The following is a 55,736-nucleotide window of genomic DNA, read 5'->3' as shown; positions in this document are numbered from 1 at the left end:
CCGACTCGTTCGCCTCCGGCCTCTTCACCCGCTTCGACACGACGTTCCTGGTCTGCGAGCCGACGCTGCGCAGTGTCGGCGTCTACCGGCAGTACGTGGGGTACGCGCGCGACTTCGGCGTCCGTGTCCACGTGGTGGGCAACAAGGTGGACGACGAGTCCGATGTGGACTTCCTTCGCACGCACGTCGGCGACGACCTGCTGACCTGGATGGGGCGCTCGGCGTACGTCAAGGCGGCCGAGCGGGGCACCCCCCAGCCGCTCTCGGTCCTTGAGACTGCTAATCGTGACGCTCTGGACACGATGCGTGAAGCCGTCGATGCTTGTGCGAAGGACTGGGCCACCTACACCCGGCAGGCGGTGGAGTTTCACCTGCGCAACGCGACCGCCTGGGCCAACGAGAAGGTCGGCGAAGACCTCGCCGACCAGGTCGACCCCGATTTCGTGCTCGGGCCAGAGGTACTGGTCCACTGAGTTGCGGCGGTGCCCCGCGCGCAGCGGAGGCGCCGCCCCGTACACCAAAGGAGTCTCATGTCCCTCGACGTACCCGCCGCCCTGCTGGAGCGCGCCGAAAGCGGCCAGGTCGACGACGCCGAGTTCGTCGCGTGCGTGCGCGAGTCGCTGCCCTACGCCTGGGCGGTCGTCTCCGACGTCGCCACCCGCTCGGCGGCCACGGCGGACGAGTTCGCCGACCACGCCGTGCCGCCGCCGAGCGAGAAGGAGCGTGGCGAGCTGCTGCGTGCGCTCGCCAGCGACGCGATCCGGGGCGGGCTGGAGCGGCACTTCGGCGTGAAGCTGGCGTTCCAGAACTGCCACCGGGTCGCCGCCTTCAAGCTGTCCGCGGTCGGCGGCGAGACGTACCAGGACTTCATCTCGCCGGTGGCGCAGATCCGCAACCAGTCCCCTGAGCTGCGTGACTGCTGACCTCTTCCTGCTCTCGGCGCACGGCGCCGCGGCGACCGTGGAGTACGCGGTCGCCGCGGAAGCCGCCGGGTTCGCCGGGGTCTGGCTCGCCGAGCACCACTTCATCGAGTACGGGCGCTGCCCCTCCGCCACCGCGCTGGCCGGCGTGATCCTGGGGCGCACCAGCCGGCTGACCGTGGGCACGGCCGCCTGTGTGCTCTCCAACCGCCATCCGGTCGCGCTCGGCGAGGAGGCGGCGCTGCTCGACGAGGCGTCCGGCGGGCGCTTCCGGCTCGGCGTGGGGCGTGGCGGGCCGTGGGTCGACCTGGAGGTCTTCGGGACCGGGCTGGCCCGCTACGAGCACGGCTTCGGCGAGTCGCTCGACGTGCTGCTCGACTGGCTCTCCGGCCGGGCCACCGTCGCCGCCGCCGGCCGGCACTTCGACTTTCGCGAGGTGGCCGTGGTGCCCCGCCCCGCGCGCCCGCTCCCGGTGTGGGTCGCCGCCACCTCGCCCGCGACGGTGGAGGTCGCGGCCGCGCGCGGGCTGCCGCTCCTGCTCGGCGTGCACGACGACCCGGCCCCGCTGCTCGCCCGGTACGGTCCGGCCGGCGCGGAGCACGCCGTCGCCCGGCTGGTGGCGCTGGGGGAGAGCCGGGCCGCCGCCGAGGGCAGGCTCCGCCGCACGTTGCGGCCGTGGCTCGCCACCACGCGGGGGTACATACGCCTGGACGGCGCGCCGCCCCGCGACACCGACGCGTACGCCGAGCACCTGATCCGGACCAGCCCGATCGGCACGCCCGAGGAGGTGGCGCAGGGGCTGCGGGCCACGGGCGCGGCGCGGACGCTGCTGATGGTGGAGGCGGCCGGCGACCGGGCCGCGACACTCGACCTGATCGCGGCGCTCGGCGCCGAAGTGCTGCCGCGACTCGCCCCCGCCGACGCGAGGCTCGACGGTCGCCACGCAGGCCACGCGGAGGCCGGGCTCAGCGGTCGTGCAGGGCCGCCTCCAGGGCCTGGTGCACGCCCGGCCGCCGAAACGTGAAGCCGGCGTCCAGCAGCACGCCGGGGCGGGCCCGCACGCTGGCGAGCGTCTCCGGTGCCATCTCGCCGAGCGCGACCCGCAGCGCGAGGGTGGGGATCGGCATGATCACCGGGCGGCCCAGCGTGGCGCCGAACTCCTTCGTGAAGTCGGCGTTGCGCACCGGCTCCGGCGACACGAGGTTGACCGGGCCGGCGATCTCCGCCCGCTCGAGCAGGAACGTCATCGCGAGCAGCCAGTCGACCATCGAGATCCACGGCATCCACTGCCGACCGCTGCCCAGCTTGCCGCCCAGCCCCAGCCGAAACGGCAGCATCTGCGGCTTGAGGTAGCCGCCGTCGCGGTGCAGGGGCGTGCCGCTGCGCACGAGCACCACGCGCACGCCCGCCTCGGCGGCCGGGCCGGTGGCCGCCTCCCACATCTTGCAGAGGTCGGCGAGGAAGCCGCTGCCGGGCGGGGAGCTCTCGTCGACGGTGCTGTCGCCGGTGTCGCCGTACCAGTTGATGCCGCCGATGTTGACCAGCGTGCCGGGGCGCTGGCCGGCGGGGCGGGCGGCCAGCGCGCGGGCGAGCGTGCCGGTGGTGTCGACGCGGCTGGAGACCAGCTCCCGCTTGTACCGGTCGGTCCACCGGTGGCCGCCGATGTTGGCACCGGAGAGGTTGACCACGGCGTCGTACGGCGCCAGCGCCGCCGGGTCGAGCGTGCCGCCGGCCGGGTCCCAGGTGATCTCGTCCGGGCCCTTGGCCGGCCGTCGCACCAGCCGCGCGACCTCGTGCCCGTCTTCGCGCAGCCACCGCGCCAGTCGCTGGCCGAGAAAGCCCGAGGCGCCGGAGATGACAACCCGCATCCCTGCATCCTCCCCCGTGCGCGCGGCCGGAAACGCGGCGGGTCGGGCCGCCGGTGTACAGAACGACGCGCGGGCGCCGGCTTTCCCCGGCCCCCGCGCGTCGCGTTGTCGGAATCAGGCGAGCCCGAGGTCGGCCTCGAAGTGACCGCCCTCCAGCCGCTCCTTGACCGCGCTCAGGAAGCGGGCCGCGTCGGCACCGTCGATGATCCGGTGGTCGTACGAGAGCGCCAGGTAGCACATCGAGCGGGGCGTGATGACCTCGCCCAGGTCGGGGTCGTCGACCACGATCGCCCGCTTGACCACCGCGCCGGTGCCCAGGATCGCGGACTGCGGCTGCGGCACGATCGGCGTGTCGAAGAGCGCGCCACGGCTGCCGGTGTTGGTGACCGTGAAGGTGGCGCCGGAGATCTCGTCCGGGCTGACCTTGTTGGTGCGGGTCCGCTCGGCCAGGTCGGCGATCCGCCGCGCGAGCCCGGCCAGGTTGAGGTCGCTCGCGTCGCGGATGACCGGCACCAGCAGGCCACGCTCGGTGTCGACCGCGATGCCCAGGTGCTCGCCGTCGGGGTAGGTGACCGTGCCGGCGTCGAGGTCGAGCGAGGCGTTGACGATCGGGTAGCGGCGCAGTGCCTCCACCGCGGCGACCGCGAAGAACGGCAGGAACGAGAGCTTGACGCCGTGCTGCTTCTCGAAGTTGGCCTTGGCCTGCTGGCGCAGCCGGGCGATCTTCGTGACGTCGACCTCGACCACGGTGGTGAGCTGGGCCGAGCTCTGCAGCGACTCGTACATCCGCTTGGCGATCGAGCGGCGGGTGCGGGTCAGCTTCTCGGTGCGGCCGCGCAGCGGGCTGGGCTCCGCCTTCGCCGGTGCGGGGGCCGCCTTCGGCGCGGGCTGCTCGGCCGGTGCGGGCGCCGCGGCGGCGGCCTTCGCCTTCTCGGCCGCCTCGAGCACGTCCTGCTTGCGGATGCGGCCGCCGACGCCGGTGCCGCTGAGCGAGCCGAGGTCGACGTTGTGCTCGCTGGCGAGCTTGCGGACCAGCGGCGTCACGTACGCCGTGTCGCCACCGTTGGCCTGCGCGGCGCGGGCCGGCGCGCCACTGGGCTGCGCCTGGGCGGCCGGGGCCGGCTGCTCCTGCGGGGCCTGGGCGGGAGCCGGCTCGGGGGCACGCTGCGGCTCGGGCGCCGGGGCGGCCTCCGCCTTCGCCGGCGCGGGCTCCTCCTTGGCCGGGGCGGCCTCCGCCTTGGGCTGCGGCTGGGCCGGCTCGCTCGGCGCCGGAGCGCCCGCGGAGCCGATCACGGCGAGGTCGGCGCCGACGTTGGCCGTCTCGTCCTGCTGCACCTTGATCTCGAGGAGCGTGCCGGCGGCCGGGGACGGGATCTCCGTGTCGACCTTGTCGGTGGAGACCTCCAGCAGCGGCTCGTCCGACTCCACGTTTTCGCCGACCTGCTTGAGCCAGCGGGTCACGGTGCCCTCGGTGACGCTCTCGCCGAGCGCGGGCATCTTGACGACCGTGGCGCCGCCACTCGACGGAGGCGGGGCCTGCTCCTGCTCGGCCGGCTGCTCCTGGGGCGGAGCGGCGGCGGCCTGCGCGGGCGCCGGCTCCTCGGCCGGTGGCGCCTCCTGCGCGGCCGGCTCGGGCTGACGCTCCGCCTCCGCCTTCGCCGGCGGAGGAGCGGCGCCCGCCCTCTCGTCTTCGCCCGAGATGACGGCAAGCTCGGCGCCGACCTCGGCGGTCTCGTCCTCCTGGACGACGATCCGGGTCAGCACGCCCGCCGCCGGCGACGGGATCTCGGTGTCGACCTTGTCGGTGGAGACCTCGAGCAGCGGCTCGTCGACCTCGACCCGGTCGCCCTCCTGCTTGAGCCAGCGAGTGATGGTGCCCTCGGTGACGCTCTCGCCCAGGCGGGGCATGGGGACGGATACCGGCATCTTTCCAGACTCCTTCAAAGGCTCCGCGGGAAAACTCTGTCAGGCGTGCGCGTGCAGTGGCTTGCCCGCGAGCGCGAGGTGGGCCTCGCCGAGCGCCTCGTTTTGCGTCGGGTGCGCGTGCACGAGCTGGGCGACCTCGGCCGGGTAGGCCTCCCAGTTGTAGATGAGCTGCGCCTCGCCGACCAGCTCGCCGACCCGCGCGCCGACCATGTGCACGCCGACCACCGGGCCGTCGGCCAGCCGGACCAGCTTGATGAAGCCCTGGGTCCGCAGGATCTGGCTCTTGCCGTTGCCGCCGAGGTTGTAGTTGTACGCCTGCACCTTGTCGGCGCCGTACTTCTCCTTGGCCTTGGCCTCGCTGAGACCCATCGAGGCGACCTCGGGGTCGGAGTAGGTGACGCGCGGGATGCCAGCCTCGTCGATCGGCGCCGGGTTGTGGCCCGCGATCTCCTCCGCCACGAAGATGCCCTGCTGGAATCCGCGGTGGGCGAGCTGGAGACCGGGCACGATGTCGCCGACCGCGAAGACGTTGGGGACGCTCGTGCGGAGGCGCTCGTCGGTGAGGACGAAGCCGCGCTCCATCTTGACGCCCTGCTCCTCGTAGCCGAGGCCAGCCGTCGTCGGGCCGCGCCCGACCGCGACCAGAAGCAGTTCGGCCTCGAGCACGTCACCGCCGGCGATGGTGACGCGCACGCCAGCCTCGGTCTGCTCGACCTTCTCGAACGGCTTGCCCGTCTTGAACCCGATGCCACGCTTGCGGAATGCCCGCTCAACCGCCTTTGACGCCTCCTCGTCCTCAGCGGCGAGCAGACGGGGGAGCGCCTCGACGATGGTGACCTCGGCGCCGAGCGAGCGCCACGCGCTGGCGAACTCGACGCCGATCACGCCGCCGCCCAGCACGATCGCCGAGGCGGGGACCCGGTCGAGGGTGAGCGCGTGCTCGCTGGAGATGACCCGCTTGCCGTCCAGGTCGAGGCCGGGGAGGGTGCGCGAGTACGACCCGGTGGCCAGCACGATGTTGCGCCCCTTGTAGCGCGTGCCGTCGACCTCGACCGTGTCGGCCGCGACGAGGCGGCCGGCGCCCTCGATGTATGTGATCTTGGCCGCCTTGACCAGACCCTGGAGGCCCTTGTAAAGCTTCGCGACCACGCCGTCCTTGTAGGCATTGACGCCCGCCATGTCCACGCCGATCAGCTCGGCCTTGATGCCGAACGCGGCGGACTCGCGGGTCTGGTCGGCGACCTCGCCCGCGTGCAGGAGCGCCTTGGTGGGGATGCAGCCGCGGTGCAGACAGGTGCCGCCTAGCTTGTCCTTTTCGATAAGTGCGACCGAAAGGTCTAGTTGCGCGGCCCGCAGGGCTGTGGCATAACCGCCGCTGCCGCCTCCGAGAATCACTACATCGAAGGTCTCGCCGCTCATATTCAACTCCCAGGTCGCGTCGCTGCTACGCGGGTCTACGCTGTGAAATCCCTCGGCCATCTTGTCACTTGGGAAGGCATCCCGCGTCACCGAGGTGCCCAACGACACGTCTCCGCCACGTAGGCTTGCATACCGGACGTTTTTCGGCCTCCCCTTGCGGCCTCTCCAGCGCCACGTGAGGATCGGGCGCAAGTGTCGTGCGACACAGGTTGAGAAAAGTTCGCGGTCAATGGCGTGTGGGAGGAGAGATCTGGTGGCCTGGTTTCGTCGACGCAAGGATTCCGGCGGCACACCGGGTCAGCGTGGGGCGAATCGTGCCGATTTAGAGCACCTTGAGGAGTTTGTCCGGTCGCGTCGCGGTGTGGAGGCTTTCATCGAGCCGCGCACCACCGTCACCCAGACGACCGTGCTGCTGATCGCGCACGACGGCGAGTGGACCCGCCGCCGGATCGACAGCCCCGAGGGCGCCCGCCGGTTCGCCCACCGTCTCGCGATCCCGATCTACGATGTCGCGCTGGTCGGCTACCCGCAGCGCATGCGCGACTACAACGAGCGCCGCAAGAAGGCCGGCGGCGCCGTCTAGGGACCGTCGCGGTCGGCCTCCGCTTTGGGCTGCCGCGACGTGCGTCGTGCTCCAGACCGCCGCTCCCGCGGCCGCGTCCTCCGCGATCCCACGACCCGTGGCCGCAGCGGCTCGCGTCGCACCTCTGGCGGTGCGGATCAGCCCGCCGACGCGATGTCGTCGATCAGCGCGAGCAGCGTACGCAGCGGGACGCCCGTGCCGCCCTTGGCCCAGTAGCCGGTCGGCTCACCAGAGTGGTAGCTGGGGCCGGCGATGTCGATGTGCGCCCACGGCACCCCGTCTTCGACGAACTCGCGCAGGAACACGCCGCCCTGCAGCATGTGTCCGGCCCGGTCCATGCCCGCGTTGACCTGGGAGATGTCGGCGACGTCGGAGTCCATGCCCTTGCGCACGTCTTCGGGCAGCGGCATCGGCCACGCCGGCTCGCCCACCTGCTCGCCGGCGGCCTTGACCCGCTCGCAGACCTCGGGCGTGCCCATCACGCCGGCGACCCGCTTGCCCAGCGCCACCACCTGGCCGCCGGTGAGCGTCGACGCCTCGAAGAGGTAGTCGCACCCGTCCTGGCAGGCGCGGGCGATCGCGTCGCCGAGGATCATGCGGCCCTCGGCGTCGGTGTTGAGCACCTCGACCCGCTTGCCGTTGCGCATCGTGACCACGTCGCCGGGGCGGTACGCGGTGGCCGAGGCCATGTTCTCCGCCATCGGCACGTACGCGGTGACCGCCACCGAGGGCTTCAGCGCGGCCACGGCGAGCATGGTGGCACTGACCGCCGCCGCGCCCGCCATGTCGGACTTCATCTCCCACATGCCCTGTGCCGGCTTGATGGAGAAACCACCGGTGTCGAACGTGATGCCCTTGCCCACGAGGGCCACGCGCTTTTCGAAGCCCGCCGGCGTGTACGAGATCCGCACCAGCCGCGGCGGCGCCGAGGAGCCGAGCCCGACGGCGAGGATGCCGCCGTATCCCCCCTCGCGCAGCGCCTCCTCGTCGAGCACCTCGACCTCGAGCCCCGCCTCGCGCGCCGCGGCCGCCACCGCGTCGGCGAACTGGGGCGGGCGCAGCTCGTTGGGGGGCGTGTTGACCCAGTCGCGGGTCTGCGCCACCGCCCGCGCCACCACCTCCGCCCGGGCCACCTCCGCCTCGGCGGCCGGCTCCGCGGCGTCGGGCACATGCACGATCACGGCGCCGACCGGAGCGCGGCGGCCCGGCTGCGGCTTCGTCTTGTACCCGCTGAAGCGGTAGGCACCGAGCAGCGCGCCCTCGGCGACGGCCCGGAGCGCGGCGGGCGCGTCCTCGTCGTCGGGGAGCGGGAGGCTGAGCGCGGCGGTGCCGCTGCCGGCGAGCGCGCGCACCGCGGCGCCGGCGGCCCGGCGCAGCGTCTCCGGCGGCGGGGCGGCACCGGTCGGCTCGGGCCCCAGGCCCACGGCCGCCACGACGGGCGCGGTGATCGTGCCGAGTGTGGCGAGCTTGGTCACCTCGCCGGGCGCGCCGGTGGCGCCGAGCAGCGCGAGCGTGCCGGTGAGCCGCCCGTCGAACGCCGCGACGATGCTCTCCGCGCCGCTGGCCAGCAGGAGGCTGCCGCCGTCCCCGCCGGCCGCGTCTCCGTTCACGCTGTGCACGCCGATCACGATGGCATCGACGGCGAGCTCGGCGGGATCGGTGTCGACCAGGCTCAGGGTCGGGATTGGGGAGGTCACTCGGCGGCTCCGGCGGGTCTCGACGCTGGCTGGTGTCCCGCCGATGCTAACCACACGGTGAACCTTGGGTAAGTTGCCACCCATGACCGAGCGCAGCGAGCGGACCATAAGGCACAGCGCGTTTGGAGTCTCGCGGCCGCCCGCGGCGAAGCGAGGACGGGCGTGAGCGCGGAGCTGCGGCGCTCGCCGCTGCACGAGCGGCACGTCGAGTTGGGCGCCAAGTTCGCCGCGTTCGGCGGTTGGGACATGCCCCTGGAGTATGCGGGCGGCGGCGTGCTGCGCGAGCACGCGGCGGTGCGCGAGGCGGTCGGCGTCTTCGACGTGTCGCACCTCGGCAAGGCGCGGGTGACCGGGCCGGGCGCGGCCGACTTCGTCAACTCGTGCCTCACCAACGACCTCGGCCGCATCGGCCCTGGCCGCGCGCAGTACACGCTCTGCTGCGACGACGCGACCGGCGGCACGATCGACGACATCATCGCCTACCTGCACGCCGACGACCAGGTCTTCCTCATCCCGAACGCGGCCAACACCGCCGAGGTCGTCCGCCGCCTCCAGGCGGCGGCACCGCCGTCGGTCACGGTCACCGACGAGCACGAGGAGTACGCCGTGCTCGCGGTGCAGGGGCCGCGCTCGACCGAGGTCATCGGCGGGCTGGGGCTGCCCACCGACCACGACTACATGAGTTTCACCACTGTCGACGACGTTGTGGTGTGCCGCACGGGCTACACCGGCGAGCACGGGTACGAGCTGGTGGTCCCGGCCGGTCGGGCGGTCGAGGTGTGGGATCGGCTCTTCGCGGCCGGCGGCGAGTTCGGGCTGCGTCCGTGCGGTCTCGGCGCCCGCGACACGCTGCGCACCGAGATGGGGTACGCGCTGCACGGGCAGGACCTGAGCCCCGACATCACGCCGGTGCAGGGGCGGGTCGGCTGGGCGGTGGGCTGGGACAAGCCCGCCTTCTGGGGGCGCGAGGCGCTGCTGGCGGAGAAGGCGGCCGGCCCGAGGCGTACGCTCCGCGGGCTGGAGGCGCTCGACCGGGGCATCCCGCGGGCGCACATGCGCGTGCTGGTCGGCGACGACGAGGTGGGCGAGGTGACGAGCGGCACGTTCTCGCCGACCCGCAAGCTGGGCATCGGGCTGGCGCTCCTCGACACCGCGGCCGGGCTCGCCGACGGCGCCGAGGTGGAGGTCGACGTGCGCGGCCGCCGGTCGCGGATGCGCGTGACCAAGCCGCCCTTCGTCAAGCCCCAGGTGCGCTAGAGGACCTGTCGACCCCGTGCGTGGCGAGAAGTTGCCCCTTTGGAGCCTGTTGCAAAATTGCTCGATCGCAGTGGGTGTCGAGAAGAACACGGCTGTATCGGTCGCTGGCCGTCGAAGGGCGGCCAGCGAGGGTTAGCGCGACCCTCAGTTCGCGCGAATCTGATGATTTTGCAACAGGCTCTATGGGGTCAAGAAATCGCCACGGACGCTCAGCGTCCGTCGCGCGACGCCTCCCTGCGGCGCGGCCGTAGGGAGGGGTTGTGGACCGCGGAGGGTGAGGCTGCGGGAGCAGCGGTCTGGACCACGACGCACATCGCGGTAGCCCGGATCTGTCTCCTCAGAACAGATCTAACGCACCGGGTCGCCGAAGAGCGTGGCGCAGACGCGCGTGTAATAGGTGCCCGGGGCGCCCTGGTAGTGCTCGGGCGGCGCGACCGTCAGGAACGAGTCGGCATCGGGGTTGGGGCTCGGGTCGAGCGTGAGCGACAGCTCGGCCGCCCGGTCGGAGCCCTTCTCCGGCGGCGCGCCGTAGGCCACCGCGATGTCGTGCCCGGTCACCGTGACCGTCGCCGGAAACGGCAGGAACGCGGGCTCGCCGGGCGGCTCGAGCGCGTCGCTCCAGGTGCGCAGCAGCCGCCGGGCCACGCCGGTGAGCGTCGCGCCCCAGCCGCGGGTCAGCTGCGACGGCACGTCGTGGGTCTGGAGCTCGAGCAGCCCGAAGCGGCCAAGCCCCTTGGTCGTGAACCACATGCCCTCGCCCGGCGCGTCTCCCGGCGAGTATGGAATCAGGATCCAGTCGGTGAGCCGGACGCGCCCCTCGGTGTCGGGCAGCGCGCGCAGCGCCGTGTCGACGGTGAGCACCTGGGTCTGGAAGGCGTCGATCACGTCGGCCCCCAGCACGCTGCCGAGCGCGGCGGCGACCGCCCGCGCGCTCCACTCGTGTGCCGGTGGCCAGCCTGGTCGGAAGCCAGCGCTGACCGTGACCACGTGCGTCGCCTCGGCCACGCGGCGCACCTGCGCCTCGTCGGCGCCGAACGCGGAGAGCAGATCGAGCGGCAGCGGCGGCAGGTCGTCGACCTCGCGCACCTCGATCGTCATCAGCGGGCCGGCGAGCATCTGCTTGGCGAGGTCGCGAGCCGGCCCGGTCACCATGCGGTCGACCGCCCGCGCGGCGGCGTCGGCGAGCGCCTGCGGCTCGTCGGGCGGGGCCGCGACGGGCACCAGGTAGGTGGCCGACACCGCCTCGGGCACGGGCAGGATCAGCGCGTCGTCGGGCTCTCCCACGCCCACGAACGTTACCCGCTGCGGGAGCCGCCGTGCGTCCCCCGCACCGCTAGCCCAACACCAGTCCCACGTAAGTGAGCGTGGTGGTGACCTCGATTCCCGCGCCGAGGACGTCGCCGGTGATACCGCCCACTCGGCGTACCACATGACGGGTGAGGACGACCGCGACGGCGATGGCCATGACCACGACGATCGGCCCCTGCCAGCCACGACCCGGCACCGCGGCCGCGGCGACGGCGGCGACGGCGGCCGTGCCGGCGGCGAGGGGCAGCGGCCCGACGGTGCCGGCGACGAGCGCGCCGAGCCCGTCTGGACGGGCGGCGGGCACGCCCCGGCGGCAGGCCCAGGTGGCGGCGAGCCGCCCGGCCGAGGTGGCGACGACCACGGTGGCGAGCGCGGCGGTCCACGGGCGGGCGGCGAGCGCGGCGATCGCGGCGGCCTGGACGAGCAGCGCGAGCACGATGGCCGCCACGCCGAACGGGCCGACGTCCGGCTTCTTCATGATGTCGAGCGCGGCCGGCCCGGTGCGGTACGAGCCGAGCCCGTCCGCGGTGTCGGCCAGGCCGTCGAGGTGCAGGCCGCGAGTGAGCAGCGCGCCCAGCGCGACCGTCACGGCGGCGGCGACCAGCGCGGGCGCGCCCAGCCCGCCGAGCGTGAGGAACGCGCCGGCCAGCGCGGCGCCGAGGAGCGCGCCCACCGCGGGCGCGAGCGACATCGCGACGCCGGCGGTCGCCCGGTCGACCCGTCCCGCCCGCACCGGCAGCACGGTGAACGTGGTGACGGCGAGGCGCACCCCCGCCGTCAGCGCGGACCCGTCAGGCACCGTCGCTCGTGACGAGCGCCGCGGCCGGATGCGCGGGCAGCGTGGCGGCGAGGCTCAGCGCGGAACGCAGCAGCGGGAGCGCGGCCAGCGAGGTCGCGCCCTCGCCCAGTTCGAGGCGGAGGTCGAGCAGGGGCTTGAGGCCGAGCACGTCGGCGCCGAGCTTGACCGCGGGGTTGCCGCCGTGGTCGGGGAGCAGGCACCAGTGGCGCGCCTGCCCGGCCAGGTCGCGGCTGACGATCGCGGCCGCCACGCCCACCGGGCCGTCGATCAGCACCGGCGTGCGGCGGGCGGTCGCGCCGAGCAGCACGCCCGTGGCGATCGCGACGTCGCCGCCGCCCAGCTCGGCGAGGATTTCCTTGGCGCCGCGCGGCTTCTCGCGGGAGCGGTGCAGTGCGTCGCGTACGGCGGCGCAGCGGGTCATCCACGCCACGTCGTCCAGCCGCCCGCCGGTCGTGACGACCCGGCCCAGCACCGTCGCGGGCTCCGCACCGGCGCCCGCGGCGAGCACGGCCGCCGCCGCGGCCTCGGTGCCGGTGCCGCAGGAGGCGAGCACGATCAGGTCCACACCGGAGTCGACGGCCTGCTCGGCGAGGCGCCAACCGTACTGCAGCGCCGCCTCCACGCCGTCGGCCGTGAGCGCCGGGCCATCCTCGATCGCCGCCGACGCCGGCGCCGCCACCACCTGGAGGCTCGCGCCGGCCTCCGCCGCCAGCCGCGCCAGCGCGCCCTCACCGGCCCGTGCCGCCTCGGCCCGCCGGGTCGACTCACCCGCCGTCGTGCCCGCAGCGGCACCGCCGTCGTGGTCACCCTGTAGCAGGAGTACGCGCACGGACTGCCACGGTGCCGGGACGGCGACTCCCTGCGTGCCCGCCGCGAACGCCACCACCTCGGCGAGCGCACCGAGCCCGGCGCCCGGGACGTCGAGCGTGGCGAGCCGGTCGGTGGCCTGCGGCCCGGTGTACTCGTCGGGCATCGGCAGGTCCATGCCCGACTGGATGACCAGCCCGGTGGCGACCACCGGGAGCGACATCGTGGGCGCGGTGAGCGCCTCGGCGGCGGCCACGACCGGTGCTGGTGCTGGTGCGGGCGTCGAGCCGTTGACCGGCGTGTGTGTGATCACCTCGGGCAGCGCGACCGGGCGCTGGGCGGCGTCGGTGAGCTTGAGCCAGCTCGGCTGCCCGGCCACCACCAGCACGACCGCGTCGCTCGCCTCGGCGACCGCCCGGTTGGCCTCGCCGAGCGCGTCGGCGAAGGCCCGACCCGCCTTCGTGGTCGGCACCAGCGCCAGACCCACCTCGGGGCTCACCACGACAAGCCGCGCGCGGCACTCGCGTACGGCCGCGGCCAGCTCGTCGGGCCGGCCGGTCTTCGGCAGGCGCGCGGTGATCCAGCCGCCCAGGTCGTCGAGGAGCAGCGTCTCCTCCGGACCCGCGCCCGCGATCAGCTCGACCAGCTTGGCCGGGTCGCGACCGACCTCCTCGGTGACCCACGTTTCGGGCCGCCGCTCCCGGTGTCGCTCGATGCGCGCGACCCACTCCGGGTCGTCGGCGTTGGACGTACCGGTCGCCACATACCGGACAACTGGCGCCGCGCTCACCAGCGACTCGGCGAACTCCGACTTGCCGGACCGGATACCACCGAGCACCAGCGCGGTACGCCACCCCTCTACGGACATGCTCGTACCTTAGATCGGTCGGCTGAATGCGGTGGGTGGGGCACTAGGCTGACGGGCGTTGTCGGGTGGAGGGGGAGTACGAAATGCCGTGGAGCTGGCGGTACGAGGGCACGGACGGGCAGGCGGTGGCCGGGCCGGCCGAGCAGTTCGGCAGCCAGGCCGACGCGGAGTCGTGGATCGGCCAGAGCTGGCGTGAGCTGGCCAACGACGGCGTGACCTCGGTCATCCTGGTCGAGGACGACCGGGTCGAGTACAAGATGAGTCTGCTGCCGAGCGCGGAGTGAGCGAGCAAACCATCAGGCACAGCGCGATTGGTGCCTCATGGCCGCCCGCAGCGGAGCGAGGACGGGCGTGAGCTTCGAGCGGCGGAGGGTGCTGGCTGGCATTCCGCGGGAGGCGTTCCGGCCGAGCGCGGTCTTCCTCTGCCTGGTGGCTCTCTTCCTGACCAGCGGCTGGATGACGTGGGCCGAGTTCGGCAACGTGCGGCTCGACGTCTTCCTCTTCGTCGTCTCGGGCTGGCTGGTCTCGCTCTGCCTGCACGAGTACGCGCACGCGGTCGTCGCCTTCATGGCCGGCGACCGCAACGTCGCGCACCGGGGCTACCTGACGCTCAACCCGCTCAAGTACAGCCATCCGCTGCTCTCGATCGTGCTGCCGGTGGTGGTCGTACTTCTCGGCGGCATCGGCCTGCCCGGCGGCGCGGTGTGGATCGACCGGCACGAGATCCCCGGACGGCTGCGGCACACGCTGGTCAGCCTCGCCGGCCCGGCGACCAACGTGGTCTTCGCGCTGCTGCTGGTGATCCCGTTCGCGGTCGGCGTCGACGTGGCGGCCCACCACGACTTCTGGGCGGCGGTCGCGCTGCTCTGCTTCCTCCAGCTCACCGCCAGCGTGCTCAACCTGATGCCGGTGCCGGGCCTCGACGGTGGCAACATCATCCAGCCGTGGCTCTCGCCGCAGTGGAAGCGCGGCTACGACATCCTCGCGCCGTACGGCTTCATCCTGCTCTTCGCCCTGCTGTGGAACCCGCGCATCGCCGGCTGGTTCTTCGGCGGGGTCAACGCGGTCGGCTCGGTCTTCGGCCTTCCCGCCTGGCTGCGCGACGACGGCTTCGCCCTGATCCGCTTCTGGTCTTGAGGCGGGTCGCGCTGAGTGGTTCTGGGGCAGGGATACCCGCTACGGGCGGTCAGGCTTGATCCCCGTGCGGTTCGCCCTGCCCCAGCACCTCCGTCGGCGCGCATCGGGCGCCTGTTGCGGCTTTGTGCCGTCACGCCCGGCGTCGGGTTACCTGTCTACGGGCGGCGGGCGACCTGGGCGGTCTTCGCCGGGTCGCGCTCGACGATGGGGTTGACCACCTCGTCGATCGCCTTGAGCACGTCGGCGTCCAGCTTCACGCCGCTCGCCTTGGCGTTGTCGTGCACCTGCTCGGGGCGGGTCGCGCCGACGATGGCCGAGGAGACGTTGGGGTTTTGCAGGACCCACGCGATCGCCAACTGGGCCATCGTCAGCCCGGTCCCCTCCGCGATCGGCTTGAGCCGCTGCACGGTGGCGAGCACCTCGTCGGTCATGAAGCGCGCGATGAAGCCGGCGCCCGACTTGTCGTCGGTGGCCCGCGAGCCGGCCGGCGGCGGCTGGCCCGGCAGGTACTTGCCGGTGAGCACGCCCTGCGCGATCGGCGACCACACGATCTGGCCGATGCCCAGCTCCTCGCAGGTGGGGACGACCTCGGACTCGATGACGCGCCACAGGATCGAGTACTGCGGCTGGCTCGACACCAGGTGGATCTTCAGCTCGCGGGCCAGCGCGTGCGCCTCGCGGATCTGCTCCGCGTTCCACTCCGAGACGCCGATGTAGTGGGCCTTGCCCGCGTGCACGATGTCGGCGAATGCCTCCATCGTCTCCTCGATTGGCGTGCTGACATCCCACCGGTGGGCCTGGTAGAGGTCGACGTAGTCGGTCTGGAGGCGCCGCAGCGAGCCGTTGATCGACTCCATGATGTGCTTGCGGGAGAGGCTGCGGTCGTTGGGGCCGGGACCGGTCGGCCAGTAGACCTTCGTGAAGACCTCGAGGCCCTCGCGGCGCTCACCCTTGAGCGCGCGGCCGAGCACCGCCTCCGCACGCGTGCCCGCGTAGACGTCGGCGGTGTCGAAGGTGGTGATGCCCACGTCGAGGGCGGCCCGCACGCACGCGAGCGCCGCCTCCTCCTCGACCTGGGAGCCGTGGGTGATCCAGTTGCCGTACGAGATCTCGCTGACGAGCATGCCGGAACGGCCAAGGTGTCGGAACTCCATGGCCCTAAACCTACCTACAGCACCGGTTTGGTGTCGGCGAGGAGGCGGTCGATCTCGTCCATCACGTCGCCTCGGCTGGGGTGAACGGGATCGATCAGCGGCTCGCCCCGGCGGTCGAGCGCGCCCCACTGCCCGTTGCCGTTGCCGATGAGGAACGCCACCGGATGGATCACCACGGCCGGGTGCACCGGCGGCACGATCAGCCGCCCCGCCTTGTCCACCACGCCCTTGCGGCCGCCACCGTCCACAATGGCTAATCCCTCGTCGGTGAAGCCGTCGACGTACCGCCCGTCGGTCAGCGCCGTCGCGAAGCCGGAGAAGCGGGTCGGCAGCACCACCTTGCCGGCCTTGTCCACCGCGCCCCAGCCGCCCTTGCGCACGGCGGCGACGCCCCGGCGGAACGGGCGTACGTCGTCGAAGCCGGCCGGGATCACGATCCGGCCGCTCTTGTCGATCGCGATCCAGTTGCCGTTGCCATCGCGGGATACCCAGGCCAGCCCGTCGGAGAACGACCCAACCCCGAGGTAGCCGGCCGACGCGGTGATGAGCTGCTGCCCCTGCTCGTCGATCAGCTCCCAGGTCTGCGCCTCCGGGCGGCGTACCCAGGCCACCTGGTCGCGGAAGGGCTGCACGTCCGCGTACTCCGGCGGCACGACGAACTCGCCCTCCGCCGTCGCGTACCCCCAGCGTTGGACCCGGTCGTGGAACGTCGGGGCCGGCGGGCGGTGGATCTGCAAGATCTCGTCCTTGGTACGCGGGTAGGGGCCCCAGCCGTTCTCCGCCACCTTGGCGAAGACCGCGTCGAGGGCCAGCTCGGTGCGCGCGATGAGATCCGGGTCTTCGACCTTGCGCAGCTCCAGCGCCCGCTCGAAGTGGTTGCACGCCTCCATGTAGCGCCCCTGGTCGTAGCTGGAGCGTCCGGCGTGCTCGTGCATCGTGGCGCGCAGCCGGTCGGGCAGCTCGGAGGAGTTGGCCTCCTCGAAGAGCCGGTCCGCCTCGGCGAAGTCGCCCCGCCACTGGAGTACGTGCGCCAGCCGCGCCTGCGCGATCGCGATCCGCCGCAGCTCGCCGGTCGCCTCGGCGTGGGCCAGCGCAAGCTTGCCGTCGGAGAGCGCCTTGCCGAGGTCGCCGAGGATGCGCGAGACCACGGCGCGGAGGCTGAGCAGGCGGGCCCGCGCCCGGTTGTCGGTGGCCGGCTCCAGCTTCTCGCTCAGCCGGTCGCGGATCTCCCGCAGCTCCTCGGGGTTTTCCACCAGCTCGCGGAGCGTCTCGTGGTGGAAGCGCCACTCGTACGACGCCAGCACCTGCTCCGGATCCGGCGCGGTGTCGGCCTCTTCGCCCGACTCCTGCGACGGCCCAACCGCGTCGTGCGGTCCACTGCCGTCCCGCTTGGCGGCACCGTCGCGCGGCACGATCGGGGCGAGCATGGTGGGCGCGCGGAGCGCGGTGGCCGTACCGGCCGCGGGTCCGGCCGGTGCCGGGAGCACGGTGTCGGGGCTGGCCTCCGCGACCGGCACCCCGTCCGCCCCGCCGTCACCGCCTGGTGCCGCTGCGGGGTCGTCGTCCGCGGCCGGCTCGCCTCCGTCGGCGGAGGTGGGCGCCTCGCCGGATTCGTCCGTCTGGTGGTCGGCCGCCTCTGGCCCGCCGGTCCGCGCCTGCGCCTCACTCCGAGCGCCGGCCGGGTCGTCGTATGCCCGCGGGCTGGCCGTCGCGGTGTGGCGATCGGCCGGGTTGGTCGTGGTGCTGGCGTCCGCCGGGTCTGCGTGTGCCTCTGCGTCGACGGTCGTGGTGCGGGCGTCGGGCGAGTCGGCCTGTCCCGGTGTGCCGGGCGGGCGCGCGGGCGCCTCGCCCCACGTGCCGGCGTCCGGCGATCCTCCGGGCGGGGCGGAGACCGGATGAGCCAGCGCGGCGGCGGGCGAGACCGGGGCGGCGCTGACCGGCACGCCGGACACCGGCGCGGGCGACACCGGCCCGGCGGGGGAGACCGGAGCCGCGGAGACGACCTCGGGGCGTTCCATCGACACCTTTCCGGTGCGCTCCGGCGGCGCGGGCGGCGCCGGGGACGTGGGGGTCGCGGAGGTGGAGAACCAGCCGGCCGGATCCACCGCGGCCGGCTCCCGAACTGGCTGGCCACCGGATGCGTGGCCAGCATCGGCAGGCGCCCGCTCGTCCGCCGGCCGGTCCCGCTCGACCGGTGGACCGTCATGCTCGGCCGGCCGGCCACCCCGGTCGCCACCGTAGGCCGGGTCGCCACCGTAGGTCGCCTGGTCGCGCTCGGCGGACGGTCCACTGTGGCCGTCGGCTCGCGGTCCGCCCCGGTCGCCGGCGAACATTGGCTGGTCGTGTTCGCCAGCTCGGGGTCCGCCGCGGTCGGTGCCGAATGGCGGCTGGTCCTGTTCGTCGGCTCGCGGTCCGCGGTGGTCGGTGTCGAACGGTGGCCGGTCGTGCTCCTCGGGTCGCGATCCACCGCGAACCTCGGCCGGTGGCCGGTCGCGGTCCGGCGGCGGACCACCGTGACCTGCCGGCGGGACCCAACGCAACGGGCTGGCCGGCTCCGGGAACGGCGCCACCGCCGGCCTTGACGACTCGATCGGCGGCTCGGCCCGGGCCGGCTCGCCAGCACGCGCCACCGGCACGCCAGCGGCAGCCGGCGGCACGCGACCCGCGGCCGGCTGCTGCTGCCCGTGTCCTGGCGGTTGCCCATGACCAGGCGGCTGCGCGTGCCCTGGGGGTTGTGCATGAGCGGGCGCTTGGGCGCGTCCCGGCTGGGCGCGTCCGGTGACCGGCTGCGCGCGTCCCGCCGGCGGCTGGGCGCGACCCTGGCCCCGCGGCGGCGCCTGGCCATGCGCCGCCGGCTGCTCGAATGCGCCCGGCTCGTAGGTGCCAGGCTGCTCGTAAGGACCCGGCTGGTCGTAACCGCCGCCGGCGTGGGCGCGTCCGGTCACCGGCTGGGCTCGTCCGGGCGGTGCCGCGCGGCCCGCGGCCGGGGCGCCATCCCACTCCGGGCGACCGTCGGGGGCGGGCCGGCCGTCCCAGCCCGGGCGCCCGGCGCCGTCGAACCATTCGTCCGGCCGCTGCCCACCGCCCCGGCGACCGTCGCCGGCCGCGGTCCACGCCTCGTCACGGGGAGGCGCCCCCGCCCGGCCAGCCGCCGCCCGGCGGTCACCCACCTCGGTGCCGGGCCGGGCCTCGCGCGGTGCGGTCGCGGGCCTTGCGCCGGTCGGCTCGTCGGCCCAACTCTCGTGCGCGGCCGCCGGCCGCCGCCGGTCGCCACCACCCCAACGCTCGTCTGGCGCGCCACGCCCACCGGGACCGCCCGCCGAGTCGGTCCGGCGTTCGTCCGCCCCGCCGCGCCCGCCGGGGCCGGCCGAGGGGTCGGGCCAGCGTTCGTCGGGGCCGGCGCGACCTCCGGCGTCGGCCCGGCGCTCGTCGGGGCCGCCTCGGCCGCCGGGGGCGGTCATGCCGGGGCGGCGGTCGCCGGAGCCGTCCGGCCAGCGTCCGCCGGCGGTCGTGGGGCGGCCGTCGCCGGGGTCGGGCCAGCGCTCGTCGCGACCACCGCGCCGGGCGGGACCGGGCTCGCCGCCGTGCGCGGCCGGCCCCAGGCGCCCGTCGCGAGCGGGGGAGACGGGTCGGTTGTCGCGGGCGGGGGAGACCGGGCGGCCGTCGCCGGGGTCGGCGCCCCAGCCCTGGTCGCCGGCCCAGCCGTCGCGGCCGGGCGGGCCGCCGCGGCCGTCCATCGGGCGCCGGTCGTCCGGCATCCCGGCGGGCGCCCGTCCGGTCGCGGCCCGGTCGCCGCCCTCCGGCCCGCCCCAACGGTCGCCGCCGGGGCCCCGGCGGTCGTCAGTGGCCCGGCCGTCGCCCGGGCCGGCCGCGCCCCGCCGGTCGTCGCCGGACGCGGGCCAGCGGTCGTCGTGCCGGCCGGGGCCGTACCGCGGATCCTGCTCGGGACCACCGCGAGCCCGCCGCGGATCGCGGGGGTCGGCGGGCGCGGACGGACCTTGACCGCGCCGCGGGTCGCCGGGTGCGGACGGACGCTGATCGCGACGCGGATCGCGCCGATCGGCGGGCGTGGACCGGCCCTGGTCGCGCCCCGGGTCCTGGCCGGGGGCACCGGGCTGGCCGCGGCCCCGCGCGGCGGCGGGGCGACCCGGGGCGGGAGCCGGGCTCCAGCGGATGCCGCCACCAGCCGGCGGCGGTACGGGAAGCCCGCGGTCCTCGGCCGACGCCGGCTTGACCACCGGCTGCTGTGCCGGACGCGCGCTGGCCGGATAGACGCCCGCGCCGGAGCGGGGCGGTACGGAAGCCGAGCCCCGACCGGACGAGCCGGAGCCGGGCGGCGGGCCAGTGCGGCGGCGGGTCAGGTCCTCGGTCTCCTCGGGCGGCAACTGGTCTCGCCCGGTGTCGCCGGGGTAGCGGAGGCTGGGGTGGAGCTGCTCCCACTCGTCGGTCCGCTCGTGCGCCCACGAGGGCTCGTCCGGCCCGCGCCCGTATCCGATGAAGTCTTCGCTCATCGCACCTCCCGCCGGAGGTGGGAGCCAACGTCGGTGGTCAGCTTTGGCCGCGAGCCCGTCGTGGCTTCGCTCACGGCCGATGTCACCTCGTCGGAAAATGTATCGCTGTGCCCTCGCACGCACCGGGTAGAGTCACCCGGCTCGGGTGCTGTGCGGTCGTGAAAGAGGGTATCGGCGTGGATTCGGTCAACGCCACTGGCGCCCGTGGCGTACATCAAAACGTTGTCGTGAGCTTTCGGACATTTGCCGCCATAATCGGATCGGGCTTTCGTCGCTATTCCACGTACCGTCAAGCCACGATCGCAGGAGCGTTCACAAACACGGTCTTCGGCTTCCTCCGTTGCTACGTTTTGCTCGCCGTCGCGGACGCCGCGGCCGGAGGGCTGGCCGGAGGATACAACCGCGAGCAACTGGCCACCTTCGTCTGGGTCGGGCAGGGGCTCCTCGCCGTCATTCTCCTCTGGGGCTGGACCGAGCTCGCCGACCGGATCCGCACCGGCGACGTGACCGGCGATCTGCTGCGGCCGGTGCCTCCCGTGGTCAGCTACCTCGCCACCGATCTCGGGCGGGCCGGTCACGCCGCGCTCACCCGGCTGATCCCGCCAGTGGTTGCCGGCCTGCTCTTCTTCGACCTGTACGTGCCGGAGCGGTGGCTCACCGGCCCGCTCTTCGTGGTCTCCATGGCGCTGGCGGTGGTGGCCTGCTTCGGCTGCCGGTACCTGGTCAACGCCGCCGCCTACTGGCTCCAGGACGTACGCGGGCCGATGATCGCGTGGACACTCGGCTCGGGCGTGCTGGCCGGCCTCTACTTCCCCCTGCGCTTCCTGCCGGACTGGGCCACGGTGGCGCTGTGGCTTGGCACGCCGTTTCCCAGCCTGTTGCAGACGCCGCTCGACGTACTCGTGGAGCGGGACCCGCCGCCGACGCAGGTCGGGCTGGTCGCGCTCCAGGCGGTGTGGGTGATCCTGCTGCTCGCCGCGTGCGGCTGGGTGCAGCGCCGCGCGGAGCGGAGGCTGGTGATCCAGGGTGGCTAGCCTCCGGCCGTACGTGGCGCTGCTGCGCGGCCAGGCCCGTTCGCTCGCGTCGTACCGCGCGTCGTTCGTGCTGGAGCTGTGCACCAACGTGCTCGCCACCGTCATGGACCTGCTGACCGTGCTGGTGCTCTTCCGGGTCAGCCGCACGCTCGGTGGCTTCACGCTGCGCGAGGCGTTGCTGGTGGTGGGGATCTCGTCGTGCGCCTTCGCCACGGCCGACCTCGCGGTGGGCAACATCGAGCGGATCAAGTTCTACGTGCGTACTGGCCTGCTCGACGCGGTGCTCGTCCGCCCGCTCGGCGCGCTGCCCCAACTGCTGCTGATGGACCTGCCGCTGCGGAAGATCTCGCGGTCCGTATTCGGCACCGGGGTACTCGTCGTCGCGGCGGCCACCGCTGACATCGACTGGACGCCCGCACGGGTCGCGCTCGTGGTGGTCGCGCCGCTGGCCGGGGTGGTGTTCTTCGCCGCCATCTTCGTGGTGAGCGCGGCCGTGGCGTTCTGGTGGGTGGAGACGGGGGAGATCGGCAACGCGTTCACGTACGGCGGGCGCGACTTCACGTCGTACCCGGTGACTGTCTACAGTGGATGGTTTCGGCGGCTCTTCGCGTACGGCCTGGGGTTCGCCTTCGTCGCCTACTACCCGGCACTGGCCATCCTCGGCCGGACCGACCCGCTGGGCCTGCCCGCCTGGGCGGGATATGTCGCACCGGCCGTCGCGGTGGTCGCGGCGACGGCAGCCGCCGTCGTGTGGCGGGTCGGCATCAGGCACTACCGGAGTACGGGGTCATGACGGTCGTCATCGCGGCAACCGAGCTGCGCAAGGAGTTCACGGTACGGGTCAGGAGCGGGCGGCTGCGCCGGGAGAAGCGGGTCGTGGCCGCGGTCGACGGCGTGGACCTGCGGGTCGAGCGGGGCGAGATGCTCGGCTACATCGGCCCGAACGGTGCCGGCAAGTCGACCACGCTCAAGATGCTCACCGGCGTGCTGATGCCCTCCGGCGGCGAGGCGCGAGTCTGCGGGTACGTGCCGGTGGCGCAGCGCACTCGCCTCGCGCGGCGGATCGGCGTGGTCTTCGGGCAGCGCTCGCAGCTGTGGTGGGACCTGCCGCTGCGGGAGTCGTTCGACCTGCTGGGCCACATCTACCGCGTGCCCGCCGCCGAGCACGCCGCCCGCCTGCGCCGGTGCCGAGGGCTGCTCGACCTGGACGAGTTCATGGACACGCCGGTGCGGCAGCTCTCGCTGGGGCAACGGATGCGCGGCGAGCTCACCGCCGCGCTGCTGCACGGTCCGGAAGTGCTCTTCCTGGACGAGCCGACGATCGGGCTCGACGTGGTGAGCAAGCAGGCGGTGCGCTCGTTCCTCACCGATCTGGGCGCGGGCGGGGACGTGACGCTGGTACTCACCACGCACGACCTCGCCGACATCGAGCGGCTCTGCCGGCGCCTGGTGGTGATCGACCACGGCCGCGTGGTGCACGACGGGACGATCGAGGAGCTGCACGCCCGGTACGGCTCGCGCCGCCGCGTCGTCGCCGAGCTGGACGAGCCGGTGGGCACGCCGCCGGAGGGCGCGGTGGTCGAGGCGGACGGGCGGCGGCTGGTGTTCACAGTGGACGGCCCGGCCGCACCGGTGATCGCCCGCCTGGCCGGCCTCCCCGCGCTCCGCGACCTCACCATCGTCGAGCCGGACATCGAGGAGGTCGTGACGAGGCTGTACCTCAGTCGGGATGCTCCATGATCAGCACAACCATGGTGTCCGGCTCGAGCGCCTCGTACACGTGCTCCACGTCGCCGGGAAACGCGGCGTAGTCGCCCGGCCGGAGCTCGACCGGCTCGGCGGCCGGGCCGGTACGCACTCGGCCGCGGGCCACGACCATGTGTTCGACGCTGCCCGGGATGTGCGCCTCCGCCTTGCGCAGCGCGCCCGGGTCGAGTTCGACCAGGTAGATGTCCCGCCGCGCGTGCCGCGAGCCGACCGAGAGCAGGATGCCGGTGAAGTCGGCCTGCTCCGAGCGGATGCCGGGCGCCTCGCCGGCGCGGATCACCCGTACGGCCGGCGTGGGCGGCTCGACCAGCCGGCTGAACGGCACGCCCAGCGCCACGCCCAGCGACCAGAGCGTCTCCACGCTGGGGTTGCCCGTGCCGGCCTCCAGTTGGGAGAGCGTCGACTTGGCGATCCCGGCGCGGCGGGCCAGCTCGGTGAGGGAGATGCCGACCCGCTCGCGCTCGCGGCGGAGGGCGGCGGCGATCGTGGCGAGCGGTGGTGCTGTTCGATCCATCGTCCAATCCGTTCGACTTGACGAACACGGGGCTGCGTGTTCACTATTTTGAACCATGAGTACGGCAGAGCGAACGACCGACCGGGCGATGCTCCGCGACATCGGGGCCATTGGGCTGGCCGTGTTCGCGGTCGGCATGTCGTTCGGCGCGATCGCGATCGCCGCCGGGCTGCCCGCGTGGGCGGTCATCGCGATGTCCCTGGTCGTCTTCGCCGGCGGCTCGCAGTTCATGGCGGTGGGGCTGGTCGCGGCCGGCAACCCGTTCGCCGCGATCTTCGCCGGGCTGCTGCTCAACGCCCGCCACCTGCCCTTCGGGCTGGCCGTCGCGGACGCGGTCGGCACCGGCTGGCGCCGCCGGCTGGTGGGCAGCCACATCCTGATCGACGAGTCGGTGGCGTTCGCGATGGCCCAGGCCGACCTGGCTGGGCGCCGCCGGGCGTACTGGCTGACCGGCGCCACGCTCTTCGTGACCTGGAACGTGGGCGGCGTGCTCGGCGTGCTGCTCGGCGAGGCGGTCGGCGACACCGACGCGCTGGGACTGGACGCGGCGTTCCCGGCCGGCCTGATCGCGCTGCTGCTGCCCTCGCTGCGAGACCGGGAGACCCGCGACGTCGCGCTGGCCGGCGCGGGCCTCGCGGTGCTGACCACGCCGCTGCTGCCGGCCGGGCTGCCCGTGCTGCTCGCCCTCGGCGGGCTGCTGCTGATGCGGAGGAAGAGCCGATGAGGCACGGAGATCTCGCATGCTGATCGCGGTGATCGTGGCGCTGGCGGTCGGCACGTACGCCTTCCGGCTGGCCGGCGTGGTGCTGCGCGACCGGCTCGACCTGCCCGGGCCGCTGATGCGGATGCTGCCGCTCGCGGCCGCGGCGCTGCTGGCCGCGCTGGCCGGCACGGCGGCGCTGACCGACTCCGGCGGCTTCGCCGGCGTGTCACGTCCGCTGGGCGTGGCGGTCGGCGCGGTGCTCGCCTGGCGCAGGGCACCTTTCGTGGTGGTCGTCGTCTCGGCTGCCGCGACGGCGGCGCTGCTGCGGCTGGCCGGCGTCCCCTAGGAATCTGGCACCGCGCGCGGCCTGCGGGTTGGACCTTGATCCTTCGGTCCCGGGACATTCGTCAGGCGCGAACGGGACGGCGTGCGCCCGAACCTCCTTCCCGACGGTTCTCACCGAGCGGGAGGAGCGCACCATGAACGCCCTGACGAAGGCAACCGGCGTCCCCGTCTTCGTGGTCGCCACCACCAACACGATGGTGCACGTCTACCGGGACGTGCAGAGCCTCATCGAGGCGCGGGAAGTGAAGCCGGACCAGCTCAAGTCGATCGAGTTCTTCGACGTCAACGGGCGCAGGCTCGTGCCGGTTCTCAGCGACACGGGGGCGCTGACCGGCCTGCGGGACTCCGGCTCGCCGCCCAACGCCGCCGGCGTACAGCAGCGGCTCTACACCACGCGTGCCAACCTCGCGAGCAGTGTGGACGCCCGCATCGCCAAGCACGAGCCCAAGGTGACCAGGGACGAGGCGCTGAGCCACCTCGCGGTGATCGAGGGGCGGAGCCTGCCGGACTGCTACGTACTACTCGAACCGATCTTCTCCCACTCGTACGCTAGCGCCGGACCCATCCAGCCGCGGCACGACGGCGGCTGGTGGCACAACTTCTGGGCGCACTGACAGCACTTGTGGTGGAACGCCGCAGGCGGGGGCGCCGCGGTGGCGATCGGCGTTCGGTTGGAGGCGTGATGGGTGGCATTCCCGGCGCGCTACGGAAGCCGCGGCGGACTGCCGCCGCGGCGGCCGGGGTGGCGGTCGTGCTGCTGGTACTCATTGGACAGTTGGCCGACGACCGGGCGATCCCGCTGCGGTCGGTGCTGCTGACGGTCGGCGTGGCGGCGGTGTTCGCACCGCTGGGCGCGCTGGTGATGGCGGGCGTGCCGAGGCACGCGGTGGGTCGGCTGATGTTCGCCGCCGGTGCGTTCGCGACCGCGTCCGTACTGGCGGCGAGCTGGGCCGGTTGGCTGCCGCTGGCCTGGTTCACGCAGTGGTCGGGGCTGCCGCCGCTCGGGCTGCTCGTGCTGGCCCTGCTGTACTTCCCGGACGGGCGGCTACCGTCACGCCGGTGGCGGTTCCTGGCGCTGTTGATCGCGGGCGCCACGGCGGTCGCGGCGGCGGGGCTCGCGGTGGGCGCACTCGACCATCCGCGTGACCTGGTGACGACGCCGGACGTCCCGCTCACCGACCGGGCCGACGTGCTCGACCGGGTCGCGAAGGTTGCCGTCCTGCTGATCGGGGCGGGGCTGGTCGCGGTGGTGGCGTCGCTGGTGGTGCGGTGGCGCGGGTCCGCGGGGGAGACCCGCCAGCAGCTCGCCTGCCTGCTGCCGGCGGCGGTGCTCTTCCCGGTCGGGCTGGTGCTGGCGGGGTTCGGGCTGACCGGCGCGTGGATACTCGCGACCGCCGCGATCCCGCTCGCGATGGCGGTTGCGGTGCTGCGCTACCGGCTGTACGACCTCGACCGCGTGATCAACCGTTCCGTCGTGTGGCTGGTGATGACGCTGCTGCTGATCGGCGGCTTCGTCGCGATCGTGCGGATACTCCGCGACCTGCTGATGTCCGGCAACACGTCCAACGCCTCGCTGGTGGCGACCGGCATGATCGCGGTGACCTTCGAGCCGGTACGGCGGCGCGTGCAGCGGCTGGTCGACCACCTGCTGTACGGCGAGCGCGACGACCCGTACCGCGTGATCGTGAAGCTGGGCGACCTGCACGGGCAGACCACCGACCCGGACGCGATGCTCCCGGGGCTGGCCAGCGCGATAGCGCGTTCGCTCTGGGTGCCGTACGTGGCGGTGCGGGTCTCCACACCGGACGGTCCGCGCGTGGTGGCCGAGCACGGGCGCACGGGTACGCGGCTGGAGGAGTTCGACATGGTGGCCCGCGGCGAGACGCTGGGGCAGCTCGTGGTGGCGACCCGGGGCGTCGGTGACCGGTTCACCGGGCGGGAGCGGCGGCTGCTGGCCGACGTGGCGCAGTACTTCGCCGCGGTCACCGAGACCACGCGGCTCATCCGCGACCTCCAGGACTCCCGCGAGCGGTTGATCACCGCTCGGGAGGAGGAGCGGCGGCGGCTGCGGCGCGACCTGCACGACGGCGTGGGTCCGGCGCTGACCGGGATCACGATGCAGGTGAGCGCGGCCCGCAAGGCGGTGGGCGACCCGGAGCGGGTCGGCCGCATCCTCGACACGATGACGTCCGACCTGGAGGTGTGCCGGTCGGAGGTGCGGCAGCTGCTGCGCGACCTGCACCGGCCGGCCGAGCTCGACAGCGGGCTGGAGGCCGCGCTGCGGGCCGCCTGCGAGCGCTTCGAGGGGCCGCAGCTCGCGGTCGACCTGCACGTGGCCAAGCACCTCGACGGGCTGCCGGCGGCGATCGAGGTGGCGGCCTACCGGATCGTCAGCGAGGCGCTCACCAACGTGGCCAAGCACGCCAAGGCGGCGAGCTGCACGGTGACCGTCGACGCCGGGCGGGCACTGAGCATCGACGTGGTCGACGACGGCATCGGCATCTCCCGGGGACGGGCCGGCCACGACGGCGTCGGCCTGGAGTCGATGCGCGAGCGCGCGGCCGAGCTTGGGGGTGAGTGTGTGGTCACTCAGGGCGATCCGCGCGGTACGACCATCAGTGTCCAGCTACCTCTACCGTTCGGCCGACACATCCGATAGACCGGCGATCCGCCCCTTTGCGGGGTACGCGTTATCCGTTGTCCGGCGATAACATGCGGGACGGTCACTTGCTGTCCTAGTCGCTGAGGTGGGTGACGTGCTTCCACAGTGCCGGGTGCTGATCGTCGACGACCATCCCGTCGTGCGGCGCGGCCTCCGGGCCATGCTGGAAGGCGAGCAGTGGGTCGAAGAGGTGGCCGAGGCAGCCACTGTGGACGATGCGGTGCGGGAGGCGGTCAGCCGCAAGGTCCACGTCGTCGCCATGGACATCAACCTCCCTGACGGCGACGGCATCGAGGCGACCCGGCGGATCGTGAGCCGCTGCCCGGGAGCCCACGTGCTGATCGTCACGCTCTACGACGACCAGGATCGGGTGGCGCGGGCGCTGCGGGCCGGCGCGCGGGGCTACGTGGTCAAGGACACCGAGCCCGAGACGATCCTCGACGCGCTGCGCACGGTGGCCCAGGGCGGCGTGGTGCTGGGGCCGAAAGTAGGCCCCGAGGTGCTGACCACTCTCCAGGGCGCGCAGGCCCAGTTGCCCCCGCCGTTCGACAAGCTGACCGCGCAGGAGCGGCGGATCCTGACCGGGCTGGTGCGGGGCGAGTCCAACGCCGAGATCGGCCGCAGCCTGGGGCTCAACGAGAAGACGGTGCGCAACTACCTCACCGGAGTCTTCGACAAGCTCGGTGTGGATGGCCGGGTGCAGGCCGCCCTTCGAGCGCGGGACGCCGGCATCGAGGGATAGGGCACCACTCGGCCGATCTCCGCGGGCCGCCACGTGCACACATGCTCCACCAGAGAGGCCAGGACCTGGTTTCTGATACGCCTAGTTATTGGCGCCGGACGGCCACGCGGTTCGGGACATCGGTACCTTAGGGCCGGGACAGCGATGGGCGGATCATGCTGCGCATGATGTCCCGGGACGAGCGTCGCTGGGTCAGCATTCTCTTCGTGGATCTGGTCGGCTTCACCCGGCTCTCCGGCCGGCTCGATCCGGAGGATGTGCGCGCCCTCCAGGTCGAGTACTTCGGCCGGGTGACCCGTGTCGTGCGCCGGTGGCGGGGCGTGGTGGAGAAGTACGTGGGCGACGCCGTGCTGGTCGTCTTCGGCGCGCCCGACTCCGACGAGTACGACGCCTACCGGGCGGTGCTGGCGGGCCTCCAGGTCCAGCGCGAGCTCGCCGGCCTCAGGCTGCCCGACGGCTCGCCGGTGGCGGCGCGTGTGGGGGTCGCGACCGGCGAGGTGGTCGTCGACCTCTCCGCACTGCGCGACGGGGGACAGGCGCTGGTCTGCGGCGACATCGTCAACGTCGCGTCCCGCGTGCAGCACCACGCCGAGCCCGGGACCGTCACGGTCACGGCGGTCACGCGGGGCGCCACCGGGCCGTGGCTTCGCTACACGCCGCTCCCGCCGATCACGCCCGCCGGCAAGCCCGCCCCGGTCGACGTGTGGCAGGCCGACGCCCCGGTGCCGCCCGCCGCGCCCGACCGAGCCGTGCCGCTGGTCGGGCGGGCCGCCGAGCTGTCCACTGTGGTTGATGACGTGACCCGTGCCCTCCGGTCGGGGAAGCCGTCGGTCGTACGGGTCACCGGTCCGGCCGGCGTGGGCAAGTCCCGCCTGGCCCGCGAGGCCCTGGCGCACGCCGGCGTCCCTTCGTGGGAGGGCTTCGGCACGCTCTGCGGCAGCCGGTACGCGCCACTGGCCGACGCCGTGCGCCGCGAGGCCGGGCTGCGCGAGTGGGACGGCCCGGGCGAGACGCGCCGCCGCCTGCGCGCCTGGGCCGGGAAGTTCGTGGCGGCCGGCGAGCTGCCCGCGGTCCTGTCTGGACTGTCCACGTTGCTGGCCAGATTCGTGGCCAGTGTGCCGCTCCGGCCGGACACCGGCGCCCCGCCCCCGGGCGGCGACGGCCGGGACGCCACGGTGGAGGCGGCGCTGGTCACGCTCCTCCGGGCCGCCGCCACGCGCCAGCCGTTCGCGCTGCTCCTCGACGACCTGCACCTGGCCGACCCGGCGACCCGCGCCTTCGTGGCCGACCTTCCAGCCCGCCTCGGCCCGGTGCCCCTGGCGATCCTGGTGACCGATCGCGCGGGCCCTCGGGCGGATGCCACGGGGGCCGGCTTCGACGCCGGCGCGGAGGCCAGCGTGGGCTCCGGCCCCGGCGGCCGCGCCGCCTTCGGCTGCGGCGGCGAGGTGGCGGCCGACCACGGCTGCGGTGCGGAGGCCGGCCGCGCGGCCGTCGGCGTCGGCGGTGGTGTGGATCCGGCGAGGTCGACCCCCGCGTGCGAGGCGGCCTTCCCCGAGGGAACGGCTGGCGTGGTGCTGGCGCCGCTCGGTGCCGCCGACACCGCCCGGCTGCTGCGGCACCTGCTCGACCGGGCCGGGCTGCCCCCGCGCCTCGCCGACCGCCTCGCCCCGCTCTGCGGCGGGATCCCCGGCTACGCCACCGAGTACGTCCGCGCGGTCGAGGCCGACGGCTGGCCGGAGCAGGGCGAGCCGCCGATGCCGCCGCGTGTACGCGGCATCGCCTCCGCCCAACTCGGCCGGGTCGGCGCGGCTGACACCGCCGTGCTGGGCGCCCTGGCGGTGCTGAGCGGCGGGCCACAAGGGGTGCCGGCCGGGGCGGTCGCCGCCCTCCTCGACACCGGTCCGGCCGGCGTGGAGGGCGCGCTCGGCCGGCTGCACCGCCGCGGGCTGCTGAGTCGCCACTCAGCCGGGTACGCCTTCGCCGACCCGGCCGTCCAGCGGGTCGTCTACGCCCGCCTGCCGCGCGCCGTACGCGCCGACCACCACCGGCGGGCGGCGCTGTGGCTGGGCACGCCCGCGGCCGGCCACCGGCGCGAGGTGACGGTCGAGCGGGCCCGGCACTGGCTGGCCGCTTCGGCGCTGGCCCGGGCGCTGCGCCAGACCGGCCGGTCGTACGCGGTCGCGGCCTGCGCGGCACTCACCAGGACTCCGGGCGGTCGGCCCGCAGCGCCCGTAGCGGGAGCGGAGCGCGCGGCCGGCCGCCCGGGCAGGCGGCCGAGACGGGCCCGGCTACTCCGCCTCGAACGGGCCGACGTTGGTCTCGACCCAGTCGACGAGCGGGCGCAGGCGCCGCCAGTCGGTGCGTACGAGGTCGAAGGAGGCGCGCCCCTCCAACTCCGGCCCGGCGGGGTGGTGGCGCGCGGCGGTGAGCGACCGGTGGCGCATCAACTCCAGCCGAGGGTGGTCCGGCGGGCAGCCGCGCGGGCGGGTCCGGACCCGGTCGCCGCCGATGGTGAGGCCGTGCCGCGCGAGCGTACGCACGATCTTCTCCAGCGCGGCGCCGGTGTCGTCCGCGTCGACCGCGGCCCGGTACCGAGTCGTCTGCTCGCGCGAGTGCGAGTAAAACCCGGCCGCCGTAAACAGGCCCTCGGCGTCGACGTGCACGTAGTAGCCGACGCCGGCCATCACCTCGAAGAACGCCCCCTGATGCGTCTTGTACGGCGATTTGTCCTTGGCGAAGCGCACGTCCCGGTGGGGGCGGAAGAGCTTCGGCTCGGCGCGCACCAGGGCGGCCAGCTCACCGGCCAGCTCGGCCATCGGGGCGCGCACACAGGTGTCGTACACGTCCTTGTGCGCGGTCCAGTAGGTCTTCGAGTTGTCCGCCTCGAGCCCTTCGTAGAACGCGAAGGCCTCAGCGGGAAAGCCGGCGAACGCCACGGGTCAGACCGCGTCGCCGATCTGCACCTTGGGCTTGGGCATGCGCATCCGGCGGAAGGTGATCGAGCGGGTGATCGCGTAGAGGTAGAGCGAGCCCATCCGCTGGGTCGTCTTCGGGAAGCGCTCGCGGACCAGGCGCTTGACCTTGCGCGAGATCAACACCGAGTCGACCACCACCGCGAGCGCGAGGGTCGCCCACAGCAGGTTGGAGATCAGGCGCACCGCCGGCGGCATCGCGCCCGACGAGCCGATCAGCACCACCAGCGCGCCGCCGAAGAACCACGTGCCCACCGTGCGGCGGGCGTCGACGATGTTGCGCACGAGCAGCCGCTCGGGGCCGCGGTCGCGGGCGAGCAGGTAGCGCTCGTCACCGGCGCGCATGCCGGCCGCGGCCTCGGCCCGGTCGGCCCGCTGCCTCTCCCGCATCCGCTTGTAGGCCTCGCGGCGGTTGGCCGGAGCCGGCTCGGTGGCACGGCGCCGGCTGGTGCTGGCGCGTTTGGGCGTCTCGACGCCGAGCTCCTTTTTGCTCGGCGTGTAGCCCCTGGGACGGACCGCCTCGGCCTCTTCCTCGGGCGCGGTCTCAGGAGCCTCGTCTTCTACGACGTCGGCGGGCTTGCGGCGGAACAGTGACGGCACGGTGTCGAGGGTACCGGGATCAGGCGCGCTCGGCGTGCGCGCCCAGGGCCGCCAGCTTCGCCTCGAAGTCCTCGTACCCCCGGTCGATGAGGTCGACGCCGTACACTCGGGAGGTGCCCTCGGCCGCCAGTGCCGCGATCAGGTGGCTGAAACCGGCCCGCAGGTCGGGGATGACCAGGTCGGCGGCGTGCAGCTTGCTCGGCCCGGCGATCACCGCCGAGTGCTTGAAGTCACGCCGGCCGAAGCGGCAGGGGGTGCCGCCGAGGCAGTCGCGGTAGACCTGGATGGTGGCGCCCATCGAGTTGAGCGCCTGCGTGTAGCCGAGCCGCTGCTCGTACACGGTCTCGTGCACGATCGAGAGCCCGCGCGCCTGGGTGAGCGCGACGACGAGCGGCTGCTGCCAGTCGGTCATGAAGCCGGGGTGCACGTCGGTCTCCAGCGCGACCGCCTTGAGCTCGTCGCCGGGGTGCCAGAAGCGGATCTTGCCCTCCTGGCCGGGGGAGCCGTTGCGCGGCGGGCGCATGTCGGTGACCTCGTACGCGCCGCCGACCGAGCGGAACACGTTGAGGAACGTCATCATGTCGACCTGCTCGGCGCCGAGCACCTCGATGTCGCCGCCGGTGGCCAGCGCGGCCGCCGCCCAGCTCGCCGCCTCGATGCGGTCGGGGATGGGGCGGTGGGTGTAGCCACCGAGGCGGGGCACGCCCTGGATCTCGATGACCCGGTCGGTGTGCACCTTGATGATCGCGCCCATCTTCTGGAGCACGCAGATGAGGTCGATGATCTCCGGCTCGACCGCCGCGTTGCGCAGCTCGGTCACGCCCTCGGCCATCACCGCGGTGAGCAGGACCTGCTCGGTGGCGCCGACGCTCGGGTACGGCAGCTCCAGCTTGGTGCCGTGCAGCCCGGTCGGCGCGGTCAGGTGCATGCCGTCGGGGCCCTTGTCGACCACCGCGCCAAACTGCCGCAGCGCCTGGATGTGGAAGTCGATCGGCCGCGGCCCGATGTGGCAGCCGCCCAGGTCGGGGATGAAGGCGTGGCCCAGACGGTGCAGCAGCGGCCCGCAGAGGAGGATCGGGATGCGGCTGGAGCCGGCGTGCACGTTGATCTCGTCGGTGGTGGCACTCTCCACATTGGCCGGATCGAAGACCAGCTCGCCGTCTTCGGTGCCATCGGTGACCCGGACGCCGTGCAGCTCCAGCAGGCCGCGCACGACCTCGACGTCACGGATGCGCGGCACGTCGTACAGCCGGCTCGGCGCGTCGCCCAGCAGCGCCGCGACCATCGCCTTGGAGACGAGGTTCTTGGCACCGCGGACCCGGATCCGCCCGTGCAGCGGAGTGCCGCCATGCACGGTCAGGACGTCATTCACGGTCAACGCACAACCTCCACCAGATGGCTTGTCGCGCGGCGCAGAGCCCCCGATCGCCGCCCGGGGCAGCATAGCGCTCCGTGACGTGTCGAAGGGGGTGCACACCGCCCGAGATGGCACGAAACGGGGAGACCGTAAACGGCGAGCTACGGAGCGTTACGGCAACGCGAGCATCTGGTCAAGCGCGACGCGCGCGTGACGTGCGGTGTCCCGGTCGACCGTGATCTGGTTGACCAGCCGGCCCGCGGCCAGCTCCTCCAGCGCCCACACGAGGTGAGGCAGGTCGATGCGGTTCATCGTGGAGCAGTAGCACACGTTTCGATCAAGGAACATGATCTGCTTGTCGGGGTGGGCGTTGGCGAGGCGCCGTACCAGATTGAGCTCGGTCCCCACCGCCCACGCCGAACCGGCGGGCGCGGCCTCGATCGTCTTGATGATGTATTCGGTCGAGCCGACGTAGTCGGCGGCGGTGACCACCTCGTGGCGGCACTCGGGGTGCACCAGCACGTTGACGCCCGGCACGCGCTCGCGCACCTCCTCCACGCAGCCCAGCGTGAAGCGGCCGTGCACCGAGCAGTGCCCCCGCCACAGGATCATCCTGGCGTCGCGCAGCTGCTCCGGGGTGAGGCCGCCGTTGGGCTTGTGCGGGTTGTAGAGGACGCAATCCTCAAGATCAAAGCCCATTTCGAGTACGGCCGTGTTGCGCCCCAGGTGTTGGTCGGGGAGGAAGAGCACCTTTCTTTCCCGGCCTGTGCCTTCCGGTCTTTCCCGGCCTGTGCCTTCCGGCCGGGATGAGCGCCCATCCCCCCGCTCGAACGCCCAGGTCAGCGCCCGCTTCGCGTTGGACGAGGTGCACACCACGCCGTTGTTGCGACCGACGAAGCCCTTGATGTCGGCCGACGAGTTCATGTACGTGACCGGGACCGTGGTAGCCGCGATGCCGAGGTCTTCCAGCAGCTCCCACGCGGTCTCCACCTGCGGAAGCGCGGCCATGTCGGCCATCGAGCAGCCGGCGCCGAGGTCGGGCAGCACCACCTTCTGCGTCTCGGTGGTGAGGATGTCGGCGCTCTCCGCCATGAAGTGCACGCCGCAGAAGACGATGAACTCCGCCTCCGGCCGGGCGGCCGCCTCGCGCGCGAGCTTGAACGAGTCGCCGGTCACGTCGGCGAACTGGATCACCTCGTCGCGCTGGTAGTGGTGCCCCAGCACGAACAGGCGGTCGCCGAGCGCGGCCTTGGCCCGCTGGGCCCGCTCGACCAGCGTGGGGTCACTCGGCGAGGGCAACTCGCCGGGGCACTCGACGCCCTTCTCAGCGGACGGGTCACTGCCCCGGCCGAGCAGCAGGAGGGCGGCACCGGTGCTCGACGGCTCAGTCCAAGCGGAGGCAGGGGAGGTCGTGGAAGTCACGCCATCCATGATGCGCCCGACCGCAGGTCCGACGCTGTGTCCTGCCACACTGCGGACTCATGCGCGTACTGATCTGTCCGGACAAATTCGCCGGCACGCTCTCCGCCCCCGCGGTGGCCGCCGCGGTCGCCGAGGGCTGGCACTCGTCCGCGCCGGACGACGAGACGGTCATCCGCCCGCTGTCCGACGGCGGACCCGGCTTCGTGGACGTGCTGGCCACCGCGCTGCCCGGCCGTACCCTGCCGGTGGAGACGGTCGACCCGCTGGGCCGGCCGGCCGCCGGCTCGGTGCTGCTGGTCGGCGACACCGCGTACGTGGAGAGCGCCCAGGCGTGCGGCCTCCACCTGGTCGAGCCGGCCGACCGCGACGTCCGGGGCGCGACGTCGTACGGCCTCGGGATCCTGATCACGCACGCGATCGAGCACGGCGCCCGCACCGTAGTGGTGGGCCTCGGCGGCTCCGCGACCAACGACGGGGGCGCGGGCATGCTCGCGGCTCTAGGCGCGCCGCCGCTCGACGGTTCCGGGTACGCCCTGCCGTACGGTGGCGCCGCCCTCGTGGCCGTAGCCGAGCTGGGCGGCGCACCCCGGCTCCGCGACGTGACCCTGGTCGCCGCGACCGACGTGGACAGCCCGCTGACCGGGCTGCACGGCGCCAGCAACGTGTACGGACCGCAGAAGGGCGCCAGCCGCGAGGACGTCATGCTGCTCGACGGCGCGCTCACCCGCTGGGCCGAGGTGCTCGAGAAGCTCCCCACCTGCCCGCCCGGCGTGGCCAACCTGGCCGGCGCGGGCGCCGCCGGCGGGCTGGGCGCTGCCATCCTCGCGCTTGGCGGCCGCTGCGAGTCGGGTATCGCGCTGGTCAACCGCCTGATCGGCCTGGACGCCGCGCTCGACGCCGCCGACCTGGTGATCACCGGCGAGGGCTCGTTCGACTACCAGTCCCTTCGCGGCAAGGTGGTGGCCGGCGTGGCCGGCGCCGCCCGCGACCGCGGCCTGCCCTGCCTGGTGCTCGCCGGCCGCGTGAGTGCCGGCCGCCGCGAAGCCGCCGCCGCGGGCATCACCGAGTCGTGGTCGCTCACCGAGCACTTCGGCAGCGAGGAGGAGGCGATGTCCCGCCCGGCCGACGGCCTCCACGAGGTGGCCGCCCGCCTGGCGCGCCAGTGGAGCCGCTCCTGACCCGGGCTCGCCAGCGCGCGTTCGGTGTGCGGCGTTATCGCGATATCGTGGGCAGGATCACACCAAAACGGTCAGTGCCGCACGCGGGAGTTGGCGCCCTCGCCGACCAGCGCGGCGCCGCCAGGGGGAGACCCGCCTCGTACCGCGAGCCGTACTCAGCCAGATTCGGGGCGAAACGAGATTCGGGGGGAAACTGGCCTAGACTCGGTTGACAGTCCATTGGGAATCGCCGGCCAGGGGGCTAGCGTTGCCTCTTGAGTACCGAACCATCCGCACCCGGCACAGGGAGATCTCCAAGTGACCACTCCGCAGACCGAGTCGACCGAGGCCAAGGCCGCGACCACCGTTGTCCTCAGCGACGTCGCGGCGCAGAAGGTCAAGGCCCTGATCGAGCAGGAAGGCCGCGACGACCTGCGGCTGCGGGTCGCCGTGCAGCCGGGCGGCTGTTCGGGCCTGCGCTACCAGCTCTTCTTCGACGAGCGCTCGCTCGACGGTGACGTGGTCAGCGACTTCGACGGTGTCGAGGTCGTCGTCGACCGGATGAGCGCGCCCTACCTGGCCGGCGCGACCATCGACTTCGCCGACCGCATCGACGCCCAGGGCTTCACCATCGACAACCCCAACGCGCAGGGCTCGTGCGCGTGCGGCGACTCGTTCCACTGAGCCGCCCAGCACGACCCGCACGTCCCGAAACGGGGCCGCCGTCACCGGTGGCCCCGTTTTTCGTGTCCGGCCGGTGTTCGCGGGGCTACCGGATCGCGATCAGACGGCTAACTCCGGGGGCCGGGGATGTGGGTACGCTGTCCGCGCACTGCACGACCCGTACCCGATTCGCGAGGGCGCTATGAAGATCGCCGTTACCGGCTCGATCGCCACCGACCACCTGATGCACTTCCCGGGCCGGTTCGCCGACCAGCTCATCGCCGACCAGTTGCACAAGGTCTCCCTGTCCTTCCTGGTCGACGACCTGGTCGTGCGGCGAGGTGGCATCGCCGCCAACATCGCGTTCGGCATGGCCCAGCTCGGGCTGCGGCCAGTGCTCCTCGGTGCGGTGGGCGCCGACTTCGCCGACTACCGCTCGTGGCTGGAGCGGCACGGCGTCGACTGCGACTCGGTGCACGTCAGCGAGGTGGCACACACCGCCCGCTTCGTCTGCACGACCGACAACGACCTGTGCCAGATCGCCTCGTTCTACGCGGGCGCGATGAGCGAGGCGCGCAACATCGAGCTGGCCCCGGTCGCCGACCGCGTGGGCCAACTCGACCTCGTGCTCGTCAGCCCCAACGACCCGGACGCGATGATCCGCCACTCGCAGGAGTGCCGCGACCGGAGCTACCCCTTCGTGGCCGACATCTCCCAGCAGATGGCCCGCATGGACGGGGGCGACCTGAGCAAGCTGATCGACGGTGCCGCCTACCTGCTCACCAACGAGTACGAGAAGTCGCTGCTGGAAAACAAGACCGGCATCTCCGGTGACCAGATGCTCGAGATGGTCGGCATCCGCGTGACCACGCTCGGCAAGGACGGCGTCGAGATCACCGGCCGCGACATCGAGCGCATCCACGTGCCGGTCGTGCCGGACGTGCGCACCGAAGACCCCACCGGCGTCGGCGACGGCTTCCGCGCCGGCTTCTTCTCGGCCCGTTCCTGGGGGCTGGGGCTGGAGCGTTCGGCCCAGGTCGGTTCGCTGGTGGCCGCGCTCGTGCTGGAGACGGTCGGCCCGCAGGAGTACGAGATCAAGTCGGACGCGTTCCTGGAGCGCCTCGCCGGGGCGTACGGCGCGGAGGCGGCCGAGGAGGTCCGCCCGCACCTGCCCTGAGCGGGCTGGGCGTCAGTGGGCGCGGCGCACGTCGTAGGCGGGTGAGCCGTCGACGGTCGTCGCGCCCAGGTACTGGTGGCCGCGCATGCGGCACCACGCGGGGATGTCGTTGGCGGCGGCCGGATCGTCGGCGAGCACGCGCACCACCCCGTCGACGTCGAGCTGGGGCAGCCGCCGGGCGAGCGCGATCACCGGCAGCGGGCACCGCTGGCCCAGGCAGTCCAGCACGACCGGCGGGTTCACAGCCCCACCACCCCCGCCTCGGCCCGCAGGTCGGCGACGATGCCGGGCAGCTCGGCCAGGAAGCGCTCCACCTGCTCCTGCGTGGTCTCGCGGTGCAGCGAGACCCGTACGTTGCCGTGCGACAGCACGCCCATCGCCTCCAGCACGTGGCTCGGCCGGAGCGTCGACGACGTGCACGACGAGCCGGACGAGACGGCGAAGCCGCGGCGGTCCAGCGCGTGCAGCAGCGCCTCGCCGTCCACGTAAAGGCACGAGAACGTGACCAGGTGCGGCAGCCGCGCCTCGGCGTCGCCGACCACCTCCACATCGGGCACGGTCGCCGGCACCACCGCGCGGATCCGGTCGACCAGGGGAGCCAGCCGCGCCGCCTCGGCCTCCCGGTCGGCGGCCACCGCCCGCAGCGCCGCCGCGGCCGCCACGATCGCGGGCAGGTCGCGGCCCGTGTCCCGGTCGCCTTCCTGGGGGTACGGCGCCTCCCAGCGCGTCCCCTTCCGCACGACCAGCAGCCCCACACCGGGCGGGCCACCCCATTTGCGGGCGCTCGCGGCGAGCAGGGACCAGCCATCGGGTACGGGCACGCGACCCACCGACTGCGCCGCGTCCACGAACAGGGGTACGCCGTGCGCGGCACACGCCTCGGCAGCCTCGGCGACCGGCTGGACCGTGCCCACCTCGTGGCTCGCGCTGACGAGGGCGGCTAGGGCCACACCGTCGCCGCGTACGGCCGCCCGCCACGCGTCCAGGTCGAGTCGCCCGAGCCGGTCGACCGGCACGCTCACCCCGTCCTCACCCGCGGCGTGGAGCACGGCGGAGTGCTCGATCGCCGAGTGCACCAGCACCGGACCCGCCCGGCGCCGCCCTTTGCGTGTGCCCTCGACCGCCGAGTGCACCGCGGCGGTGCCACTGGGGGTGAAGGCGATCTCGTCGGGTCGTACCCCAAGAATCTCGGCGGTCGCTGCCCGCGCCGCGTCGAGGAGCTGGCGTGCCCGGCGGGCCTGCGTGTAGAGCTTGCCGGGGTCGGCCCAGCCGTCTTCGAGGGCGGCGAGCAGTGCCTGCCGCGCGACCGGATGGAGCGGCGCGCCCGCGGCCGCGTCGAAGAACGCCTGCATGGAAGCGACGCTACCCACCCCCACGACGTGTAGTAGATGCATGGTCGAGTAATGTGCCGGTTGCTCGCTACGGCACTGCTAGGGAGGCAGGACCAGGTGATCGCAAGGGGTGCGCGCGGCCGGGTTGGCCGGCTCGCCGGGCTCGGCGCCGGCGCTCTGGCACTGGTGACCCTGCTGGGTGGCTGCGATGTCGGCTCGGCGTTCGGGTTCGGCTGGCCCGGGGGCGTCACGCCTCAGGCCAACCGCATGTACGACCTGTGGATCGGCTCGGTCATCGCGGCTCTCGCCGTCGGCGTGCTGGTGTGGGGTCTGATCTTCTGGTGCGTGGTGCGCTACCGCAAGCGGAGCGACCAGCTGCCGGTGCAGACCCGTTACAACATGCCGATGGAGTTCCTCTACACGATCGCCCCGATCCTGGTCGTGTGCGTGCTCTTCTACTACACGGCCGTCGTGCAGACCGACGTCGACCGAAAGTCGGGCAACCCGGACGTGACCGTCGAGGTCGTCGCGTTCAAGTGGGGCTGGCAGTTCAACTACCGCGACGGCATCGGTGAAGACGCCAACACGGTCGCCTCCACGCTCGGCTCCGCCGACGTGATCCCGGTGCTGGTGCTTCCCACCGGCCAGCGGATCCGCTTCGAGGAGACCAGCAAGGACGTCATCCACTCGTTCTGGGTCCCGGAGCTGCTCTTCAAGCGCGACGTCTTCCCCGGCAACGTGCGCAACGTCTTCGAGGTCGCGAGCATCGACCAGGAGGGCGCGTACGTCGGGCGGTGTGCCGAGCTGTGTGGCACCTACCACTCGATGATGAACTTCGAGCTGCGCGCGGTGTCGCCGGCGGAGTACGAGCAGTTCCTCCAGGCCAAGCGAGACGGTGCCACCACGCAGGAGGCGCTCCAGTCGATCGGCGAGTCGCCGCTGGCGACCACGACCGTGCCGTTCGAGACCAGGCGCGACGTGTCCAACTTCAACCAGTCGTCCACCGGAGGATAGGGACACCGCGATGAAGACTGAGTGGCGGATCTTCGGCGTCGTGTCGGTGTTCCTGTACGTCGCCTGTGCCGTGTACGCGTGGTGGACCTGGTACTCGAGCACCATCGAGTGGGTGGGCGTGGTCGCGCTCCTGCTCTCCGCGCTGCTGACCACAATGTGCGGCGGTTTCTTCTGGTTTGTCTCCCGCCGCATCGACCCGCGTCCGGAAGACCTGCCGGAGGCGGAGATCGCCGAGGGCGCGGGCGAGATCGGCTTCTTCAGCCCGGGCAGCTACTGGCCCTTCGGCATCGCGCTCGCCGCGACGGTGGCCGGCCTGGGCCTGGTCTTCTGGATGTGGTGGCTGCTGGCGATCGGCCTGATCGCGGTGACGTTCACCACCTGCGGCCTGCTGTTCGAGTACTACACCGGCACGCGGCGCACCGCCGAGCACTGAGCCATCCACCTCACGGCTGGTCGCTTGTCAGGGCGGCCAGCCGTTCTGTGGAGAGGCAGGAAATCAGGCAGCGCTCCTTGGCGTTTCCCATCACCTGCGCCGTCCACGTGGTGAAGCCGCCGTCGCCCAGCTCCACGACCTCGTCACCGCGCCGCGCGGTGATCCGCAGGGCCATGCCGGCGTAGTAGCCCCGGCCGCGCTCGCGTTCCGGATCCTCGACGACGGGCACGGCGGGCGCGACCGTGTCGGCGAGACGTTCGCGGAGCACGGGGCTGTCGAAGATCGTGTACTCCAGCCGCGGCGTCACGCCCGGCGGCAGCAGGTCGGCGAGCACGCGCCGCCAGTAGCCGAGGTGCAGGATCAGCAGCCGCGCCTCGGTGTCGCCGGAGCCGGTGTCGCGGGCACTGGACACCAGCGCGAAGAGGCGGAAGTGCGCGCCCCAGCCGGCCGGGAAACGCTGCGCCCGCAGCATGCGGTGGCTGGCGGCCAGGTGCACCTCGCCCGTGGCGGGCTGGCGCAACCGGCGGTCCGCCGCCTCGACCGCGAGCGCGTTCGTGGAGTCGCTCACCACCTCGGCGGCGCGGAGCGTGGAGACGACTCGGTCCTGGCTCTGCGGGGTTACCACCGCGCACGTGCCGAGTGGGGCCACCGGCGAAAGCTCCACGCCCGCGAACCGCTCCGGCAGCAGCCGCCACATCCGGGCTTCCAGGGCGGCGACGGCGCGCGGGTCGGCGGGGGAGGGGCGGACGAAGCGGTCTTCGCGCCAGCGGCGCAGCAGGCCGGCGGGGCGCACCTCGGCCGCCCGCGCCCGCGCCACCGACAGCAGCAGAGTTTGCAGGTCGGAGGCGGAGAGCCCGGCCAGCGACTCGCGCGTACCGGCGGGGAGCCGGCCCCAGACCCGGCGTTCGGCGTCGTTCACCCCGGCCAGGATGGTCGATCGGGGCGGCGCCGGCCAGCGAAATACGGTCAGGCGGCCCGGCGCTGCTGCGGGGCCACCGCGTTGCCCCGGTGGCGCATCCAGACCCGCAGCGTGAAGGGCGCGACCACCACGGCGGTGCCGCAGCCGGTGCAGAGCAGCTCGGGGAACTCGTCGCCGGTCTCGCCGTCGGCCGGCACCGCCTCGAAGGGCATGTCGGCCTCGCAGATGACGCAACGCAACTCTCGCACGGGTCTCTCCTCTGCTCTAGGAAGCGGTGATGCTCTAGGAGGCGGAACTACCCGGGTGTCCTTTCTCACGCTGCCACGACCCGCCGGCCGGTTGGCGGAGGTGGGCCGGCGTGTCGCGCACCTGTTCGAATGGCGCTACCCGCTGGCCCGCTCGGCCGCCCGCACCACGTTTCGGACGAGCATGGCCACCGTCGTGGGCCCGACGCCGCCGACGCGGGGCGTGATGGCGCCGGCGACGCTCGCGCACGCCTCGTCGACGTCCGGCAGCAGGCGGCGCCCGGCGTAGCGGACGCCCGCGCCGATCACCACGGCGCCGGGTTTGACGTGCTCAGGCTGGATGATCCCGGGTACGCCGGCCGCGCCTACGAGGACGTCGGCCCGCCGGGCGTACCGGGGCCAGTCGCGGACGCCGGTGTGCACCACGGTGACGGCGGCGTTGGCGGTGGGGCGCTTCTGAGCGAGCAGCATCGCCAGCGGGCGGCCGAGCGTGGCGCCGCGGCCGAGGATCACGACCTCTCGCCCGGAGACCGGGATCTCGTAGTGCGCCAGCAGTGTCTCGATGCCCGCCGGCGTACAGGGCAGCGGGCCGGGCAGACCGACCGCCAGGCGGCCCATGTTGAGCGGGTGCATGCCATCGACGTCCTTGTCCGGGTCGATGCTCTGCAACGCGACGTCGTAGTCGAGGTGGGCCGGGATCGGGTACTGCACCAGCAGCCCGTGCACGGCGGGGTCGGCGTTGAAGCGGGCGATCACGCGGTGCAGGTCGGCCTGGGAGGCGGCGGCCGGCAGGTGCTCGTGCGGGGATGCGAATCCGAGCTCGGCTGCCTGCCGCTGCTTGATGCGGATGTAGCCGGCGCTGGCGTCGTCATCGCCGACCAGCACGGTGGCCAGGCTGGGCGTGATGCCGCGCTCGCGCAGGCGGGCGGTCGCGGCGGCGGTCTCGGCCAGGACTGCCTCGGCGACCGGCGCGCCGGGCAGGAGGAGGGCGGATTCACTCGTGGAGGGCATGCGGACTCCTCGGCGCGGGCGCCCAGGCGGTCGGCTCCCGCGGCGAGCTCCCCGATGGTGATCCATCCCCGTGCCGCCAGTCGCTGCTGCCGGACATCATGCCGCGCGTCGCGGTGTCAGGGCAACTTGACGTCAGGGCGTCTTGACGAGATAGTGGTGGCATGTCGACGCCGGACGAGCTGGAGCGCCAGCACACTCTGCAGACGGCCGTGGCCCGCTACGACACGCTGCGCACGCGGGACGCCCTCGCCTCGCCCGGTGAGGAGGACGAGTCGTTCGCCGCACCGCCACTCACCAAGGAGGAGGCGCTGGAGATGCTCGCGCTGGGCGAGCTGATCGCGCGCAAGGCCGGCTACGGTCGGCAGCTCGGCGTGCGGTCGGCCCGCGCCACCGGCGCCTCGTGGTCGCAGATCGGCGCCGCCCTCGGCACCACCAAACAGGCGGCCTGGGAGGCGCACGCCCGTTGGCTCGACGAGCAGGGCGCGGGAGCCGATAGGGTAGGCGCGTGATCACCGCGATCGTCCTGATCGACTGCGCGACCGACTCGATCCCCGAGGTGGCGGAGACCCTGGCCGCCCTGCCCAACGTCAGCGAGGTCTACTCGGTGGCCGGCCACGTCGACCTCATCGCGATCGTGCGCGTGCGGGAGTACGAGCAGATCGCCGAGGTGATCGCCGGGTCGATCAACAAGACGCCCGGCGTGCTCGACACCGAGACCCACATCGCGTTCCGCGCGTACTCTCAGCACGACCTGGAGGGCGCGTTCGCGATCGGTCTCGACGATGCCGACTGAGGATTACGCCCAGGAGTACCTCGACCGGGGCACCGACCGCCTCGGTCTCCAGGTCTACCCCGAGCCCGACGGCGTGGCCGACCCGCCGGTCGTCGTGGTGTGGCCGGCGATGGGGGTGCGCGCCCGCTACTACCGGCCGCTCGCCGCGTCACTGCGCCGGGCCGGCATGGCCGTCGTCGTGGCCGACCTCCGCGGCACGGGCGCCAGCACGCCGCCGTCCAGCCGTTCCTCTGGGTACGGGTACGCCGAGCTGGCCGACGACGTCGGTGCCGTCCAGGAGGCGCTCAAGCCGCGGCTCGACGGGCGCCGCCGGATCGTGCTCGGCCACTCGCTCGGTGGGCAGGCCGCACTGCTGCACTTGGCGCTGGCCGGGCAGTCCGATGTGGACGGCGTGGTGCTGATGGCGGTCGGCCTGCCGTACTGGCGGGTCTATCCGCGCCGCCGCCTCGGCGTGCTGGCGATGACCCAGGCGATCGGCGTCACCAGCGCGGCACTGCGCGTGTGGCCCGGCTGGGGCTTCGGCGGCCGGCAGGCGAGGGGCGTGATCCGTGACTGGGCACACACCGCCCGCACCGGCCGCTTCCCCCGGCTGGGCGGCGTCGACGCGGAGGCGGCGCTGGGCGCGCTGCGTACGCCGGTGCTGGCGATCAGCGTCGACCACGACCAGTACACGCCGCACGAGACGCTCGACCACCTCTGCGGCAAGCTGCGCGCCGCCGAGGTGACGCGGGAGCGCCACGCGATCGCGGGCGCCGACCACTTCACCTGGGTACGTGCGGCCGACCCCGTCGCCGACCGCATCGCCGCCTGGACACAGACCCTCCTCTGAATACACGCACCGATCGGCGGCCGCCTGTGCGGCTCGACGGAGCTTTCGGAGTCGAGGCGGTTGCGCGGCTGGGCTGCGCTCGGACCTGGTGTCGTGTGTTGGGGAAGCTGTCGGGTTGGGCGCACCGGTGCGCCCAACCCGGCCGGACGCGAAATACGCGACTCGCGGCGTGGATGCCGGGCCCGGTGGTTGCCGGGCCGGACCCGGCAGGTGTGTGTGTGGGCGATTGTCGGGGACATTGCCCATTCAAACCGGCCGCAAGGGGCTATGTCCCTGACAAAGCCCCCTGTCCGGGCTGACCGGGCGGGGAGGCGGTCCGTCCGTGGCGGCCAATTGACCCCGGAGGGTGGATTCTTCGCCACGCACGACCTTGACCTCAAGACCGCGAACAATCCCCGCCCCCCAAAGACGTGGGCACGCCATGGATCAACAAGTGGCGGGATCAAGACGACTTGTGGCGCCAATAGCAGCCATAACTCGTCTTGATCCAAAGGCTGCCTGCCCGGTGGGCAGTCCGAACCGACGCCGACGCCGCCGCCGGCGTCGCGCGCCGCCGACGTCAACGAACTATCCCGACCGATCGCGAAGCTGAGCAAGTGTGCCGGCGGCAGACCGTGTGCCGGACGCGCGCTGGTGATACAGCGCGAGTTGGGCGCGTTGGCGCGCCCAACTCGACAGCTCCGCCCGGACCGAGGCCGCTGCGCATCCCGTGGTCATCAGCCTGAAGGGCGGTGGGCGGTCGTGTGCCACCGCCGGGGCGTGTGTGGGGTCTCAACCTTCCGGGCCCTGCCCCCGCTGCGGGCCGGGGCCGGGGCTGTGGACCGCAGAGCGGGCGGCTGCGGGAAAGCACCTGTCTCCCCGGGGACCCCACGCAGCGGCCTGGAGCGCGACGGACATCGCGGTAGCCCGGAGAAGCGTGCGGCGAGTGCGCTGACCGCGGCGCGGACCTCGACCGCGAAGGTCTCTAGGCCGTGGCGCGGGCCACCTCGACCCAGCGGTCGAGCCTCTTCGCGGCGGCGCCGCTGTCGATGCTCTCGGCGGCGCGCGCCAGGGACTCGCGCATGCACTCCAGCGGGTCGCCCGGGAGGCCGGCCTGGGCGGCCAGCGCGGCCGCGGCGTTGACCAGCACCGCGTCGCGGACCGGGCCCGGCTCGCCGGCCAGCAGGCGGCGGGTCACGTCGGCGTTGAAGGCGGCGTCGCCACCGCGCAGGTCGCCCGGCGCGGACCGGGCGATGCCCAGGTCGGCCGCGTCGAGCAGGTGCTCGGTGACGATGCCGTCGCGCACGGCCCAGACCCGGGTCGGCGCCGCCGTGCTGAACTCGTCGAGCCCGTCTTCGCCCCGCACGACCAGCACCGAGTCGCCGCGCTGGGCGAAGACGCTCGCCATCACCGGCGCCATCCGGGGGTCGAAGCAGCCCACCACGCCGGCGCGGGGACGGGCCGGGTTGGTGAGCGGGCCCAGGAAGTTGAAGACCGTGGGCACGCCCAGCTCGCGGCGGGGGACCGAGGTGTGCCGCATCCCGGGGTGGTAGCGGGCCGCGAAGCAAAAGCCGATGCCCACCTCGGTGAGGCAGTGCGCCACCTGCTCGGGCCCCAGGTCGAGCGGGATGCCCAGGAACTCCAGCAGGTCGGCCGCCCCGCACTTCGAGGAGGCGGCCCGGTTGCCGTGCTTGGCCACGCGCACGCCCGCGCCGGCGACCACGATCGCGGTCATGGTGGAGATGTTGACGGTGTGCGCCCGGTCACCGCCGGTGCCGACCACGTCGACGGCGCTGGCGCGCACCTCGTCGGGGAGGTCGACCAGCGCGGCGTTGGCCAGCATCGTCTCGACCAGGCCGCTCAGCTCGGCCGGGGTCTCGCCCTTGGCGCGCAGCGCCATGGCGAAGCCGGCGATCTGCACCGGCGTCGCCGAACCGCTCATGATCTCGCCCATCGCCCAGGCGGTGTCAGCGGTGGACAGCTCCTCGGCGCGCAGCAGCGCGGCGATCAGGTTTGGCCAGGTCCGCTCGCCCACGGTGGCCTCCAGTTGTGGGGGGGTCAGGCGGCAGCGTGCGAACGCAGCAGCCCAGCGACAGTCTCCCCGGTGGTCACCGGGTCCAGCGGGTGCAGCAGGGTCGCGTCGACCTCCGCGTACGCCGCGAGCCAGCGGTCGGCTGCCCGGGCGATCACGAGGCAGGTCGGCGGCGCGTCGTCGCGGTCGTCCTTGATCTGCCGGGCGATGCCGATGCCGCCGCCGGGGGTCGCCTCGCCGTCGAGCACCATCAGGTCGATCTCGAAGTCGTCGACCAGCCGGACGCACCCCGCGTAATCGCTGGCCTCGACGAACTCCACCGACAGGTCGGCCGCCGGCCGCGGCCCGATCGCGAGCCGCATGCGGTCGCGCACCTGAGGGTCGTCGCTGTAGAGCAGGACGGTGTACGTACGGTCGGTCATGGCGCTCCCACCTCTTAGCTGCGGCCTGATCGTACCCGTCGTCACTCGGCGCGTTGGGCCCCGGTGCGGGCCGCCGCCGCCTCGGCCGCCGCGGCGGCTGCCTCCTGCCGGTCTAGCTCGCGGTCGATGCGCCGGGCTTCCCGCTCGGACTGCTTGAACCACTGCACCAGCAGCACGCCGATCATCGTGACCGAGACGAACTCGCCGCCGGCCCACAGGATGCCGCCGGCCACCTTCTGGTCGGTCCACGGGTCGGCCCAGGTGAGCCCGAGCGAGGGGTACCAGTCGCCGCCGAGCAGCGTGGTGCTCTGCATGATGGTGAGCCCCAACACCGTGTGGAACGGCACAGACAGCACCATGAGCAGCGCCCGCCCCGGGTAGGGCCACCGGCCGGGGAGCGGGTCGAGCCCGACCAGCGGCCAGAAGAAGAGGCAGCCGGTGAGGATGAAGTGGGCGTGCACCACCTCGTGGGCGAACGCGTTCTCCAGGGTCAGCCGGTAGAGGTCGGTGAAGTAGAGCACAAACGGGTTGGCGACGAAGAGCGCGTACGCGACCAGCGGGAACGCCATCACGCGGGCGAACCGGCTGTGCACCACCGCCAGCAGCCGCCGCCGGGGCGCGCCGCGCAGCACCCGGAGGGCGAGCGTGACCGGCGCGCCCAGCGCCAGGAAGATCGGCGCGACCATGGAGAGCACCATGTGCTGCACCATGTGTACCGAAATGAGCGTGGTGTCGTAGGCGTGCAGCCCACTCACCGTCACCGCGGCGATCGCGCCCAGCCCGGGACCGATGAAGAGCACCGTGCGGGAGACCGGCCACTTGTCGCCGCGGGCGCGCAGGCGGTGCACGCCGTACAGGTACAGGCCGGCCGCCACCACCAGCAGCACCGCGATCCAGCTGTCGACGCTGGCCTCGGTGAAGATGGACGAAACGGTAAAGGGCTCCACGGTTCGAGGCTATGCCAAGGCCCGGTTCAGGGTGCCAGCAGCCCACGACACACCGTCGTAGGTGACCCCGACGCAACGTCGTACTACGAGGTGGCGATAATGACCGCGTGACTGCGGCCTCAGCAATTGACAAGAGCCGGATCCACTCGCTGACGCGGCCCAACATGGTCAGCGTCGGGACGATCGTGTGGCTCTCCAGCGAGCTCATGTTCTTCGCGGCGCTCTTCGCGATGTACTTCTCCATCCGCGCGGCGGACTACAGCCAGTGGGAGAAGCACACGGAGGTCCTCAACCTGCCGTACGCGACGACGTTCACGCTGATCCTGGTCGCGTCCTCGGTGACCTGCCAGTTTGGCGTCTTCGCCGCGGAGCGGGGCGACGTGCACTCGCTGCGCCGCTGGTTCACTCTCACCTTCGTGATGGGGCTCATCTTCGTGCTGGGCCAGGCCAACGAGTACCGCCAGCTGGTGCACCATGGCGTGAAGATCAACGCCGACGGGTACGGCTCGATGTTCTACCTGACCACCGGCTTCCACGGCCTGCACGTGACCGGTGGCCTGGTGGCGTTCCTCATCTTCATGGCCCGCACGACGATGGGCCGGTTCACGCCGGCGCAGGCGACCTCGGCGATCGTGGTCTCGTACTACTGGCACTTCGTCGACGTGGTCTGGATCGCGCTGTTCTCGATGATCTACCTCCTGCAGTGAGCAGCCTGTCACGTTCCGCCCGCTCGGTTCGTCTCATAGTTATGAAGGACATCTGGCATGACTTCTGACACCCCCGGCGGCCTGATGGCGCGGCTGCGCCGCAGGCGGTCACAACCGCGCAGCCGGGTGCGGCGGCGCCTGGGCACGGTGGTGCGTCTCACCATCGCGCTGACGCTCGCCGGCGGTGTGTACACCGTCTTCGCCCCCGGACTCTCGGCCGAGGACACGCCGCAGCTGTCCACGGCGGCCGAGGAGGGCAAGGCGCTGTTCGACCAGAGCTGCATCAGCTGCCACGGCCGCAACGCCCAGGGCGTGCCCGAACGCGGCCCCAGCCTTATCGGCGTGGGCGCGGCGTCGGTCGAGTTCCAGGTCAGCACCGGTCGCATGCCGATGGCGCGGCAGGAGGCGCAGGCGCCGCGCAAGCCGCCCATGTTCAACGACGACCAGACCCGCCAGCTCGCCCAGTACATCCAGGAGCTTGGCGGCGGCCCACAGGTGCCGGAGGGTGACCTGCGTGCGCCGGCGAGTGACGAGGAGGCCATCGCCCGCGGCGGCAACCTCTTCCGGATCAACTGCTCGTCGTGCCACGCGTTCAGCGGCGGCGGCGGTGCCCTCTCCTCGGGCAAGTACGCCCCGCACCTGTCGAAGGCGACCGACCGGCAGCTTTACGCGGCCATGCTGACCGGCCCGCAGAACATGCCGGTCTTCGGTGACAACCAGCTCACGCCGGAGCAGAAGAAGGAGATCATCAGCTACGTCCAGGAGGCCCTCAACAAGGACAAGGACCCGGGCGGTTGGGGCCTGGGCCGGTTCGGGCCGGTGACCGAAGGTGTGGCTATCTTCCTGGTCGGCATCGTCGCGCTGGTGTTCGCGGCACTGTGGATTGCGGGGAAGTCATGAAAGCACCTCACGAAAACGCTCCGCTGCGCTCCACGTTTACGCGGGGACCCCGCAGTACGGATACCCACGCCCACGACGTCGAGCGGGAAGAGGTCGACGTCGACGACCCGCGGCTGTCGCGGTTCGAGATCGTCCGCGAGGGCGCGCGGCGTGACGGCATCGAGATCGTCCACTACGAAGACCCGTACCCGATCAAGGGCACCAAGGCCGAGCGGCGGATGGTCCGCACGGTGGCGTCGTTCTTCCTGCTCACCGGCTTGGCGTCGACCGCCTTCATGATCATCTACATCTGGGGGCCCTGGGAGTACGAGCTCGGCGCCAACAACAGCAAGCTCTACACGCCGCTGCTCGGGGTCACCCTGGGCATCGCGCTCCTCGGCGTCGGCTTCGGCATCCTGACCTGGGGCAAGCGGCTGCTGCCGCGCGAGGTGGCGATCCAGGACCGGCACGACGGCCCGTCCGACCGCGTGGACCGCAAGCTGACCGGCGAGACGATGGCGTACATCGCCGACGAGATGGGCATCAAGCGCCGCAAGACGCTCGGGCTCGCCGCGCTGCTCGGGCTCGCCCCGGTCGGCCTGGTGGCCGCCGCCCCGCTCGTCGGTGGTCTGATCAAGAGCCCGACCAAGGACCGGATCCTCTTCCGCACCGGCTGGGACCCGGCCGGCAACGGCGGCCGCCCGGTCCGCCTCACCCGCGAGGACGGCACGCCGATCCGCCCCGACGACGTCAGCGTGGGCGGCCAGATGACGGTCTTCCCGGGTATCCCCGGCGGCGCGACCAACGAGCACGCCGACTCCCCGACGCTCCTGATCCACCTGCGGGCGGGCGACGCGGAGAAGGCCCTCGCCACCGCCAAGCCGGTCAACGAGGGCTCCCAGTGGGAAAACTTCGTGGCGTACTCGAAGATCTGCACCCACGCGGGCTGCCCGGCGAGCCTGTACGAGCAGCAGACCAACCGCCTGCTCTGCCCGTGCCACCAGTCGCAGTTCCTGATCACCGACAATGCCCGGCCGATCTTCGGGCCGGCCACGCGGAGCCTGCCGCAGTTGCCCATCACGGTGGACGAGGAAGGCTTCTTCGTGGCGACGTCCGACTACAAGGTGGCGGTTGGGCCAGCATTTTGGGAGCGGCCATGAAGCGCCGGAAGATTGACGTCAGCGCGGTGCCGGCCAAGGTCGGCGGAGGGCTCGACGACCGGTTCCAGGCGGCGACACCGCTGCGCAGCATCCTCAACAAGGTCTTCCCGGACCACTGGTCGTTCCTGCTGGGCGAGATCGCGCTCTTCTCGTTCATCATCCTGCTGCTGACCGGCACGTTCCTGACGTTCTTCTACGACCCGTCGCTGACGGTCGTGACGTACGACGGCAGCTACGCGCCGCTGCGTGGCACGCACATGTCGCAGGCGTACGCGTCGACGCTCAACCTCTCGTTCGACGTGCGCGGCGGCCTGATCATGCGGCAGATGCACCACTGGTCCGCGCTGACGTTCATGGCCGCGATCGTCGTGCACATGTTCCGGATCTTCTTCACCGGCGCGTTCCGCAAGCCGCGTGAGGCTAACTGGATCATCGGATCGCTGCTCTTCTGGGTCGGTTTCCTCGCCGGCTTCACCGGCTACTCGCTCCCGGACGACGCGCTCTCCGGCACCGGCCTGCGCATCGCCTCGGCGATCATGCTCTCCATCCCGGTGATCGGCTCGTGGGTCACCACGTCGATCTTCGACGGCGAGTTCCCCGGGCACGTCATCATGGGCCGCTTCTACATCGCCCACGTGCTGCTCATCCCGGGCGCGCTGCTCGCGCTGATCAGCGTCCACCTGGGCCTGGTCTTCAAGCAGAAGCACACGCAGTGGCCCGGCCCCGGCCGCACCGAGCAGAACGTGGTCGGCGAGCGCTTCGTGCCGCGGTACACGATCAAGCAGGGCGGCTTCTTCATGATCGTCTTCGGCGTTATCGCGCTGATGGCCGGTCTCTTCCAGATCAACCCGGTCTGGCTCTTCGGCCCCTACGAGGCGTACGTGGTCTCCGCGGCCAGCCAGCCCGACTGGTACGTCATGTTCCTCGACGGCTCGACGCGGCTCTTCCCCGCCTGGGAGATACGCTTCGACCTGTTCGGATGGGGCGACGGCTATACGATCCCACCGATCTTCTGGCCGACGGTGGTGCTACCCGGCATCCTGACGGTGCTGCCGATGCTCTATCCGTTCATAGAGGCCAGACTGACCAAGGACACCAAGTCGCACCACCTGCTCCAGCGCCCGCGTGACGTTCCCGCCCGCACGGCGCTCGGCGCGATGGCGATCGCGTTCTGGCTGATCCTGACGCTGTCCGGTGGCAACGACGTGATCGCTGACAAGTTCCACATCAGCCTCAACGCGATGACCTGGGGCGGCCGCATCGGCCTTCTGGTCGCGCCGCCGCTGGCGTACTACATCACGTACCGCATCTGCCTGGGCCTCCAGCAACACGACCGCGAGGTGCTGGCGCACGGCGTGGAGACCGGCATCATCCGGCGCCTGCCGGACGGCCGCTTCATCGAGGTGCACCAGCCGCTCGCGCCGGTCGACGAGCACGGTCACGGCAACCTGGAGTACGCGGGCTGGGTGGTGCCGAAGAAGATGAACCGCCTGGGCGCACTCGGCCCGGCGATCAAGGGCTTCTTCTTCCCGATCGAGAAGCCGGCCGAGGCGCCGGTCTCGCCGGGCCACCCGCCGGTGTCCGCCAGGCCGGAGGAACGCGAGGAGATCACCCGGTAGGGGTTCGCATCGGTTGGAGGCCGCGGCGTCGCTGTGCAGGCGACCCGCGGCCTCCGCGTTTGTGTGGCGCTCGCGGCCGCCGGGCGCGAGCGCCGCGTGCACGTCCGGCGGCCGGTGGCCCGAGCGGGTCAGCGGGCGGCGGGCACCGTCAGTGAGTCGCCGGCGCGGATGGCGTCCACCAGGTGCTCGCCGGCGGCCACGTGTCCGCCTGGCCATACGACCGCCCTGGTCAGCGTGCCGTGTACCGACGCGGCGGCACCGACCACCGCCCGCTCGACCTGCCCGGTCACATTCGCGTCGGGGGCGATCAGGCTGCCGTCGCCGGCGGTGTGGAGGTTGGCGGCAAGGTAGTCGCGCGGGGTGCCGGTGTCGAGGTAGGTGCCGGTGAAGGTGACCACCTCCAGCGCGCCCTCGGCCTCGGCGGGACGCCACACCGTGCGGACCAGCTCGGCGGGCTCGGGGGGCAGGTCGCGCACGTATCGCCAGGGGAGCAGCGAGAAGCCCGCGAAGCGGTGGCGGGCGAAGCCGTAGGGCTCCTCGGGTGCGGGCTGGCCGAACAGGCGCACCGTCTCGCCGTCCCAGCCCTCCAGCAGCGCGGCGGGGTCGGCCCCCGGGCCGGCCAGGTAGGCGTCGGCGTTGCCCACGAGGACGCCCCGGCCGTCGATCCAGCTTCGTAGCCTGCCCACGCCGCCGCTCGTACCCAATGGGTGGTCTTCGGGGGAGACGTGGGCCCGCCCGCCGACGTGGGTGACCACCTGCTCACCGAGGTAGCTGGCGTTGACCGCGACGGTCGCCGGATCGGCGAAGCCGAGCCGGCCGACGCGGGCCAGCGCGTGGTCGAGGAGCGGGATGTTGCCGACCGGGCAGAGGGCCTTGGGGCGGTGCTCGGTGAGGGGGCGGAGGCGCTGGCCCTCGCCGGCGGCGAGGATCACCGCGCAGAGGTCGCTCACCGGCGGAGGGAGGCCCACGGACCGGGCTGGTCGGCGAGGGGGCCGATGCCGTAGTACGCGAGCAGCTTCGCCGAGGCCTTGGTCAGCTTGGGCAGGTCGTCGAGCGGATGCCAGGCGGCCTCGTAGACCTCGGCGCCGTCGACGGTCAGCGTGGTGGTCGAGGCCGGTACGGACGCTTCGAAGACGACGTCGACCCAGCCGCGGGCGTGTACGACGGCGTTGGGCACCGCGGGGCTCAGCTCCTCGGGCCGGAGCCGGATGCCGGTCTCCTCGGCCAGCTCGCGGGCCGCGCCCACGATCGGTGACTCGCGGCGCTGGAGCAGCCCGGCCGGCAGGTTCCACCCCCGGCCGGGCGGAGGCTGGCGGAGCAGCAACAGCCGCTCGCCACCCGCCTCCGAGTCGCGGACCATGATCACGGCGCCGACCACATACTTGGGCACGGCGCGCCGCACGATCCAACGGCGCAGGCCGATGGGTAGCCGGTAGAAGACTCCGTACGTGGCGGCGCGTAACGGCTTCACGAACGTCAGGCTAGCGTGCGGGGATGCCGGTGCCACCGGACCCCACCAACGGTCTACTCTCGCCGGTCGACGAGCGCGATCAGTTTGTCGACCACGTCGTCGGGGGAGATGGCGCGGTCGACCACCGCGACCAGCATGGTCTCCAGATCGGGGTAGCCGAGCTCGTCGGCGAGCATGCGCAGCGGCACTTCGCTGGCCAGGCCGCGGTTGTGCTTGCGAAGCGCGAGCCCGATGGTGGCCCGGCCCAGCCGCACCTTGTCGGCGATGCTGATGCCCGGCTCCTGGTGGTCGGCGAACCACCGGTTGATCTGCATCTGCGCGTGTGGCGACTTGACGAAGTCGAGCCACTCCCGCTGCGGACCGTGCCCCGGCTCGGTGAAGATCTCCACCACGTCGCCATCCTGCAACTGGGAGGCGAGCGGGGCGAGGCGACCGTTGATCTTCGCGGCGAGGCAGTGGTCGCCGGTCTCGGCGGCCAGCTCGTAGGCGAGGTCTACCGGGGTGGCGCCGGCGGGCAGCAGCACCTGGCGGCCCTCGGCGAAGACCAGGATCTGCGCCTCCGCCAGGTCACACCGCAGCGACTGGAGGAACTGGGCCGCGTCGGAGGTCTCCTGCTCCCAGTCGAGCACGCGCCGCAGCCACGACAGCTCGTCGAGGCGGACGGACTCGCTGCGGTCGGCGGGGCGCCGGTAGCGGTAGTTGGCGGCCACACCGTACTCCGCGGCGCGGTGCATCGCCTCCGTGCGGATCAGCACCTCGACCGTGCGCTCGCCGGGGCCGATCACGGTCGTGTGCAGGGAGCGGTAGAGGTTGTTCTTCGGGGAGGCGATGAAGTCCTTGAACCGGCCGGCGACCGGCCGCCACTGCCCGTGGATCGCGCCGAGGGCGGCGTAACAGTCACCCTCCGGGCCGTCGACCACCACGGCGATGCGGGGCAGGTCGAACGGCACGCGGTGGCCGCCGGCCACGGTGTCTTTCCAGATCGAGTAGTAGTGGCGGGGGCGAGGCGCGACGGTGGCGGTGACCTTGCCCCGCTTGAGCGCGGTGCGGGCGGAGGCGACGACCTTGTCGAGGTAGCTCGCCCAGTCGGGGCGGTCGCGCACGTGGTCGTGGATCCGCTCGAACTCGTCGGGGTGCAGGTGCATCAGCACGATGTCGTCGAGCTCGCGCTTGAGCGCCTGGATGCCGAGCCGGTCGCAGAGCGGCACCAGCACCTCCTGCGTGGCCCGGGCGATGCGGGCGCGCGAGGCGGGGGAGCGGGCGTCGAGGGTGCGCATGTTGTGCACGCGGTCGGCGAGCTTGATGATCAGGACCCGCACGTCTTTGCCGGCCGCCACGATCATTTTGCGGATGGTCTCGGCCTCGGCCGCCTTGCCGTAGAACGCCTTGTCGAACTTGGTCACGCCGTCGACCAGGTGTGCCACCTCGGGGCCGAAGTCGCCGTCGAGCGCCTGGAGCGTGTAGGTGGTGTCTTCGACCGTGTCGTGCAGCAGCGCGGCGACCAGCGTGGTGGTATCCATGCCCAGCTCGGCGCAGATCTGCGCGACGGCCAGCGGGTGCGTGATGTAGGGCTCGCCGCTCTTGCGGTATTGACCCCGGTGCATGCTTTCCGCGATCGCGTAGCCGCGGCGCAGCACGCCCGCGTCGGCGTAGGGGTGGATGGTGCGGTGGGTCCGGGTCAGCACCGTCACCGGGTCGTCGTCGGAGGACGAACTCCAGGACAGGTAGGAACGCAACCGAGTCGCGAGGGGGAGGTCGGATGTCTGTGTCGGCAGGGCGCGTCCGATTGCGGCGCCGTGGCCGGCGTCGACGTCCACCGAGACACCTCCCTCACGCTTTCACGCCGTAAAACGGGCGTTGGCTCCCAGGAATGCACTTGCCTAACAGCCTAAGTGAGTCTCGGTCATACGAATGGTTACTTAGTCATGAGCTTTCGGTCGAGTCTTTACCGGAAGCTGCGTTTTCCGCGTGTTGGAGCAGATCACGGAAGCGGGCCGCCCCTCGGACGGGTGACGCCCAACCGGCGGACATCTGCACCAGTCGAGTGTCTGGACGCTCGAGCCAGGCCAGGATCCGCTCGCTCTCCTCTGTGGACGCGGTGGGCTCGAGCACGGTCTCGGCCGTGATGCGCAGCAGGTCGATCGTGGACCTCGGGTGCACCCGGGGTGGCGACACGCCGGCCGCGGCGAGTCGCCCGTGGCGCACGATCGCCAGCTCCCAACCGCCGGTCGTGCGGTGGCGGCGGGCCGCCACGAGCTCGGCGATGCCGGTCAGGCCGGAGAGGCGCTGCATGCGCACGGCCGCGCGGAGCAGGGCAGCCATCCTGGTGCGGACGACCGCCGCCTCCTCGAAGCGCTCGGCGTCGGAAAGCTTTCGGATGCGGGCCAGCAGCGGGTCGACCAGCGGCGCCGGGTCGCCCGTGATCGCGTCGCGGAACGGGCTGGCGGCACGCTCCGTGTACTCCTCCGCAGAGATCCGGTGCTCGCAGGGCGCGAGGCACCTGCCCAACTCGGCGAGGGCGCACGCGGGCGTGGTCGTGCGCGTGGAGAGGCGTAGCGTGCACTGCCGCAGCGGCA

53 protein-coding genes, 2 pseudogenes and 1 riboswitch (2 of these 56 running past the window's edge) are annotated in these 55,736 nt (G+C 72.7%); of the genes and pseudogenes, 28 read left to right on the top strand and 27 right to left on the bottom strand.

Going from position 1 to position 55,736, the window contains the following annotated elements; all coding sequences use genetic code 11:
* The 3 genes in view from ACFFIA_RS40455 to ACFFIA_RS40445 are tightly spaced (at most 57 nt apart) and all read left to right on the top strand, a layout consistent with a single transcriptional unit that may run on beyond the window.
* A protein-coding gene (locus tag ACFFIA_RS40455) for an ATP-binding protein (protein WP_377262051.1) crosses the window boundary here: on the top strand, positions 1-473 show its end. Its footprint begins 487 nt before the window's first position; 473 of the gene's 960 nt are visible here — the last part of the coding sequence; the start codon falls outside the window, past its left edge; its stop codon occupies positions 471-473.
* A 57-nt stretch (positions 474-530) separates the two neighbouring features.
* The gene (locus tag ACFFIA_RS40450; protein ID WP_377262048.1) at positions 531-923 is read left to right on the top strand and encodes an SCO5389 family protein; all 393 of its coding nucleotides are present in this window, start codon (positions 531-533) and stop codon (positions 921-923) included.
* On the top strand, positions 913-1,944 hold the full coding sequence (locus ACFFIA_RS40445) for an LLM class flavin-dependent oxidoreductase (protein ID WP_377262046.1): 1,032 nt from the start codon (positions 913-915) through the stop codon (positions 1,942-1,944). Before ACFFIA_RS40450 ends, ACFFIA_RS40445 begins: the two co-directional genes overlap by 11 nt.
* On the opposite strand, the gene ACFFIA_RS40440 is transcribed toward ACFFIA_RS40445, so the two are convergent.
* The 3 genes from ACFFIA_RS40440 to lpdA form a co-directional block, all read right to left on the bottom strand.
* Positions 1,886-2,788, bottom strand: coding sequence for a TIGR01777 family oxidoreductase (locus ACFFIA_RS40440; protein WP_377262044.1), 903 nt, complete (start codon positions 2,786-2,788; stop codon positions 1,886-1,888). The genes ACFFIA_RS40445 and ACFFIA_RS40440 overlap by 59 nt on opposite strands.
* A 114-nt stretch (positions 2,789-2,902) precedes the next feature.
* The gene (gene sucB, locus ACFFIA_RS40435; RefSeq protein WP_377262042.1) at positions 2,903-4,714 is read right to left on the bottom strand and encodes a 2-oxoglutarate dehydrogenase, E2 component, dihydrolipoamide succinyltransferase; all 1,812 of its coding nucleotides are present in this window, start codon (positions 4,712-4,714) and stop codon (positions 2,903-2,905) included.
* Positions 4,715-4,753: 39 nt separating this feature from the next.
* Positions 4,754-6,133, bottom strand: coding sequence for a dihydrolipoyl dehydrogenase (gene lpdA / locus ACFFIA_RS40430; protein ID WP_377262040.1), 1,380 nt, complete (start codon positions 6,131-6,133; stop codon positions 4,754-4,756).
* A 229-nt stretch (positions 6,134-6,362) separates the two neighbouring features.
* Here lpdA and ACFFIA_RS40425 point away from each other — a divergent pair, with 229 nt between their 5' ends.
* Positions 6,363-6,716 carry a hypothetical protein gene (locus ACFFIA_RS40425; RefSeq protein WP_377262098.1) on the top strand — a complete coding sequence of 118 codons (354 nt, stop codon included), beginning with the start codon at positions 6,363-6,365 and terminating at the stop codon, positions 6,714-6,716.
* Positions 6,717-6,853: 137 nt separating this feature from the next.
* Here ACFFIA_RS40425 and ACFFIA_RS40420 read toward each other — a convergent pair whose 3' ends face one another.
* Positions 6,854-8,413: a leucyl aminopeptidase gene (locus ACFFIA_RS40420; RefSeq protein ID WP_377262037.1), complete on the bottom strand. Its 1,560-nt coding sequence runs from the start codon at positions 8,411-8,413 to the stop codon at positions 6,854-6,856.
* A gap of 162 nt (positions 8,414-8,575) precedes the next feature.
* On the opposite strand from ACFFIA_RS40420, the gene gcvT reads away from it, so the two are divergent.
* Positions 8,576-9,670 (top strand): glycine cleavage system aminomethyltransferase GcvT, encoded by a 1,095-nt coding sequence (gene gcvT, locus ACFFIA_RS40415; RefSeq protein WP_377262034.1) that lies wholly within the window; start codon positions 8,576-8,578, stop codon positions 9,668-9,670.
* Between the two features lie 348 nt (positions 9,671-10,018).
* On the opposite strand, the gene ACFFIA_RS40410 is transcribed toward gcvT, so the two are convergent.
* The 3 genes and pseudogenes from ACFFIA_RS40410 to ACFFIA_RS40400 form a co-directional block, all read right to left on the bottom strand.
* Positions 10,019-10,954 carry a hypothetical protein gene (locus ACFFIA_RS40410; protein ID WP_377262032.1) on the bottom strand — a complete coding sequence of 312 codons (936 nt, stop codon included), beginning with the start codon at positions 10,952-10,954 and terminating at the stop codon, positions 10,019-10,021.
* Between the two features lie 49 nt (positions 10,955-11,003).
* A complete protein-coding gene (locus ACFFIA_RS40405) occupies positions 11,004-11,777 on the bottom strand; it encodes an adenosylcobinamide-GDP ribazoletransferase (RefSeq protein ID WP_377262030.1) in 774 nt (257 codons plus the stop codon).
* Position 11,778: 1 nt separating this feature from the next.
* Positions 11,779-13,452, bottom strand: a pseudogene (locus ACFFIA_RS40400) (bifunctional adenosylcobinamide kinase/adenosylcobinamide-phosphate guanylyltransferase); the annotation flags it as partial.
* An 83-nt stretch (positions 13,453-13,535) separates the two neighbouring features.
* On the opposite strand from ACFFIA_RS40400, the gene ACFFIA_RS40395 reads away from it, so the two are divergent.
* Positions 13,536-13,736 (top strand): hypothetical protein, encoded by a 201-nt coding sequence (locus ACFFIA_RS40395; protein WP_377262029.1) that lies wholly within the window; start codon positions 13,536-13,538, stop codon positions 13,734-13,736.
* A gap of 67 nt (positions 13,737-13,803) precedes the next feature.
* Positions 13,804-14,589: a site-2 protease family protein gene (locus tag ACFFIA_RS40390; RefSeq protein ID WP_377262027.1), complete on the top strand. Its 786-nt coding sequence runs from the start codon at positions 13,804-13,806 to the stop codon at positions 14,587-14,589.
* Between the two features lie 155 nt (positions 14,590-14,744).
* Here the strand turns inward: ACFFIA_RS40390 and ACFFIA_RS40385 are convergent, their stop codons facing one another.
* A complete protein-coding gene (locus tag ACFFIA_RS40385) occupies positions 14,745-15,743 on the bottom strand; it encodes an aldo/keto reductase family protein (RefSeq protein WP_377262025.1) in 999 nt (332 codons plus the stop codon).
* A 14-nt stretch (positions 15,744-15,757) separates the two neighbouring features.
* Entirely contained in the window at positions 15,758-20,254 is a 4,497-nt protein-coding gene (locus ACFFIA_RS40380; protein WP_377262023.1) for a WG repeat-containing protein, read from the bottom strand.
* A gap of 350 nt (positions 20,255-20,604) precedes the next feature.
* On the opposite strand from ACFFIA_RS40380, the gene ACFFIA_RS40375 reads away from it, so the two are divergent.
* Genes ACFFIA_RS40375 through ACFFIA_RS40365 form a run of 3 tightly spaced genes read left to right on the top strand, consistent with a single transcriptional unit; the run spans position 20,605 to position 23,028 of the window.
* Positions 20,605-21,288, top strand: a complete 684-nt coding sequence (locus ACFFIA_RS40375) for an ABC transporter permease (RefSeq protein WP_377262021.1) — start codon at positions 20,605-20,607, stop codon at positions 21,286-21,288.
* Complete coding sequence (locus ACFFIA_RS40370) at positions 21,281-22,081, top strand: ABC transporter permease (protein WP_377262020.1); 801 nt, start codon at positions 21,281-21,283, stop codon at positions 22,079-22,081. The genes ACFFIA_RS40375 and ACFFIA_RS40370 overlap by 8 nt, the downstream gene beginning before the upstream one ends.
* Positions 22,078-23,028, top strand: coding sequence for an ABC transporter ATP-binding protein (locus tag ACFFIA_RS40365; protein ID WP_377262017.1), 951 nt, complete (start codon positions 22,078-22,080; stop codon positions 23,026-23,028). The genes ACFFIA_RS40370 and ACFFIA_RS40365 overlap by 4 nt, the downstream gene beginning before the upstream one ends.
* On the opposite strand, the gene ACFFIA_RS40360 is transcribed toward ACFFIA_RS40365, so the two are convergent.
* Positions 23,009-23,569, bottom strand: coding sequence for a helix-turn-helix domain-containing protein (locus tag ACFFIA_RS40360; RefSeq protein WP_377262015.1), 561 nt, complete (start codon positions 23,567-23,569; stop codon positions 23,009-23,011). The genes ACFFIA_RS40365 and ACFFIA_RS40360 overlap by 20 nt on opposite strands.
* A gap of 55 nt (positions 23,570-23,624) precedes the next feature.
* On the opposite strand from ACFFIA_RS40360, the gene ACFFIA_RS40355 reads away from it, so the two are divergent.
* The 6 genes and pseudogenes from ACFFIA_RS40355 to ACFFIA_RS40330 all read left to right on the top strand — a co-directional run.
* Positions 23,625-24,293: an AzlC family ABC transporter permease gene (locus tag ACFFIA_RS40355; protein WP_377262014.1), complete on the top strand. Its 669-nt coding sequence runs from the start codon at positions 23,625-23,627 to the stop codon at positions 24,291-24,293.
* 16 nt (positions 24,294-24,309) lie between these two features.
* Complete coding sequence (locus ACFFIA_RS40350; protein ID WP_377262012.1) at positions 24,310-24,618, top strand: AzlD domain-containing protein; 309 nt, start codon at positions 24,310-24,312, stop codon at positions 24,616-24,618.
* A 133-nt stretch (positions 24,619-24,751) separates the two neighbouring features.
* A complete protein-coding gene (locus ACFFIA_RS40345; RefSeq protein ID WP_377262010.1) occupies positions 24,752-25,231 on the top strand; it encodes a hypothetical protein in 480 nt (159 codons plus the stop codon).
* A 68-nt stretch (positions 25,232-25,299) separates the two neighbouring features.
* Positions 25,300-27,276 (top strand): sensor histidine kinase, encoded by a 1,977-nt coding sequence (locus ACFFIA_RS40340; protein WP_377262007.1) that lies wholly within the window; start codon positions 25,300-25,302, stop codon positions 27,274-27,276.
* Positions 27,277-27,373: 97 nt separating this feature from the next.
* The gene (locus ACFFIA_RS40335; protein ID WP_377262006.1) at positions 27,374-28,021 is read left to right on the top strand and encodes a response regulator transcription factor; all 648 of its coding nucleotides are present in this window, start codon (positions 27,374-27,376) and stop codon (positions 28,019-28,021) included.
* Between the two features lie 155 nt (positions 28,022-28,176).
* Positions 28,177-29,331: pseudogene (locus ACFFIA_RS40330) on the top strand (adenylate/guanylate cyclase domain-containing protein); the annotation flags it as partial.
* 695 nt (positions 29,332-30,026) lie between these two features.
* Here the strand turns inward: ACFFIA_RS40330 and ACFFIA_RS40325 are convergent.
* The 5 genes from ACFFIA_RS40325 to ACFFIA_RS40305 all read right to left on the bottom strand — a co-directional run bounded on the left by ACFFIA_RS40325 (position 30,027) and on the right by ACFFIA_RS40305 (position 34,381).
* A complete protein-coding gene (locus ACFFIA_RS40325; protein ID WP_377262004.1) occupies positions 30,027-30,221 on the bottom strand; it encodes a hypothetical protein in 195 nt (64 codons plus the stop codon).
* Between the two features lie 88 nt (positions 30,222-30,309).
* Positions 30,310-30,957, bottom strand: a complete 648-nt coding sequence (locus tag ACFFIA_RS40320; RefSeq protein WP_377262002.1) for a DUF2461 domain-containing protein — start codon at positions 30,955-30,957, stop codon at positions 30,310-30,312.
* A gap of 3 nt (positions 30,958-30,960) precedes the next feature.
* Positions 30,961-31,593 carry a DUF3043 domain-containing protein gene (locus ACFFIA_RS40315; protein WP_377262000.1) on the bottom strand — a complete coding sequence of 211 codons (633 nt, stop codon included), beginning with the start codon at positions 31,591-31,593 and terminating at the stop codon, positions 30,961-30,963.
* 19 nt (positions 31,594-31,612) lie between these two features.
* Positions 31,613-33,037, bottom strand: coding sequence for a UDP-N-acetylglucosamine 1-carboxyvinyltransferase (gene murA / locus ACFFIA_RS40310; protein ID WP_377261998.1), 1,425 nt, complete (start codon positions 33,035-33,037; stop codon positions 31,613-31,615).
* A gap of 84 nt (positions 33,038-33,121) precedes the next feature.
* Complete coding sequence (locus ACFFIA_RS40305) at positions 33,122-34,381, bottom strand: quinolinate synthase (RefSeq protein ID WP_377261997.1); 1,260 nt, start codon at positions 34,379-34,381, stop codon at positions 33,122-33,124.
* Between the two features lie 50 nt (positions 34,382-34,431).
* On the opposite strand from ACFFIA_RS40305, the gene ACFFIA_RS40300 reads away from it, so the two are divergent.
* The 3 genes from ACFFIA_RS40300 (at position 34,432) to ACFFIA_RS40290 (ending at position 37,369) form a co-directional block, all read left to right on the top strand.
* Positions 34,432-35,550, top strand: a complete 1,119-nt coding sequence (locus tag ACFFIA_RS40300; protein ID WP_377261995.1) for a glycerate kinase family protein — start codon at positions 34,432-34,434, stop codon at positions 35,548-35,550.
* A gap of 297 nt (positions 35,551-35,847) precedes the next feature.
* The gene (erpA, locus tag ACFFIA_RS40295) at positions 35,848-36,213 is read left to right on the top strand and encodes an iron-sulfur cluster insertion protein ErpA (RefSeq protein ID WP_173070891.1); all 366 of its coding nucleotides are present in this window, start codon (positions 35,848-35,850) and stop codon (positions 36,211-36,213) included.
* 181 nt (positions 36,214-36,394) lie between these two features.
* Positions 36,395-37,369 carry a carbohydrate kinase family protein gene (locus tag ACFFIA_RS40290; protein WP_377261993.1) on the top strand — a complete coding sequence of 325 codons (975 nt, stop codon included), beginning with the start codon at positions 36,395-36,397 and terminating at the stop codon, positions 37,367-37,369.
* A gap of 12 nt (positions 37,370-37,381) precedes the next feature.
* Here the strand turns inward: ACFFIA_RS40290 and ACFFIA_RS40285 are convergent, their stop codons facing one another.
* Complete coding sequence (locus ACFFIA_RS40285; RefSeq protein ID WP_377261991.1) at positions 37,382-37,612, bottom strand: sulfurtransferase TusA family protein; 231 nt, start codon at positions 37,610-37,612, stop codon at positions 37,382-37,384.
* Positions 37,609-38,721 (bottom strand): cysteine desulfurase family protein, encoded by a 1,113-nt coding sequence (locus ACFFIA_RS40280; protein WP_377261989.1) that lies wholly within the window; start codon positions 38,719-38,721, stop codon positions 37,609-37,611. Before ACFFIA_RS40280 ends, ACFFIA_RS40285 begins: the two co-directional genes overlap by 4 nt.
* 99 nt (positions 38,722-38,820) lie before the next feature.
* Here ACFFIA_RS40280 and ctaC point away from each other — a divergent pair, with 99 nt between their 5' ends.
* Together ctaC and ACFFIA_RS40270 are read left to right on the top strand one after the other, a co-directional pair.
* Positions 38,821-39,714 (top strand): aa3-type cytochrome oxidase subunit II, encoded by an 894-nt coding sequence (gene ctaC, locus ACFFIA_RS40275; RefSeq protein WP_377262096.1) that lies wholly within the window; start codon positions 38,821-38,823, stop codon positions 39,712-39,714.
* A gap of 10 nt (positions 39,715-39,724) precedes the next feature.
* A complete protein-coding gene (locus ACFFIA_RS40270; protein WP_377261987.1) occupies positions 39,725-40,147 on the top strand; it encodes a cytochrome c oxidase subunit 4 in 423 nt (140 codons plus the stop codon).
* Between the two features lie 10 nt (positions 40,148-40,157).
* On the opposite strand, the gene ACFFIA_RS40265 is transcribed toward ACFFIA_RS40270, so the two are convergent.
* From ACFFIA_RS40265 to ACFFIA_RS40255, 3 genes are all read right to left on the bottom strand, one after another.
* Entirely contained in the window at positions 40,158-41,066 is a 909-nt protein-coding gene (locus ACFFIA_RS40265; protein WP_377261985.1) for a hypothetical protein, read from the bottom strand.
* Between the two features lie 47 nt (positions 41,067-41,113).
* Positions 41,114-41,314 carry a hypothetical protein gene (locus tag ACFFIA_RS40260; protein WP_377261983.1) on the bottom strand — a complete coding sequence of 67 codons (201 nt, stop codon included), beginning with the start codon at positions 41,312-41,314 and terminating at the stop codon, positions 41,114-41,116.
* 135 nt (positions 41,315-41,449) lie between these two features.
* A complete protein-coding gene (locus tag ACFFIA_RS40255) occupies positions 41,450-42,322 on the bottom strand; it encodes a bifunctional 5,10-methylenetetrahydrofolate dehydrogenase/5,10-methenyltetrahydrofolate cyclohydrolase (RefSeq protein WP_377261981.1) in 873 nt (290 codons plus the stop codon).
* Between the two features lie 13 nt (positions 42,323-42,335).
* Positions 42,336-42,416, bottom strand: a riboswitch (ZMP/ZTP riboswitch).
* Between the two features lie 67 nt (positions 42,417-42,483).
* Here ACFFIA_RS40255 and ACFFIA_RS40250 point away from each other — a divergent pair.
* Genes ACFFIA_RS40250 through ACFFIA_RS40240 form a run of 3 tightly spaced genes read left to right on the top strand, consistent with a single transcriptional unit; the run spans position 42,484 to position 43,944 of the window.
* Positions 42,484-42,831: a hypothetical protein gene (locus ACFFIA_RS40250; protein WP_377261979.1), complete on the top strand. Its 348-nt coding sequence runs from the start codon at positions 42,484-42,486 to the stop codon at positions 42,829-42,831.
* The gene (locus tag ACFFIA_RS40245; protein ID WP_377261977.1) at positions 42,828-43,115 is read left to right on the top strand and encodes an Lrp/AsnC family transcriptional regulator; all 288 of its coding nucleotides are present in this window, start codon (positions 42,828-42,830) and stop codon (positions 43,113-43,115) included. Before ACFFIA_RS40250 ends, ACFFIA_RS40245 begins: the two co-directional genes overlap by 4 nt.
* Entirely contained in the window at positions 43,105-43,944 is an 840-nt protein-coding gene (locus tag ACFFIA_RS40240) for an alpha/beta hydrolase family protein (protein ID WP_377261975.1), read from the top strand. The genes ACFFIA_RS40245 and ACFFIA_RS40240 overlap by 11 nt, the downstream gene beginning before the upstream one ends.
* Positions 43,945-44,908: 964 nt before the next feature.
* On the opposite strand, the gene trpD is transcribed toward ACFFIA_RS40240, so the two are convergent.
* Genes trpD through ACFFIA_RS40225 form a run of 3 tightly spaced genes read right to left on the bottom strand, consistent with a single transcriptional unit; the run spans position 44,909 to position 47,324 of the window.
* Entirely contained in the window at positions 44,909-45,958 is a 1,050-nt protein-coding gene (trpD, locus tag ACFFIA_RS40235) for an anthranilate phosphoribosyltransferase (protein ID WP_377261973.1), read from the bottom strand.
* A 23-nt stretch (positions 45,959-45,981) separates the two neighbouring features.
* Positions 45,982-46,377, bottom strand: coding sequence for a hypothetical protein (locus tag ACFFIA_RS40230; RefSeq protein WP_377261971.1), 396 nt, complete (start codon positions 46,375-46,377; stop codon positions 45,982-45,984).
* 41 nt (positions 46,378-46,418) lie between these two features.
* Complete coding sequence (locus tag ACFFIA_RS40225) at positions 46,419-47,324, bottom strand: cytochrome c oxidase assembly protein (protein WP_377261969.1); 906 nt, start codon at positions 47,322-47,324, stop codon at positions 46,419-46,421.
* 107 nt (positions 47,325-47,431) lie between these two features.
* Here ACFFIA_RS40225 and ctaE point away from each other — a divergent pair, with 107 nt between their 5' ends.
* From ctaE to qcrB, 4 genes are read left to right on the top strand one after another with little or no spacing between them, the layout of a single operon-like run.
* A complete protein-coding gene (ctaE, locus tag ACFFIA_RS40220) occupies positions 47,432-48,031 on the top strand; it encodes an aa3-type cytochrome oxidase subunit III (RefSeq protein WP_377261967.1) in 600 nt (199 codons plus the stop codon).
* Between the two features lie 57 nt (positions 48,032-48,088).
* A complete protein-coding gene (qcrC, locus tag ACFFIA_RS40215; RefSeq protein WP_377261965.1) occupies positions 48,089-48,931 on the top strand; it encodes a cytochrome bc1 complex diheme cytochrome c subunit in 843 nt (280 codons plus the stop codon).
* Positions 48,928-50,070 (top strand): cytochrome bc1 complex Rieske iron-sulfur subunit, encoded by a 1,143-nt coding sequence (qcrA, locus tag ACFFIA_RS40210; RefSeq protein ID WP_377261963.1) that lies wholly within the window; start codon positions 48,928-48,930, stop codon positions 50,068-50,070. Before qcrC ends, qcrA begins: the two co-directional genes overlap by 4 nt.
* Positions 50,067-51,689, top strand: coding sequence for a cytochrome bc1 complex cytochrome b subunit (gene qcrB, locus ACFFIA_RS40205; RefSeq protein WP_377261960.1), 1,623 nt, complete (start codon positions 50,067-50,069; stop codon positions 51,687-51,689). The genes qcrA and qcrB overlap by 4 nt, the downstream gene beginning before the upstream one ends.
* 128 nt (positions 51,690-51,817) lie before the next feature.
* Here the strand turns inward: qcrB and ACFFIA_RS40200 are convergent, their stop codons facing one another.
* The 4 genes from ACFFIA_RS40200 to ACFFIA_RS40185 all read right to left on the bottom strand — a co-directional run.
* Positions 51,818-52,639 (bottom strand): nucleotidyltransferase family protein, encoded by an 822-nt coding sequence (locus ACFFIA_RS40200; protein ID WP_377261959.1) that lies wholly within the window; start codon positions 52,637-52,639, stop codon positions 51,818-51,820.
* Positions 52,636-53,160, bottom strand: coding sequence for an NUDIX hydrolase (locus tag ACFFIA_RS40195; RefSeq protein WP_377261957.1), 525 nt, complete (start codon positions 53,158-53,160; stop codon positions 52,636-52,638). Before ACFFIA_RS40195 ends, ACFFIA_RS40200 begins: the two co-directional genes overlap by 4 nt.
* A gap of 53 nt (positions 53,161-53,213) precedes the next feature.
* Positions 53,214-54,977: a RelA/SpoT family protein gene (locus ACFFIA_RS40190; RefSeq protein ID WP_377261955.1), complete on the bottom strand. Its 1,764-nt coding sequence runs from the start codon at positions 54,975-54,977 to the stop codon at positions 53,214-53,216.
* 106 nt (positions 54,978-55,083) lie between these two features.
* Positions 55,084-55,736, bottom strand: the 3' end of a protein-coding gene (locus ACFFIA_RS40185) for a DEDD exonuclease domain-containing protein (RefSeq protein ID WP_377262093.1). The gene runs 1,108 nt beyond the window's last position; 653 of the gene's 1,761 nt are visible here — the last part of the coding sequence; its start codon lies off the right edge, out of view; the stop codon is at positions 55,084-55,086.

The sequence above is a fragment of the Phytohabitans kaempferiae genome (assembly GCF_042433955.1).
Lineage (GTDB): Bacteria > Actinomycetota > Actinomycetes > Mycobacteriales > Micromonosporaceae > Phytohabitans > Phytohabitans kaempferiae.
The sequence above is the reverse complement of the archived record's forward strand: the minus strand, read 5'-3'. Positions and strand labels throughout refer to the sequence as shown.

What these genes read in the sequence shown, in the direction of transcription:
- ACFFIA_RS40280 (WP_377261989.1), bottom strand. Translation starts at nt 38,721, where the DNA reads ATGCAGGCGTTCTTCGACGCGGCCGCGGGCGCGCCGCTCCATCCGGTC.
- ACFFIA_RS40350 (WP_377262012.1), top strand. Translation starts at nt 24,310, where the DNA reads ATGCTGATCGCGGTGATCGTGGCGCTGGCGGTCGGCACGTACGCCTTC.
- ACFFIA_RS40395 (WP_377262029.1), top strand. Translation starts at nt 13,536, where the DNA reads ATGCCGTGGAGCTGGCGGTACGAGGGCACGGACGGGCAGGCGGTGGCC.
- ACFFIA_RS40380 (WP_377262023.1), bottom strand. Translation starts at nt 20,254, where the DNA reads ATGAGCGAAGACTTCATCGGATACGGGCGCGGGCCGGACGAGCCCTCG.
- ACFFIA_RS40360 (WP_377262015.1), bottom strand. Translation starts at nt 23,569, where the DNA reads ATGGATCGAACAGCACCACCGCTCGCCACGATCGCCGCCGCCCTCCGC.
- ACFFIA_RS40440 (WP_377262044.1), bottom strand. Translation starts at nt 2,788, where the DNA reads ATGCGGGTTGTCATCTCCGGCGCCTCGGGCTTTCTCGGCCAGCGACTG.
- qcrC (WP_377261965.1), top strand. Translation starts at nt 48,089, where the DNA reads ATGACTTCTGACACCCCCGGCGGCCTGATGGCGCGGCTGCGCCGCAGG.
- ACFFIA_RS40305 (WP_377261997.1), bottom strand. Translation starts at nt 34,381, where the DNA reads ATGGATGGCGTGACTTCCACGACCTCCCCTGCCTCCGCTTGGACTGAG.
- lpdA (WP_377262040.1), bottom strand. Translation starts at nt 6,133, where the DNA reads ATGAGCGGCGAGACCTTCGATGTAGTGATTCTCGGAGGCGGCAGCGGC.
- ACFFIA_RS40230 (WP_377261971.1), bottom strand. Translation starts at nt 46,377, where the DNA reads ATGACCGACCGTACGTACACCGTCCTGCTCTACAGCGACGACCCTCAG.
- ACFFIA_RS40270 (WP_377261987.1), top strand. Translation starts at nt 39,725, where the DNA reads ATGAAGACTGAGTGGCGGATCTTCGGCGTCGTGTCGGTGTTCCTGTAC.
- murA (WP_377261998.1), bottom strand. Translation starts at nt 33,037, where the DNA reads ATGCTGCCCCGGGCGGCGATCGGGGGCTCTGCGCCGCGCGACAAGCCA.
- ACFFIA_RS40345 (WP_377262010.1), top strand. Translation starts at nt 24,752, where the DNA reads ATGAACGCCCTGACGAAGGCAACCGGCGTCCCCGTCTTCGTGGTCGCC.
- ACFFIA_RS40290 (WP_377261993.1), top strand. Translation starts at nt 36,395, where the DNA reads ATGAAGATCGCCGTTACCGGCTCGATCGCCACCGACCACCTGATGCAC.
- ACFFIA_RS40300 (WP_377261995.1), top strand. Translation starts at nt 34,432, where the DNA reads ATGCGCGTACTGATCTGTCCGGACAAATTCGCCGGCACGCTCTCCGCC.
- ACFFIA_RS40340 (WP_377262007.1), top strand. Translation starts at nt 25,300, where the DNA reads ATGGGTGGCATTCCCGGCGCGCTACGGAAGCCGCGGCGGACTGCCGCC.
- sucB (WP_377262042.1), bottom strand. Translation starts at nt 4,714, where the DNA reads ATGCCGGTATCCGTCCCCATGCCCCGCCTGGGCGAGAGCGTCACCGAG.
- qcrB (WP_377261960.1), top strand. Translation starts at nt 50,067, where the DNA reads ATGAAGCGCCGGAAGATTGACGTCAGCGCGGTGCCGGCCAAGGTCGGC.
- ACFFIA_RS40250 (WP_377261979.1), top strand. Translation starts at nt 42,484, where the DNA reads ATGTCGACGCCGGACGAGCTGGAGCGCCAGCACACTCTGCAGACGGCC.
- ACFFIA_RS40365 (WP_377262017.1), top strand. Translation starts at nt 22,078, where the DNA reads ATGACGGTCGTCATCGCGGCAACCGAGCTGCGCAAGGAGTTCACGGTA.
- qcrA (WP_377261963.1), top strand. Translation starts at nt 48,928, where the DNA reads ATGAAAGCACCTCACGAAAACGCTCCGCTGCGCTCCACGTTTACGCGG.
- ACFFIA_RS40425 (WP_377262098.1), top strand. Translation starts at nt 6,363, where the DNA reads ATGGCGTGTGGGAGGAGAGATCTGGTGGCCTGGTTTCGTCGACGCAAG.
- ACFFIA_RS40385 (WP_377262025.1), bottom strand. Translation starts at nt 15,743, where the DNA reads ATGGAGTTCCGACACCTTGGCCGTTCCGGCATGCTCGTCAGCGAGATC.
- ACFFIA_RS40355 (WP_377262014.1), top strand. Translation starts at nt 23,625, where the DNA reads ATGAGTACGGCAGAGCGAACGACCGACCGGGCGATGCTCCGCGACATC.
- ACFFIA_RS40240 (WP_377261975.1), top strand. Translation starts at nt 43,105, where the DNA reads ATGCCGACTGAGGATTACGCCCAGGAGTACCTCGACCGGGGCACCGAC.
- ACFFIA_RS40450 (WP_377262048.1), top strand. Translation starts at nt 531, where the DNA reads ATGTCCCTCGACGTACCCGCCGCCCTGCTGGAGCGCGCCGAAAGCGGC.
- ACFFIA_RS40255 (WP_377261981.1), bottom strand. Translation starts at nt 42,322, where the DNA reads ATGCCCTCCACGAGTGAATCCGCCCTCCTCCTGCCCGGCGCGCCGGTC.